Origin of the sequence: Ensifer sp. 22521, assembly GCF_052044795.1 — a bacterium.
Classification (GTDB): domain Bacteria; phylum Pseudomonadota; class Alphaproteobacteria; order Rhizobiales; family Rhizobiaceae; genus Ensifer.
This window is the reverse complement of the sequence record NZ_JBQENM010000026.1, coordinates 56,556-97,678: the sequence shown is the minus strand read 5'-3', so window position 1 is coordinate 97,678 and position 41,123 is coordinate 56,556. Positions and strand designations below refer to the sequence as shown.

33 protein-coding genes and 2 pseudogenes (1 of these 35 only partly in view) are annotated in these 41,123 nt (G+C 60.0%); 23 read left to right on the top strand and 12 right to left on the bottom strand.

Translation table 11 applies throughout. The features are described from left to right. Positions 1-1,650: electron transfer flavoprotein-ubiquinone oxidoreductase (locus ACTJKE_RS29485; protein WP_440691838.1), on the top strand; the 1,650-nt coding region annotated here is incomplete at its 5' end. Between the two features lie 159 nt (positions 1,651-1,809). Here the strand turns inward: ACTJKE_RS29485 and ACTJKE_RS29480 are convergent. The 3 genes from ACTJKE_RS29480 to ydiJ form a co-directional block, all read right to left on the bottom strand. After that, the gene (locus ACTJKE_RS29480; protein ID WP_440693355.1) at positions 1,810-3,075 is read right to left on the bottom strand and encodes an NAD(P)/FAD-dependent oxidoreductase; all 1,266 of its coding nucleotides are present in this window, start codon (positions 3,073-3,075) and stop codon (positions 1,810-1,812) included. Between the two features lie 223 nt (positions 3,076-3,298). Continuing rightward, complete coding sequence (locus ACTJKE_RS29475) at positions 3,299-4,012, bottom strand: FadR/GntR family transcriptional regulator (RefSeq protein ID WP_440693353.1); 714 nt, start codon at positions 4,010-4,012, stop codon at positions 3,299-3,301. A gap of 71 nt (positions 4,013-4,083) precedes the next feature. After that, on the bottom strand, positions 4,084-7,125 hold the full coding sequence (ydiJ, locus tag ACTJKE_RS29470; protein WP_440693368.1) for a D-2-hydroxyglutarate dehydrogenase YdiJ: 3,042 nt from the start codon (positions 7,123-7,125) through the stop codon (positions 4,084-4,086). A gap of 184 nt (positions 7,126-7,309) precedes the next feature. On the opposite strand from ydiJ, the gene ACTJKE_RS29465 reads away from it, so the two are divergent. Both ACTJKE_RS29465 and ACTJKE_RS29460 read left to right on the top strand, forming a co-directional pair. Beyond that, a complete protein-coding gene (locus tag ACTJKE_RS29465) occupies positions 7,310-8,059 on the top strand; it encodes an SDR family NAD(P)-dependent oxidoreductase (RefSeq protein ID WP_440693351.1) in 750 nt (249 codons plus the stop codon). Next, positions 8,052-8,804, top strand: a complete 753-nt coding sequence (locus ACTJKE_RS29460) for an SDR family oxidoreductase (RefSeq protein WP_440693349.1) — start codon at positions 8,052-8,054, stop codon at positions 8,802-8,804. The genes ACTJKE_RS29465 and ACTJKE_RS29460 overlap by 8 nt, the downstream gene beginning before the upstream one ends. A 603-nt stretch (positions 8,805-9,407) precedes the next feature. Here the strand turns inward: ACTJKE_RS29460 and ACTJKE_RS29455 are convergent. Continuing rightward, a pseudogene (locus ACTJKE_RS29455) lies at positions 9,408-10,176 on the bottom strand (pyrroline-5-carboxylate reductase). Between the two features lie 2 nt (positions 10,177-10,178). After that, positions 10,179-10,898 carry a GntR family transcriptional regulator gene (locus ACTJKE_RS29450; RefSeq protein ID WP_440693347.1) on the bottom strand — a complete coding sequence of 240 codons (720 nt, stop codon included), beginning with the start codon at positions 10,896-10,898 and terminating at the stop codon, positions 10,179-10,181. Between the two features lie 202 nt (positions 10,899-11,100). Here ACTJKE_RS29450 and ACTJKE_RS29445 point away from each other — a divergent pair, with 202 nt between their 5' ends. From ACTJKE_RS29445 to ACTJKE_RS29400, 10 genes are all read left to right on the top strand, one after another. Then, positions 11,101-11,937 carry a substrate-binding periplasmic protein gene (locus ACTJKE_RS29445; protein ID WP_440693345.1) on the top strand — a complete coding sequence of 279 codons (837 nt, stop codon included), beginning with the start codon at positions 11,101-11,103 and terminating at the stop codon, positions 11,935-11,937. 62 nt (positions 11,938-11,999) lie between these two features. Next, the gene (locus ACTJKE_RS29440) at positions 12,000-12,776 is read left to right on the top strand and encodes an amino acid ABC transporter ATP-binding protein (protein WP_440693343.1); all 777 of its coding nucleotides are present in this window, start codon (positions 12,000-12,002) and stop codon (positions 12,774-12,776) included. A gap of 10 nt (positions 12,777-12,786) precedes the next feature. Next, the gene (locus ACTJKE_RS29435; protein ID WP_440693341.1) at positions 12,787-13,449 is read left to right on the top strand and encodes an amino acid ABC transporter permease; all 663 of its coding nucleotides are present in this window, start codon (positions 12,787-12,789) and stop codon (positions 13,447-13,449) included. A 9-nt stretch (positions 13,450-13,458) separates the two neighbouring features. Continuing rightward, positions 13,459-14,124: an amino acid ABC transporter permease gene (locus tag ACTJKE_RS29430; RefSeq protein WP_440693339.1), complete on the top strand. Its 666-nt coding sequence runs from the start codon at positions 13,459-13,461 to the stop codon at positions 14,122-14,124. Between the two features lie 25 nt (positions 14,125-14,149). Then, complete coding sequence (gene dapA, locus ACTJKE_RS29425) at positions 14,150-15,025, top strand: 4-hydroxy-tetrahydrodipicolinate synthase (RefSeq protein WP_440693337.1); 876 nt, start codon at positions 14,150-14,152, stop codon at positions 15,023-15,025. Between the two features lie 57 nt (positions 15,026-15,082). Further along, on the top strand, positions 15,083-16,321 hold the full coding sequence (locus ACTJKE_RS29420) for an NAD(P)/FAD-dependent oxidoreductase (RefSeq protein ID WP_440693335.1): 1,239 nt from the start codon (positions 15,083-15,085) through the stop codon (positions 16,319-16,321). Positions 16,322-16,351: 30 nt separating this feature from the next. After that, positions 16,352-17,827 (top strand): aldehyde dehydrogenase family protein, encoded by a 1,476-nt coding sequence (locus ACTJKE_RS29415; RefSeq protein ID WP_440693333.1) that lies wholly within the window; start codon positions 16,352-16,354, stop codon positions 17,825-17,827. 14 nt (positions 17,828-17,841) lie between these two features. After that, complete coding sequence (locus ACTJKE_RS29410) at positions 17,842-18,876, top strand: proline racemase family protein (RefSeq protein WP_440693366.1); 1,035 nt, start codon at positions 17,842-17,844, stop codon at positions 18,874-18,876. A 13-nt stretch (positions 18,877-18,889) separates the two neighbouring features. Continuing rightward, positions 18,890-19,651: an SDR family NAD(P)-dependent oxidoreductase gene (locus tag ACTJKE_RS29405; RefSeq protein WP_440693331.1), complete on the top strand. Its 762-nt coding sequence runs from the start codon at positions 18,890-18,892 to the stop codon at positions 19,649-19,651. Positions 19,652-19,681: 30 nt separating this feature from the next. After that, positions 19,682-20,437 (top strand): SDR family NAD(P)-dependent oxidoreductase, encoded by a 756-nt coding sequence (locus ACTJKE_RS29400; RefSeq protein ID WP_440693329.1) that lies wholly within the window; start codon positions 19,682-19,684, stop codon positions 20,435-20,437. 227 nt (positions 20,438-20,664) lie between these two features. Here ACTJKE_RS29400 and ACTJKE_RS29395 read toward each other — a convergent pair whose 3' ends face one another. The 3 genes from ACTJKE_RS29395 to ACTJKE_RS29385 form a co-directional block, all read right to left on the bottom strand. Further along, positions 20,665-21,093 carry a putative quinol monooxygenase gene (locus ACTJKE_RS29395; protein ID WP_440693327.1) on the bottom strand — a complete coding sequence of 143 codons (429 nt, stop codon included), beginning with the start codon at positions 21,091-21,093 and terminating at the stop codon, positions 20,665-20,667. A gap of 234 nt (positions 21,094-21,327) precedes the next feature. Then, positions 21,328-21,792, bottom strand: a complete 465-nt coding sequence (locus ACTJKE_RS29390; protein WP_440693325.1) for a DUF6130 family protein — start codon at positions 21,790-21,792, stop codon at positions 21,328-21,330. A 532-nt stretch (positions 21,793-22,324) separates the two neighbouring features. After that, positions 22,325-22,885 (bottom strand): winged helix-turn-helix transcriptional regulator, encoded by a 561-nt coding sequence (locus tag ACTJKE_RS29385; RefSeq protein WP_440693323.1) that lies wholly within the window; start codon positions 22,883-22,885, stop codon positions 22,325-22,327. Positions 22,886-22,991: 106 nt separating this feature from the next. On the opposite strand from ACTJKE_RS29385, the gene ACTJKE_RS29380 reads away from it, so the two are divergent. Beyond that, on the top strand, positions 22,992-24,167 hold the full coding sequence (locus ACTJKE_RS29380; RefSeq protein WP_440693321.1) for an MFS transporter: 1,176 nt from the start codon (positions 22,992-22,994) through the stop codon (positions 24,165-24,167). A 537-nt stretch (positions 24,168-24,704) separates the two neighbouring features. Here the strand turns inward: ACTJKE_RS29380 and ACTJKE_RS29375 are convergent. Then, positions 24,705-26,099, bottom strand: a complete 1,395-nt coding sequence (locus tag ACTJKE_RS29375; RefSeq protein ID WP_440693319.1) for a DUF1254 domain-containing protein — start codon at positions 26,097-26,099, stop codon at positions 24,705-24,707. Positions 26,100-26,147: 48 nt separating this feature from the next. Then, complete coding sequence (locus tag ACTJKE_RS29370) at positions 26,148-27,578, bottom strand: DUF1254 domain-containing protein (protein ID WP_440693317.1); 1,431 nt, start codon at positions 27,576-27,578, stop codon at positions 26,148-26,150. Between the two features lie 198 nt (positions 27,579-27,776). Here ACTJKE_RS29370 and ACTJKE_RS29365 point away from each other — a divergent pair, with 198 nt between their 5' ends. Then, positions 27,777-28,469, top strand: a complete 693-nt coding sequence (locus tag ACTJKE_RS29365; protein WP_083203838.1) for a Crp/Fnr family transcriptional regulator — start codon at positions 27,777-27,779, stop codon at positions 28,467-28,469. A 430-nt stretch (positions 28,470-28,899) separates the two neighbouring features. Here ACTJKE_RS29365 and ACTJKE_RS29360 read toward each other — a convergent pair whose 3' ends face one another. Together ACTJKE_RS29360 and ACTJKE_RS29355 are read right to left on the bottom strand one after the other, a co-directional pair. After that, on the bottom strand, positions 28,900-30,759 hold the full coding sequence (locus tag ACTJKE_RS29360) for a TPR end-of-group domain-containing protein (RefSeq protein WP_440693314.1): 1,860 nt from the start codon (positions 30,757-30,759) through the stop codon (positions 28,900-28,902). A gap of 464 nt (positions 30,760-31,223) precedes the next feature. Further along, positions 31,224-32,321: an IS1595 family transposase gene (locus ACTJKE_RS29355; RefSeq protein WP_440693312.1), complete on the bottom strand. Its 1,098-nt coding sequence runs from the start codon at positions 32,319-32,321 to the stop codon at positions 31,224-31,226. Between the two features lie 309 nt (positions 32,322-32,630). Here ACTJKE_RS29355 and ACTJKE_RS29350 point away from each other — a divergent pair, with 309 nt between their 5' ends. From ACTJKE_RS29350 to ACTJKE_RS29315, 8 genes and pseudogenes are all read left to right on the top strand, one after another. Next, a complete protein-coding gene (locus tag ACTJKE_RS29350; protein WP_440693310.1) occupies positions 32,631-33,284 on the top strand; it encodes a toxin-activating lysine-acyltransferase in 654 nt (217 codons plus the stop codon). Positions 33,285-33,349: 65 nt separating this feature from the next. Beyond that, a complete protein-coding gene (locus ACTJKE_RS29345) occupies positions 33,350-34,063 on the top strand; it encodes a hypothetical protein (protein ID WP_440693308.1) in 714 nt (237 codons plus the stop codon). Between the two features lie 3 nt (positions 34,064-34,066). Then, a complete protein-coding gene (locus ACTJKE_RS29340; protein ID WP_440693306.1) occupies positions 34,067-34,960 on the top strand; it encodes a hypothetical protein in 894 nt (297 codons plus the stop codon). A gap of 623 nt (positions 34,961-35,583) precedes the next feature. Then, positions 35,584-36,366: pseudogene (locus ACTJKE_RS29335) on the top strand (type II toxin-antitoxin system HipA family toxin); the annotation flags it as partial. 713 nt (positions 36,367-37,079) lie between these two features. Beyond that, positions 37,080-37,907, top strand: a complete 828-nt coding sequence (locus tag ACTJKE_RS29330) for a phosphogluconate dehydrogenase C-terminal domain-containing protein (RefSeq protein ID WP_440693305.1) — start codon at positions 37,080-37,082, stop codon at positions 37,905-37,907. Positions 37,908-38,027: 120 nt separating this feature from the next. Then, on the top strand, positions 38,028-38,969 hold the full coding sequence (locus ACTJKE_RS29325; protein ID WP_440693303.1) for a D-ribose ABC transporter substrate-binding protein: 942 nt from the start codon (positions 38,028-38,030) through the stop codon (positions 38,967-38,969). Positions 38,970-39,037: 68 nt separating this feature from the next. Next, positions 39,038-39,682 carry a DUF2291 family protein gene (locus ACTJKE_RS29320; protein WP_440693301.1) on the top strand — a complete coding sequence of 215 codons (645 nt, stop codon included), beginning with the start codon at positions 39,038-39,040 and terminating at the stop codon, positions 39,680-39,682. Continuing rightward, positions 39,679-41,123 carry the 5' portion of a sugar ABC transporter ATP-binding protein gene (locus ACTJKE_RS29315; protein WP_440693299.1) on the top strand. Its footprint extends 97 nt past the window's final position, so the window shows 1,445 of its 1,542 coding nt (coding positions 1-1,445); it begins with the start codon at positions 39,679-39,681; the stop codon falls past the right edge of the window. The genes ACTJKE_RS29320 and ACTJKE_RS29315 overlap by 4 nt, the downstream gene beginning before the upstream one ends.

The window sequence follows — 41,123 nt, the reverse complement described above, 5'->3', positions numbered from 1 at the left end:
GATCTGCCCGAACGCGAGAGCATGGAGTTCGACGTTGTCATCGTCGGGGCGGGGCCTGCCGGTCTTGCGGCGGCGATCCGGCTGAAGCAGGTCAATCCGGAGCTTTCGGTCGTCGTCTTGGAAAAGGGCGCCGAAGTCGGCGCGCATATCCTCTCGGGCGCCGTCGTCGATCCGATCGGCATCGACCGGCTGCTGCCGGGCTGGCGCGACGAGGCCGATCATCCGTTCAAGACCGAGGTCACGGACGACCACTTCCTGTTCTTGGGCCCGGCCGGCTCAATGCGCCTGCCGAACTTCCTGATGCCGCCGCTGATGAACAATCACGGCAACTACATCGTATCGCTCGGCAACGTCTGTCGCTGGCTGGCAAGCCATGCGGAAGCCCTCGGCGTCGAGATCTATCCGGGCTTTGCCGCAACCGAAGTGCTCTATAACGACAAGGGTGCGGTCATCGGCGTTGCCACCGGCGACATGGGCATCGAGCGCAATGGCGAACCGGGACCGAACTTCGCCCGCGGCATGGCGCTCTTGGGCAAATACACGCTGATCGGCGAGGGCGTGCGCGGTTCGCTCGCCAAGCAGCTGATTGCGGAATTCGATCTCTCCAGGGATCGCGACGTCCAGAAATTCGGCATCGGCCTGAAAGAGCTCTGGCAGGTCAAGCCCGAGAACCACCGGCCCGGGCTGGTGCAGCATTCCTTCGGTTGGCCGCTCGGCATGAAGACCGGCGGCGGTTCGTTCCTCTACCATCTCGAAGACAACCTGGTCGCCGTCGGCTTCGTCGTGCACCTCAATTACAAGAACCCCTATCTCTTCCCGTTCGAGGAATTCCAGCGCTTCAAGACCCATCCGGCGATCCGCGGCACCTTCGAGGGCGGCAAGCGGCTCTCCTACGGTGCCCGCGCGATCACCGAGGGTGGCTACCAGTCGGTGCCGAAGCTGTCGTTCCCCGGCGGTTCGCTGATCGGCTGTTCGGCCGGTCTCGTCAACGTGCCGCGCATCAAGGGCAGCCACAATGCGGTGCTGTCGGGCATTCTCGCGGCCGAGAAGCTGGCGGCGGCGATCGCGAGCGGCCGCGCCAATGACGAGCCGATCGAGATCGAGCGCGGCTGGCGCGACAGCGCCATCGGCCAGGACCTGAAGCGGGTCAGGAACGTCAAGCCGCTGTGGTCGAAGTTCGGCACGGCGATCGGCGTTGCGCTCGGCGGCTTGGACATGTGGACCAACCAGCTGTTCGGCTTCTCGTTCTTCGGCACGCTGAAGCACGGCAAGACTGACGCGCAGAGCCTTGAGCCGGCCGCGCAGCACCAGAAGATCGATTATCCGAAGCCGGATGGCGTGCTGACCTTCGACCGGCTGTCCTCGGTGTTCCTGTCGAACACCAACCACGAGGAAGACCAGCCGATCCACCTGCAGGTCAAGGATCCGGAGCTGCAGCGCACGTCGGAACTCGACGTCTTTGCCGGCCCGTCGACGCGCTACTGTCCGGCCGGGGTCTACGAATGGGTGGAGAAGGACGGCAAGCCTGTCTTCGTCATCAACGCGCAGAACTGCGTGCACTGCAAGACCTGCGACATCAAGGACCCGAACCAGAACATCAACTGGGTGCCGCCACAAGGAGGCGAAGGCCCGGTCTACCCCAACATGTGATGGCCCGGGTGGGGCCGCACGGACCGCCGTCACAGTCTATCCGGACAAGGAATGGTCGCGCTACCGTCCTGGGCGTGACCAAAGTCAAAAAAAAGCCCCGCAACAATGGCCGCATCGCTTTGTCGATCGCGGCATTTCGAACGCATATTGGAGGGCGATTTACGCTTCGCTCTTGAGGGTCTCCTTTTGCGTAATTAGTCGCGCCGAATGGTGCCCAGAAATGAACACCCAAAGCCAGCTCAGGGCGACCGCCATGCGGCTTCGGGTGCCAATCAGAAAGTAGATGTGCGCAAGTCCCCAAATCCACCAGGCAAGCCAGCCCTTCAACCGCAGAAACCCGAAGTCGATTACCGCCGCACTGGGCCCGATTGTCGCCAAGTTGCCCAAGTGCTTGTAGCGGAATGCGGGCAACGCTTTCTTCTGCGACAGCCGGGCCGCGATCACCGCCGCGACGTACTTTCCCTGCTGCTTCGCCGCCGGTGCTATCCCAGGAACCGGCTTACCATCCTCCGAGCGTACTGCCGCGGTATCGCCTATCACGAAAATCTCCGGGTGCCCGGGTGCCGTCAAGTTCGGGTTGACCAGCACCCGGCCGGCGCGGTCGCTCGGTGCGTTAAGCCACTGGGCCGCCTTTGACGCCTCGACACCCGCAGCCCAGACTACAGTACTGCACGGAATTTCCTGGTCTCCGATCCGCACACCGTTCTCATCGCATGCAACGACCGGACTCTCGGTCAATACAGTCACCCCCATCTTGGAGAGTGCATTGGTAGCGTATGAAGACAGTTCAGCAGGGAACACTGGTAAGATGCGCGGGCCTGCTTCTATCAACAGGATCCGAGCGCTCTTGGTGTCTATGTTACGAAACTCTTTGGCCAAGGTGGTCTGCGCAAGCTGCGCGATGATCCCAGCGAGTTCAACACCGGTCGGTCCAGCACCGATAATGCTGAAGGTGAGCAGAGCTTGACGGGCCGCCTGAGATTGCTCGACTTCTGCTCTCTCAAAGGCAAGGAGAAGACGCCGCCGGATGGTTGTTGCGTCTTCCAACGCCTTTAGACCGGGCGCGAATGGCTCCCACTCGTCGTGTCCGAAGTAGGCGTGTCGAGCTCCTGTCGCGAGTACGAGAGTGTCATAGGGAATAGGCGGACCATTTTTGAGCAAAACAAGCCTTTGGCCGGCATCGATTCCTACTACGTCACCGAGCAGCGTTTTGACATTCTGGCGACCCCGGAAGAGGGCTCTGATCGGCCATGCGATGTCGGAGGTCGCAAGGACTGTCGTCGCCACCTGGTACAAGAGCGGCTGAAATAGATGATGGTTCCTACGATCGACGATTGTGATCGAAACGGATGGGTGTATGAGGTCCCTCGCAAGCTGTAGTCCGGCAAAGCCAGCGCCAACAATCACAACCTGGTGGTTACTCATCGCGAGTGCTCCTTACCCTTAAGAGACGCCAGTGCACCTCTCGGTCCGCAATTGCTCCCGTGCAACATTTGGCGGCGCGTTAAGCAGTTGCTCTGCTACCTGCGCGTTTCCATTTGTTGCCAAAAGTCCAATCCGGAAAAGCAAGCAACGCTTTTATTGGGTAAGGATTGCTGATCCACTTGCGAGAGCGGGGTAGAATGCATGGTGCGCCGGTAGCTTGTGACTATCGTGCGGCCGCGAGCAGGCTGCGATAGCGGCTCAGGCTGTCGCTCAGATGCGTCGAAAGGGCTGTCTGCGCGGCCGCCTCATCGCCCTGGGTGATAGCAGACAGTATCATCGCATGGTCTTTCTTGATCTTGGCGACGAAACTGGCGCGCGACGGGCCGGACTGCCTGAACTTCATCAGGAGTTCGGAGCTGATTTCTCCCATGAGCGCTTCCAATAGACGAGGGAAATGCGGATTTCGGGTGGCTCGCGCGATGGCCATGTGAAAGGCGAAATCGGCTTCGGCCTCGGCTTCGATGTCGTCGGTTTCAAGCCCGTTCAAGATATCGTAGGCGCGCGCTATGTCGGCAAGCGCCTCAGGCGTGCGCCGCGCCGCAGCCAGCGCAACCGACTGCATTTCCACGCCGAAGCGCAGTTCAAGGATTTCAAGGGCCGAACGGATATCGTCGATGCGGCCCGCCTCGAAATGAATAGGCCGACTGTCGCGCTCCGTCACGAAGACGCCGGAACCCTGGCGGGCGACCACACGGCCGGCGCTTTTCAGAGAAGCTAGGGCTTCTCGCATGACTGTCCGGGAAACGCCAAACTCTTCGCAAAGCTCGGCACTGGACGGCATCCGTCCCCCCGGCGGATAGGTGCCGTTCTCAAGCCGCTCGCTCAGTTTCTCGACGACGAGCTGCGCAAGGTTGCCGCGCTGGGGGATAATGGACATTGAACTCCTAAACCTCAGATATCTGATGCCATTTATCATATAAGGTCATATATCGCTGCCGCCAATTCGTTTCAGATCTCGTCTTCGCCCATCATGGCGTCGAGCACCGAAATTGGATGGGGCACTGTCTTTCTGTCGATCTCCTTGACTTGCGATCGACAGGAATAGCCCGTTGCCATGATGACACGCTGTTCCGTCACGCGGTCGATTTGGGATTTCCAACTCATGGCATACAGCGTCTCGGAGATTGACCGGTTGCGGACCTCATGGCCGAAGGTCCCCGCCATCCCGCAACAGCCCACATCGGCGATTTCAAGATCGGCACCAACCGCATTGAATATCTGGCGCCAAGCGGCAAGGCTCGCGGCAGCGTTCGTGCGCTCCGTGCAATGAGGCAAGAGAATAAGGCGCTCCGGGATCCGGGCGCTGGCAGCGTTGAACGAGGCGAGATGATCGCGAAGCCATTCTTGCGGCAGGAGAACTCTCGCCTTCATTCTGGTTTCGGGAGAGGCAGAATATTCGCTGCGAAAGGTCAGGGTCATCGATGGGTCTAGGCCGACAAGTTGCACTCCAAGGCGCGCGAGATTGTCGAAGTAATCGGCAGTCCGCAAAGCCGACTTTCTGAAGGCCCGCAGGTAGCCATGGACATGCAACGCCTTGCCGTTGTGGTAAGGGGCGGCGAGGTAGGGTGTCAGGCCGAGCTTTCTCGCGAGGCTCAGCGCTGCGACGACCACAGCCGGATCAAAATTGGCGGTGAAGGCGTCTGGCACAAAGACGACGGTCTTCGCGCGTATGTCGACCGGCAGTTCGGCGATACGCTCGACCGTCGCAATCATCGCTCCCATCGCTTTTGCTTGCTTTTCTAGCGAGAGAGCCGGTAGGGCGGGCAGCGCCGTCAGGCCGACCTGGTGCAATAGGATGCGGCCTGTCCGAGATCGGACAAAGGTATTGTAGAGCGGCCGTGCCTTCGCCATCAATGGCAGGAGGGTCTCGATCGCCGCGACGATCGGATCCTTGACCGGCCGTAGATAGCGGGCGTGGTAGAGTTCGAGAAACTTCGAACGGAAAGCGGGAACATTGACCTTGACTGGGCACTGACCTGCGCAAGCCTTGCAGGCGAGGCAGGTGTCCATCGCCGCGCGCACTTCGTGGGAAAAATCATCGCGGTTTGCGGGGTTGAGTGTGTTCCAGGCGCGAATGGGCAACGTCAGAAGGCTGCCGACCGAGGTCTGGCGCTGGGCTTCCTTGCGCGGATCGATCTTTTTTTCCGACAGCAGGCGCAGCCATTCGCGTATCAATGATGCCCGGCCCTTCGGGGAATAGCGGCGGTCACGCGTCGCCTTGTAGGACGGGCACATCGGCGTTGCCTCGTCGAAATCGAAACACGCGCCGTTGCCATTGCAATAAGCGGCATTGTCAAAAGCGGCACGGATGTCATTGGCGATCGACCGGTCGAAAGCGCCACGCAGCGGCACGTCATCGATCTTCAGGAGCTTTGCATCATCCGGCGTCGCGATCTTTCCCGGGTTGAGACGGTTCTCCGGATCAAAGGCCGCCTTGATCGCTTGCAACGCAGGATACAGCGGACCGAAATATTCGGGCACATATTCCGAGCGCACGCCTTTGCCGTGCTCGCCCCATAGCACCCCTCCATGTTTTCTGGTCAACGCAACCACCGCGTCGCTGATCCTGCGGACCTTTTGCTGGTGATCGACGCGGGTCAGATCGAGGGCAGGGCGGACATGCAACACGCCGGCGTCCACATGACCGAACATGCCATAGGACAGGTCTTCGGCGTCTAGAAGCGAGCGGAACTCGCGAATGTAGGCGGCAAGGTTCTCTGGTGGAACGGCCGTATCCTCGACAAAGGCGACGGGCCTTACCGAGCCCTCGACATTTCCAAGCAGGCCGACAGCACGCTTTCGCATCAGCCAGATCGCCTCAACGTCAGGCTTTTCCGTTGCTACGGTATAGCCCTTGTGACGCAAGGTGACATTGTCGAGTGCCCTCTCGATGTCGGCTACTTTGCCTCTCAGGTCTGCCTCGTCGTTGGCAATTACTTCAACGACATTTATGCCGTTGGAGGACGCGGCCTCATCATCCGGGAAGAAGCGAGCGATATCGTTCCAGACGATATCCCCTTTCGCCAGGCCGAGTACCTTTTCGTCGACCGTCTCGACGGAGGCTACTCCAAGCGTCGTCAGTTCACGGGCATCTTCGAGCGCACTGTTGAAATTGTCGTATCGGATGTTGAAAAGTGCCGAGCGCGCAGGGATCGGCAGGAGATTCAGTTCAGCTTCGGCGATTATCGCGAGCGTGCCCTCGGAACCGCAAAGAATGGCATTTAGGTCGAAGCTCCGGTCGGCGCGCCTGACATGAGCGAGATCATAGCCCGTCATATAGCGGTTTAGCTCGGGGAATACTCTGTCAATATCCGCTTGTTGCTCGCGGGTGATGCGATCAACAGTACGGTAGATTTCGCCAAGCCGGTCGGTGCGGGCGCAAGCCGCCGTAAGGGCCGAATTTTCGAGCGGTCGTATCCACACATCCGTGCCGTCGGTCAGCACCACACGCAGCCCCAGAATGTGGTTGCTCGTCTTGCCATAAAGGCAGGAACCTTGGCCGCATGCATCGGTTGATATCATACCGCCGATGGTTGCTCGATTGGATGTGGATAGCTCGGGCGCAAAGAATAGGCCGTACCGTTCGAGTTCGCGGTTGAGCTGATCCTTGACCACACCAGCCTCCACTCGAGCTATACGGCGGATCGGATCGATCTCGAGGATACGGTTCATGTGGCGAGAGCAATCGACTGCGATACCCGAGGTCAACGACTGTCCGTTTGTGCCGGTGCCACCCCCTCGTGGTGCAACTGTGATCTCGCCAAAACGTGGTTCGGACAGAATCTTCGTCAACACGCAAATATCGCCTGCACCCCTGGGAAAGACCACGGCCTGCGGCGTCAGCTGATAGATCGAGTTGTCTGTCGCCGACACGACCCGACCGCTGGCGGTTGTGTCAATGTCGCCTACAAATCCGGCTTCAATTAAGCTTTCAAAAAACGTCGGGCTGGGATCGTCGATTGAAAGAGGCGATGTAAGATGGGGGATCATGGCACAAATACCGGCATTTGGAAGTTGGCATACAACTGCTATCATACCTATCAACGAATGGCCAGTATGTCACAGCGCCATTCGGTAGCGAAAACGGCACTGAACAGGATGAAGCGTATTGCTAAGATAGAACTTATCATATAACTTACAGCTTATCCATTCCAGGAAAAGCGCGAGGGTGAAGATGAACAACCAAACTGTCGTGATCGTTGGTGGGGCTGCGGGACTGGGGCTTACGACTGCGAAATTGATGATCGCGCACGGCGCATCGAAAATCGGCCTTATCGACCGCAATGAGGCCCAGCTTGCGTCTTCGGCGGCCGATCTTACTGCGCTTGGTGCGGAGGTCGCGACGGCCGTGGCGGACATTTCCCAGGCGGAGACGGCTCATAGGGGCTTCGAAGCGGTCGCTGGCAGGCTCGGCCGTATCCATGCGCTGGTCAACAGCGCGGCGATCTATCCGCGCAAGCCCATTCTGGAAATTACCGATGATGATTGGGATCTCGAAAACGCAGTAAACGTGAAGGGTACCTATCACATGATGGTCGCCGCCGTTCACCACATGCGCCAGTTCGTAAATGCACCGGAGGTGACGGGCCGCATTGTCAATGTAACGTCAGTCGATGCCTTCAAGGCGCATCCCCAAAATGCCCACTACGCTGCTACTAAGGCTGCGGTGGTCAGCCTGACGAAGTCGTTCGCCCAGGAATGCGCCAAAGACCAAATCCTCGTAAACTCAGTGGCGCCGGCAGGCTTTGCCACCGATAGGGCCAAGGAACTCGGGTTCCTCCCGGAACTTGCCAAGGCCAGCGCGCTCGGTCGTGCGGCAGAACCTGCGGAGATGGCAGAGTGGATCGTCATGATGGCGTCGAGCCGCAATACCTATGCCACCGGCGAAAACGTTGTCATCAGTGGAGGCTACATCTATGTCTGACGCCTACCGCGTTGCCGTCGTGACGGGCGCCACCAGTGGCATCGGCAAAGCCATCGTACCTACGCTGCGAGCCCGGGGTCTGACGGTGTATGCCGTTGGCCGTAACGAGGAACAACTTGCAGCGTTGTCTGCGGCAAGTGGAGCTATCCCGGTGCAGGCAGATGTCCGCGACACGGCACGCATCGCCGAAGCGCTTGCCGGCGTCGAGGTGGATATTCTCGTCAACAATGCTGGCATACTTTCTACCCGCGCCTCGTTCCAGGACATCGAGCCCGCCGAGATCGATGCGATGATCGATATCAACCTCAAGGCGCCACTTCATCTGACGCGCGTCATACTTCCTGGCATGGTCGCGCGAAAGCGCGGTCACCTCATCTACATAGGCTCGAGCGGGGGGCAAGCACCGTACCCCAACATGGGCGCCTATGGAGCCTCCAAGGCAGGCCTCAGCCTCTTCTGCGATAATCTGCGCTGCGATCTGCTCGGAACCTCCGTCAGGGTCAGCGAAATAGTCCCGGGCCGTGTTCAGACGGATCTCTACCGCTCCTCCATTCCTGGCAACCAGGCAAACGCGATGCTTTACGACGGCTACCGACCGATCCAGCCGGAACATATCGCGCGCATTGTGGACGACGTGATTTCGCTCCCCGTGTACGTCGATGTTGCGCGTGTTGAAGTCTTTCCGACGGACCAGGCAACGGGTGGCGGCACGATGGTGAAGTTCGAATCGGGAAAGGACGTGTAGTTGTCGATTGACCGGCCAAACAAGAACATCACGGACGCATCTGATGTCATCCAATTCTATCGACCGATTGCGATCCGATCCGTCATAGCCGCTCAAGCCATGATGCCCCGCCTGCGCACTCAATCGCGCCTGGAACGCTCGGCGACCGCAGCCACGGGTCTCCCAATCGATTTCCGTTCGGTCTCTGAGGATTGAGCGCTCCTCGGCTACTCGGCCGTGTCTGACCAGAGTGCCAAATCTTAGAGTAGTGCTGTGTTCACGGTGGCCGCGTGCCAACCGTCACAGGTTCCTGCTTTGTGCCCCGAAAGTCGCATGATCGTCCGGAACGGGCACAGTCGTACACGGTAAACCCCTTCATGCCTTCGGCTTTTCCATCAAATGAAAGACGGTCGCAGCGATGACCTGAACCTGGCCCCATCGCAGGTGCACGGACATCACATTCGCTGTGCATCTTCCCTTGCGACGGACCGCGAGCCGCCGGCCGGTCCGGAGATCGTGAAGGAGGAGTGGATGAAACCCGGTGCGACGGTGATCGATGTCGGTTTGAGCCGCGTTCCGACGAGCGAAGGCAAGACGACGCGCTTAATCCCCACGCCAAAGCGGCTAAGATCTTATGCGCCGCAGTACCCCGTCGAGTGCAGTCGAGAGCGCTTGCGTCCCGCCATACTGCACAAACGTCTCAAACACCTGTTCGTTCAGTCCACCCTTCGTGGAAAACTCGCGCCTGAGGTCACTCAAAGAAGTTTGTTCTGCGTGGATCGCGGCATGCGCGAGGCTTGAAAACAACGGGGCGAGATAGGCACGAGCCTTCTCCTGCGGCAAGCCGTTCTCGGCAAGCCATCCTGTTACGTGATCGAGCACGCCGAAGTAGGTGCCCATCAACGTGCTGGCCGCGGCNCAGCAGGTCGTATTCCTTCTTTGTCTCGCATTCGACCGCAGTGCCAAGAGCGTCGAAGATCTTGGCAACCCGCTCGTTGGGCGGAAAGATTGCCGTGACACCTTGGCGGTCGGCGACAAAGGGAAGCGGGATGGCTTGCGTCAGCTCGACATCCTTGCCGATCCAGCTGAGAAGCCTTTCGCGGTCAACGGCGGCGACAACGCTTACGACCACTTGGCCCTGCCGAAACTCAAGCGCGTTTATGACCTCTTCAGCGATCTGCGGGCGGATCGCGAGAAACACCACGTCTGCGGATCTGGCCACGTCCTGATTGTCGGCGGCGATTTTCACCGCAGTGAAGCTGTCTGCGAGCCGGCTCGCGATCTCCCGGCTGCGCGGTGAAACGATGATTTGTGAAACCGAGAGTTCGGAGACGACGATCCCTTTCACCATCGCTTCGGTGATCGTGCCGGTGCCGATGAACCCGATGCGCATCTCTATTCCGCCGCCTTGCGAGGCGCGAGCGAGACGTCCGTCGTGTAGTTCTCGCGCATGAAGTTGATGAAGTTGTCCTGGAATTGCCGCGTATGGGCGTGGGCAAGTTCATCCGCAAGATCGGCATTGCCGGCGCGAATCGCTTCCAGCATTTGATTGTGTTCGTCGGTGAGCAAGTAGCCTTCGTGGGTGCGTTCCAGATATTCGAAATGCAGGTGCAGCATGCGTTGCCCCTGATTGAGAAGCCTTTCGTAGAACGAGGCGAGATAGGCATTCTTGCCCGCTTTCGCGATCGCCATGTGGAACTGCTTGTTCGCCTCCGACATCTGCAGATGGTTCGCGCCCTTGACGGCCGTTTCGAACTCCTTCTGCCGCTTGGCAATCGCCTTCAGATCGGCGTCTGTCCGGAGCTGCGCAGCAAGGCGCGTGTTCATCCGCTGGGCGATGTCGAGGGCTTCGACGTACTTCGGAAACGTCGCCACCTCGATCGGCGCGACAATCGTGCTGCGATTGGAGAGCGTCACCACGAGTTCCTCGCCGGCCAAACGGATCAGCGCCTCGCGAACCGGAGAACGCGACATGTCGAAGCGTTCCGCCAGGCTGTTCTCGTCAAGCAGCTGTCCCGGAGTAAGCGTCAGCGCCAGAATCTCGGTTCTGAGCGTCTCATAGACGCTTTTCCAGCCTGTCCCCTTGGCCCGCTTGGTTTCCGCTTCTTCAGACACTTAGCACCCTTTCCGATCTTTCCCGACCATATGGCCAGAACGGGCAGTCGGAGACAATGTAAAATTTCCGCTTGACTTTGTCGACACAGAGACGACATTAATTCTCGTGTCGACACAGAGACGACACCAAAAACAAAAAAATCGGCATGACCGACGAGAGGAACCGCGCGGGTACCGCGCACTTCAAACAGAGGAAATGATGATGCTTTCGACGTTGCTTGCGCCCGCGCTGCGGGCATTGCCTGCGCTTGCCCTGATGACAGGTATCTCGATGACGTCCGCTCACGCCCAATCCGCTGAGGGCGGCTATTGGCAGGGTGTGCAAAAGGCAGGTGTCCTGCGCTGCGGTGCGGCGGTGGCTCCGCCCTATGTGATGCGCGATCCGGCAAGCGGAGAATATTCCGGCTTCTTCGCGGACCTTTGCCGCGAGTTCGCCGAAACCCTGAAGGTCAAGCCGGAGTTCGTGGACACGACCTGGGACAACATCGTCGCCGGTCTCCAGGCGGGCAAATGGGATGTCTCGCTCGCGCTCAACCGCACGGCCGCCCGCGCCATGGCTGTCCAGTTTTCGGTGCCGGCGATGGAGTATCAGATCTCGCTCGCCTACAACAAAGAAAATCCGAAGGTTCCTGCCGGAGCAACCTCCGTTGCCGATATCGACAAGGCTGACGTGACGCTGGCCGTCATGTCCGGCACCGCCCAGGACAAGGCGATCACCGCGGCCGTGAAAAACGCGACCATTCTCCGATTGCCCGGCAACGATGAAACGCGTCTCGCAGTCGTCTCAAGGCGCGCCGACATCCTCGTCGACGCCTCGGACACAAACCAGCTCTTCACTCAATCCAACCCTGACTGGGCTGTTGCCCTCAATCCGAAGCCGGCACTTGCCAAGCAGGGCGTAGCCTTCGGTCTGCCGCATCAGCTTTCGGCTGCCGATGTGGAGGTCGTCAACATCTTCCTCGAGGAGAAGGTCGCGACCGGTCACGTCGAAGGGCTGATCCGCAAGGCCGTCGACGACGTCCTGAAGTCGACGAAGTGATGTTCGAAGCCGAGGCGTGAATGCCTCGGCTCTCACTAGAAACGCCGGATTGCGAGGATGCCATGACTGCCACAGTCGCTCCGCTCGTCAACGTCAAGTCACTGCACAAGAGCTACGGCCCGCACATCCAGGTGCTGAAAGGCCTCGACATCGAAATGAAACCCGGCGAGCGCGTCGTCGTCATCGGCCCGAGTGGCGGTGGAAAGTCTACGCTGCTGCGCGTCATGATGGGCCTGGAAAAGATCGACAGCGGTTCGATCACCTTCGGCGGCAAGCCTTATATTTCCTCAAAAGGAGCGGACGCGAAAACGACAATCGACGCCGAGGTACGGCGGTCGATCGGCATGGTGTTTCAGCACTACACGCTCTTTCCCCACCTGAGCGTCATCCAGAACCTGATCCTGGCGCCCTGCAAGGTGAGAGGCGAGAAGAAGGCGAGCGCCCTGCAACGGGCTGAGGCGCTGCTCGAACGCTTCGGTCTTGGTGCGAAGGCCAATGCCTATCCCGCGCAACTCTCAGGCGGGCAGAAGCAGCGCGTCGCCATTGCGCGCGCCTTGATGCTCGACCCCAAGCTCATGCTTTTCGACGAGGTCACTTCGGCGCTCGATCCGGAACTGGTCGCGGAAGTCGAGCAGGTTATCCTCCAGCTTGCGGCCCAGAGCATGCCGATGATGATCGTGACCCATGATATGTGGTTTGCGAAGAACATCGCCTCGCGTGTCATCTTTTGCGCTGGTGGCGTGGTGGTCGAGGACGGGCCGCCCGAACAGGTGCTCGGTGCGCCCCGGGAGGAAAGAACCCGGGAATTCATCGACCGCGTTTTCCATATCGATCAGTAGGAGGTCGCCCGTGAACTACACGTTCGATTTCCAGTCGGTCTCGCTCGCTCCTCTCTTCGATGGCTTGCTTGTCACGGTGCAATTGACCGTTGCCGCCAACTTCATCGGCATCGTCCTCGGTTTCCCGCTGGCCCTGCTGCTGATGAGCCGCCTCGCGCCGGTCCGACTTCCGGCGATGCTCTTCGTCGAGTTCTTTCGGTGCACGCCGGCGATCGTCCAGATCGTCTGGTTCTTCTACTGCGTGCCGATGCTTTTCAACGTCTTCCTCGGGTCGATGACGATGGGCGTCATGGCGCTCGGCCTCAACCTGATGGCGTTCAACGCCGAAGCCTACCGCGCGGCGATCCAGGCGGTGCCACGCGAGCAACTCGATGCCGGCATCGCGCTTGGACTCAACCCGCTGCAGCGCATTCTCTACATCGTGCTGCCTGATGCCTTGCGCGCATCGGTACCGGTCCTTCTGACCAACGGTATCGTCATCTTCCAGCAAAGTGCGCTGGTTGCGATCGTTGCGGTTCAGGACCTGATGTACCAGGCAAAGACGCTTTCGACCGAGACCTATCGGCCGATCGAAACCTTCACCATCGCGGCGCTCATCTATTTCGCGGTTTCCTTTCCGGTCACCCAGATTGTCGGCCATCTCGAACGCCGGCGTCAGGCGATCACGAGCTAGGAGGAAGACATGTCCCTCGATTTCTCCGTTCTCGACCGTTTCCAGGCTGCCCTGGCGCTCGGTCTCTGGACCACCATCAAGCTCACGCTCATCTGCGTCGTGCTCGGCTGTTCCCTCGGCTTTCTCGTCGGTCTGGCGCGCGCCTCCTCGAACGTTCTGCTGCGGGCGGTTTCGAGCGTCTACGTCGAGTTCTTCCGCGGCACGCCGGTGCTGATCCAGCTCTTCTGGATCTTCTTCTGCCTGCCGCTGATCCTCGGTGTCGAGCTTTCCAATCTCGCCTCCGGCGTCATTGCCCTGACCCTCTACATGGGCGCGATCACCAGCGAGACGTTTCGCGCCTCGCTCAAATCCGTCGGGCGTGAGCAGTTCGATGCGTGCGTTGCATTGGGCCTTCCGAAGCGCGTGCAGATCACAAGCGTCGTGCTGCCACAGGCAGTGCTGCGCGCGGTGCCGACGCTTCTGTCGAATTGCGTCAGCCTCTTCAAGGAGAGCGCATTGGTTTCGGCCGTCGGCATGGCCGACCTGATGTTCGTCGGCCAGAACATTTCCAACAACACGGCCCGCCCCGTCGAAGTGCTGACGATCGTCGCACTCATCTACTTCGCCATCGCCTTCCCGCTGACGCGCGCCGTCACGCTCGTCGAAGGCCGCATCCTCAAGAAACTTGCCATCTGATCATCCAAGGACAGGAGACCATCCCATGAAACTCTCTGGCGTCATGCCCGCCCTCGTCACGCCGTTCGATGCGAATGGCAAGGTCGACTTCAAGGCCTTCGAGAAGCATCTCACAGGATTGCGCGCCGCCGGCGTCACCGGCTGGGTGCCGATGGGCTCGACGGGGGAATACTCGGCGCTCTCGAACGCCGAGCGAGACGATGTGCTGAAATTCGTCAAGGACTTCGCCAGGGAAGGCGAGGCCCTGATCGCGGGCACCAACGGGCCGGCGACCCGCGAGGTCATCGAAAACACGCTCCGAGCCAAGGACATCGGCTACGACACCGTTCTGCTCGCGACCCCGTTCTACACGCGCCCCACCCAGGAAGAGCTGCTCGCCCATTTCCAGCGCGTGCTGCGGGAAACCGACATCAACCTTGTCCTTTACAGCTACCCTTACAAGGACGGCGTGGAGATCGGTTTCGACATTCTCGACGCCCTTGCTGACGACCCGCGGGTTCTCGGCATCAAGGAAAGTTCCGGATCGCTTCAGCGTGCAATCGAGATCTATGCGCGCTACAAGGGGCGCATCGACCTTATCTCGGGCTCCGACGACATCGCCCTCGATTTCATGTTCTGGGGCGCCGACTGCTGGATCTGCGGCCCGGCCAACTGCATGGCGAAGGCCTGCGTCGATCTCGATCGTACCTTCCGCTCCGGCGATCTCGCCAGGGCGCGCGAGCAGATGGCCGTGCTCTATCGTGCGATGAATATCCTCGAAAGCGGCAAGTTCGTGCAGAAGATCAAGTACGGCTGTGAGCTTCAGGGCGCGCCTGTCGGGCAATGCCGCGCGCCGCTCGGCGAATTGACCGAGCAGGAAAAGGCGGATTTTCGCGCGGCGATCGCGCCGATCCTCAACTGACGGAGGCGGGCCGGAAGCAGCGTGCTTCCGGGTCTTCGAGTTTCGAGGAGAGCTCCCTTGTCATCCATCGCTGTCGTTGGCGCCGGCATCATCGGCACATCCATCGCCTACCAGCTCCAGCGCCGCGGCTTCTCCGTGACGTTGATCGATCGCGCTGCCCCAGGCATGGGAGCTTCCTTCGGCAATATGGCAAGCATCGCTGTGACCGAGTTCATGCCGGCTTCGCGGCCCGGTGTCTGGGCTCAGATGCCGAAATGGCTGCTCGATCCGGAAGGGCCTGTGCGCATTCGGCCAGGCTATGTACCGAAGCTCGTCCCGTGGTTCCTGCGCTTCCTCGCCGCCAGCCGCCCTTCGAAGCTGCGCGAACTGGAGGCAGCGGGTGCTGCCCTCTGCCGCCGGGTTCATGAAGACCTTGACGCACTGCTGAGCGAGACGGGTCTCACTTCGCTCTTGAGCGCCGAAGGTTGCCTCAGTCTCTATGCCGATGAGGCCGAGTTTCACGCGGACCGCGACCATATCGAAATCCTCGAGCGCTTTGGCTTCCGTCATGAAATCCTCGGCGGCAATGCCATCCGCGATCTCGAACCGGCCCTGACAACGAAAATTGCCAAGGCGGTGCTGTTTCCCGACAACCGTTCCATCGCCGATCCTTATCGGCTGGTGACGGCTCTGGCGGATCGGTTCCAGGCGCTCGGCGGTGCCGTTGAGACCGGCGAGGTCGTCGGCTTCGAGGAGGGCGAGGTCGGGATTTCCGCACTCAGCTTTGCAGACGGCCGCAGGCTGTCGGCCGATCGCTTCGTGTTGGCCGCAGGTGCCTTCACCGGTCGGCTGTCACGCCTGATTGCTGAGCCGATTCCGCTCGAAACCGAACGCGGCTACCACACTCAGATCATGGCACCGGGCATCTCCATGCGCCATTCGATCATCTGGCCGGCACGCGCCTTCATGGTCACACCGACGGCGGGCGGTATCCGCGTCGGCGGCACGGTGGAGATGGCCGGCCTCGACGCGCCGCCGGACTATCGTCGCGCCAAAGTGCTGGTGAAACGGGCGAAGGAAGCCTTGCCCGACCTCAAGGCCGAACAGGTGAGCGAGTGGATGGGGCACCGTCCCGCCTTGCCGGATACTGTGCCGGTCATCGGTCCCTCTGCCACACGCAGGAACGTCTTCTACGCCACCGGTCACGGCCATCTCGGGCTCACCTATGCGGCCACCACCGCACGGTTGATCGCCGATCTTATGACGGGCGTGAACGCGCCCCTCGATCTCAAACCCTATCGCGTTGATCGCTTCTAAGAGCGGCGCCAGGCAAGCAGGGAGAATACCATGCGAAGCGAACTTTATATCGATGGCAAATGGAGGCCATCATCTGACGGCGGGACCTTCGACGTCGTCAACCCGGCGACGGAAGAGGTGATCCATCAGGTTGCAGCCGCAACGGCTGTCGATGTCGACGTCGCGGTCAAGGCGGCACGTCGCGCCTTCGACAAGGACGGCTGGCCGAAATTGTCCGGAGCGCAGAGAGCCAAGTACCTGCGCGCCATCGCCGATGGTATTCGCGCCCGGCAGCCGGAAATCGCGCGCCTGGAAGTCATCGACAACGGCAAGCCGTTTCCGGAGGCCGACTGGGATGTGGCCGACGCGGCCGGCTGCTTCGACTTTTATGCCGGCCTTGCAGAACAGCTCGACAACAATCCGGAGGAGCCGATACCGCTCCCCGACGCGCGCTTCACCTCCAAAGCCGTCAAGGAGCCGATCGGTGTCGCCGGCGCGATCATCCCCTGGAACTATCCGTTGCTGATGGCAGCCTGGAAGGTGGCGCCGGCACTCGCCGCCGGCTGCACGGTGGTATTGAAGCCAGCCGAGGTGACGTCGCTCACGGCGCTGGAGCTTGCGGCGATTGCCGACGACGTCGGCCTTCCCGCCGGCGTCCTCAACATCGTCACCGGGGCTGGCTCGGTCGCTGGACAGGCGATCATCGACCACAGGCAGGTCGACAAGCTGGCCTTCACCGGTTCCGGTCCGGTCGGCTCGAAAATCATGGCGGCCGCCGCCCGCGACATCAAGCGCATCAGCCTCGAACTTGGCGGCAAGTCGCCCTTCGTCGTCTTCGATGACGCCGATGTCGAGGAGGCCGTTGAATGGATCATGTTCGGCATCTTCTGGAACCAAGGCCAGGTCTGCTCGGCGACGTCCCGCGTCCTGGTGCAGGACGGGATTTATGACCGGCTGCTCGCCCGCCTCGTTGAGGAAACGAAGAAGATCAGGATCGGCAACGGCCTCGAAGACGGCGTGCTTCTCGGACCCCTGGTCTCCAAACGTCAGCATCAACAGGTCGTTGCGGCGATCGAGGCGGCGAAGGCGGCCGGTGCAACCATCGCCTGCGGCGGGAGACGGCCTGAGAGTCTCGAAACGGGCTACTACCTCGAGCCGACGGTGCTGACCGATGTTCCCCTGGAGAGCGACGCCTGGCGCGAGGAGATCTTTGGCCCGGTCGTCTGCACCAGGCCGTTCGCTACCGAAGAAGAGGCGATCGAGCTTGCCAACGATTCCCGCTTCGGTCTGGCGGCCGCCGTCATGTCGCGGGACGACCGTCGTGCGGAGCGCGTGGCTGCCGCCTTCCGCGCCGGCATCGTCTGGATCAACTGCTCCCAGCCGACATTCACCGAGGCGCCCTGGGGCGGCTACAAGGAATCGGGCATCGGCCGCGAGCTCGGCCGCTGGGGTCTCGAGAACTACCTGGAGACCAAGCAGATCACCCGCTTTGCCACCGGTGCAAAATGGGGCTGGTACATCAAATGAGTGGCCACGTTTCCATGAGTTGGGATCGCTCGCTCGATCTCCTGCAGGTTCATTGCCAGGGCGAGATCGGCAAGGTGATCCTCGGCGGCGCGCCGGAGATCCCCGGCGCGACCATGCTCGACAAGATGAACCACATCAACACGGTCGATGACAGCCTGCGCCGCTTTGTCACCTTCGAGCCCCGGGCCAGCGTCGCGATGTCGGTCAATCTGCTCGTCGCACCGACGCGGCCTGACGCCGATGCCGGTTTCATCGTGCTGCAGGCGGATCGTGCCCATCCGATGTCCGGAAGCAATTGCATCTGCGTCGTGACGGCGCTTCTCGAAAGCGGCCGCGTCGAAATGCGGGAGCCGGAAACGATCGTCCGCCTGGATACGCCCGCCGGCCTGATCTTTGCGCGTGCGACCTGCAGCGAGGGGCGCTGCCTGTCTGTCAGTCTCGACAATGTGCCGAGTTTTGCAGAAGTGCTCGACCTCAAAATCGAGACGCCGCGCTGGGGACGCATCAAGGTCGATATCGCCTTCGGCGGCGTCTATTACGCCATCGTCGACGTCGACCAGGTGGGAAGCGAAATTGAACCAGCCAACGCCCGTTATCTGGCCGAAGCAGGGATCGAACTGAAGTCGGTGCTTTCTGAGCAGGTGGTGGTGAAGCATCCCGTGCTGCTGGGTATCGACGAAATCGCCTATGTCATGTTTCGTGGGACCGAGCCAGACGGCGCCATACGCACCTGCACGACGCTGAAACCCGGCCGTGTCGACCGATCTCCCTGCGGAACCGGCAGCTCGGCAAACCTCGCCACGCTTTATACCCGCGGAAAGCTCTCGGTGGGGGATCGGCGAACGGCGCGCTCGATCATCGGCGGCGAGTTCACCGCGGAGGTGATTGGCATCACCGAGGTCGGCGGGCGCACCGCGGTGCTGCCGCGCATCACCGGGCGTGGCTGGATCTATGGACGCGAACAACTTCGCGTATCCGACGAGGACCCCTTCAGGAGCGGCTTTGCGCTCTCCGACAGCTGGGGCCCGCAGGTCGACATGTTGAGCTGAAGGAGGAGAGGTCATGCCAACAGAAAGTCTCGCAGGCCAGACTGTCCTCGTCACCGGGGCTTCCGGCGGTATCGGCGCCGCCATCGTGAGGCGCTTGGCGGAGGAGGGCGCGCGCCCGATCATTCACTATGGCCGCGACCGGGCGGCTGCGGAAGCAGTCCTCGCCAGCCTTCCGGGCGAGGGGATAATCCTCCAGGCCGATCTCTCCGCGGCCGACGGTGCCTTCAGCCTTTGGCGGGAGGCGGAAGCCGCCGCAGGACGCATCCATGCGCTCGTCAACAATGCCGGCATCCGCACGGAAGTTTCGATCGATGCCGAGCCGAGTGCCTGGAGAGAGGCCTGGCAGAAGGAGTTCCAGGTGAACTTCTTTGCCGCAGCCGATCTCTGCAAGGAGGCGCTGAAGCATTTCAAGGCGCAGGGCGGTGGCCGCATCATCAACATGGCGAGCCGTGCCGGGCAGCGCGGCTATGCGGCCGACGCCATGCCCTATGGCGCCACGAAGGCGGCGTTGGTCAATCTCACGAAATCGATCGCCCGCAGCTTCGGCGCCGATGGTGTCGTGGCCTTGGCGATCGCACCGGGCTGGGTGCAGACTGACATGGCTGAGGAATTCATTGCGAAGTTCGGCAAGCATGCCGCGGTCGCTGACATTCCGATTGGTGAAATGGCCGAGCCCTCGGAGGTCGCCGAACTCGTCGCCTTCGCGCTGCGGCCCTCGCAGCGTTCGCTGAATGGCGCGACGCTCGATGTAAACGGCGGCAGCTACATTCGATAGTTGGTTACTCGATAAGAGGGGAGAGAGACGATGAAGAGGTTCGAAGACAAGGTGGCGATCGTGACTGGCGGTGGTGGCGGTATCGGTTCCGCCATATCGCGACGGCTGGCGGACGAGGGTGCACTGGTCGTCGTCTCGGACGTCAACGGCCAAGCGGCCGAAGCCGTCGCAGCCGAGATCGTCTCAGCCGGTGGTTCCGCCGTCGCAATTGCCGCCGACATTTCCCGGAAGGAGCCCTGTTTCGCTCTGATCGAAGAAGCACTCGCGTTGAGGAAGCGTATCGACGTTTTGGTCAATAATGCCGGCATCAATCGTCGGGGCAATCTCCTGTCGCTGACCGACGACGATTGGAGCCTGAGCTTTGCGGTCAACCTCGATTCGATGTTCCACCTGTGCCGGGCCGCTCTCCCGCACATGATCGAGGCTGGCGGCGGTGCAATCGTCAACACCGCCTCGCAGTGGGGCCTTTACCCGGCGCCGAACCACATTGCCTACAACACCACGAAAGCGGCGGTTGCGGCGTTCACGCAGAACCTCGCCCGAGACTATGCGCCCCATCAGATTCGCGTGAATGCCGTGTGTCCCGGAGAAATCCATACGCCAATGTTGGAGGCGGGAGTGAAGCGATCTGGCCGAACGATCGCCGATCTCGACCAGCTCGTTCCGCTTGGCCGCGTCGGAAAGCCGGAAGAAGTTGCGGCGCTCGTCGCTTTTCTCGCGTCGAAGGAAGCCGCGTTCATCTGTGGCTCTCTTGTTGAAATAACAGGCGCACAGGCGGTCGGTTGATGTGGGATGTACCATCTGCGTTTTTTGAAGATCGCATAATGTATCGACTGGAAACGTATTGATTGGAATGGTCCGGGGCCCATCAGCCGCGTTTGGCGGCAGAGAGCGCGAAGGAAAAGCGCGCCAGGTTTGCCAGCCAGACGCGCTTCAATTCGACCAGTTTTTGCCGAGGCTCCGAGGCGGGGAGTGCTCCCACCTGTGCGCTACTTGAGTCCGAGTGCGGTGTTTTAACCCGACGCCTTCAAGACTTTCAGTTCTGCGGGCTCTGCCATCAGCGACTCGACGTCTGTCGACCACTGCTTCACGTGAGGCATCTCTTTATGCGCCTCGAGCGCCGCCTCGGTCTCGAAGATCTCGTAGAATACAAACAAGCTGGGGTCTTCGAGGCCCTGATGGAACTGGCAAAGGAGATTTCCAGCTTCCTGCCTTACTTTTGGAACCAAGGCCTCGGTCGCTCGGATCAGGTCGGCTTCCTTGCCAGCGCGTGCGCGCACGAGGACGACTGCCGTGACGGCACCCTTGGGCAGCTCAACATTTTGGGCGGCGGATGCTCCGACCGGTGCAGCAAACGCCGCAGCAGCCGCAACGCCCAGCGTTGTCACGACAGTGCGTCTATGCAGATCGGTGTTGGTGACTTCATTCTTGTCTTTGGACATGTTCATTGCCTCTTGGTTGGGGGTCGTAGAGTTTTCCGAAATCGAACCGAGGGCGCGCCGGGCGAGCTGGACAACAGTCTGCCCACGGTCGCCGAACAAACTCGACGCCCTCGTTGCCTGTTTGGAGGTATGAGTGCTACGCCGATCGCTCAGCGGACCGATGGGCGTCGCGGATCTCCGATCCTAAGTTCGAACCCTGGTTTCGCTGGCTCTTACGTGGGCGCAGCGCCATTCCTAATGTTTGTGAACGGTCACGCCCTCAGGAATGGTGAACGTATGTTCCACCACCTGCCCTTCGAACACGTTGTGGTTGGCGTCCACCAACTGTATCTTCACCTTGTGCTTTCCCGGCGGGAAATTGGCGATGTCGACCGTGTTGTTGTCGCTTGCATCGGCCCACCACCAAGGCAAATCATCGACGATGATATGGAGGTGTCCCACCCGCGGAGATGTGTTTGTCGCGCCCTTGCCGAACACCTGCACAATGCGCAGGTTTTCGACCCGGTATTGGGCCCAGTAGACACCGATTGCCAGCCCCTCGGCGAGCGGCGGGTCCACGATCAGCTTCGGAGGGGGCTCGTTCTCGATCCCGACATAAGGAGATGGTCCCCGGATGTCTTTCGCGGTCTGGGCGAAAGAGCCGGTAGCCGGCAAGGTGATAGCGGCAAACGCCACCAAGGCTTTGGTGAGAGTGTTCATGCTTGGCTCCATTGGGTCACAGGGCCGTTGTTTCATGGCCCTCTTCTCGCCGGATCCGAAGATCGGGCGACACGATCGAGACCGATTAGCCGCTTTTCGGGGACCTCGTTTGGTGGCGCCCTGCTTCGCTCCGGTCTGACGATTTGCAGTCAAGTCGACTGCGAGCGGGAGACTGAGGCATGCTGGTATCTGCAACGTGTCCTCGTACGGCATGAAGTGTATCGCACTGTACGAGCTGGCGAAAGCAACCGCTGCTTGATCGATCAAGCGTCAATTCGATGTAACATGCTGAAAGTAAACACAAATAATTGAGTTCGCTTCAGAAGTGCAAGCTCGTTTCCATGGCCGAACTCCTTTGCCGGCTACGGATAGGGCGGGCAGCCAGCGCTGTCGAAAAAGGCGCAAGTTTCGAATGCCCGTTGGATGTTGAGCGGGTGCGACACCCTGCACTAAAGAAATGGGCTCGAATGCGGGTCCGGTGTTTGGCACATCGAAACATTGGCCACCAAAAGCACGAGGAGGAGTCGCCCGCTTACGATGTGCTTGTTGAGTCGAGTTCGGCCGATTTGTCGGCAGTGGACGTCTCATCGGCCACTCCGAGAATAGCGAAATTTCGGTCCGCTATTCTTTTTGCTGTAGACGGCCCTCCGCCTGGGCCCATCTCAAGGCGAACGTCACGAAAACTGATTATACGCCCGGTAGACGAGATCGGGCCCACAGGTCCAAGCAAACTACCGGTCTCGTGTTCAACCATTCGGATCGGCGGCCCCTTTTCGCCAACAGCCCATTTGTCGCCCCACTGTTGCAACGAAACCAACACAGGAAAAAGCTCCTCGCCCTTGGCGGTGAGGCGATAGCCCTCCCGTCGCCCATGTTCTTCCAGAGAAACTCTTTCGACGACACCGATCGCGATGAGCCGCTTCAGGCGGGTCGTCAGAATATTCCGGGCGATGCCGAGTCGCTCCTGAAACTGATCGAAACGCGTGGTTCCCAGGAAGCACTCCCGGATAATGAGCAGGCTCCACCACTCGCCTATTTCATCGAGGGCGCGGGCAATCGAGCAGTTCATTTCACTGAAGGTTTTGCGTTGCATACAGGCAATATAGCCACAACAGTTGCGTCATGCAACTTTTGTTGATAAGTTTTAATATGAAACTTTTGCGCGGCGACTGACGCCGCGGATTAAAAGGACCACCGCAATGGATCGTCGTTTGCTCGTGCTTGCCGTCGGCATGTTCGCCATTGGTACGGACAGTTTCGTAATCGCTGGAATTCTTCCTGAGGTGTCGCAATCCCTCGGCGTCTCAATCGCGGTCGCTGGCCAAATGGTCACCGTCTATGCGTTGAGCTTCGCCGTGCTCTCGCCGGTTATTGCGGCCGCCGCGGCTCATTGGCCCCGGAAGCGACTTCTGCTCGCCGGCTTGGCAGTGTTCGTCGTCGGTAATCTTGTCACAGCCATTGCACCAACCATCGAATGGGTGTTGGCGAGCCGTTTCGTGGCGGGGCTCGGCGCAGCGATGTTTAGCCCAACGGCGACGGCGACAGGTGCCTCACTTGTACCGCCGGAAAAACGCGCGCGTGCGCTAGCAATCGTGGTCGCCGGGTTGTCCGGTGCGACCGCCCTGGGATCGCCGCTGGGAACATTTATTGGCGGGCTGGGTGATTGGCGCGCCACGATGTGGTTTGTCACTATCGTTGGCGCCGTCGCTACTGTTGGCGTCTACGGGCTGTTGCCAGCTGTCCCTCCTTTGCCGGCGGTTTCGTTGCGCGCTCGCCTTGTTCCACTCAAAGACATTCGCGTAGCGCTCACCCTTTTGACCACGCTGGTGGCGTATTCGGGGTTCTTTGCGGTGTACACCTATCTCGGAGTGACCTTCGATCGCGCCACCGGCGGTAAGCCCGAGGTGTTGGCCGCACTTCTGCTGCTTTGGGGCATCGCAGCTACAGTTGGCAACCTGGCAGCCGGATATTTTACCGATCGGTTCGGTAATCGAATGATTGTCAATGGTTCACTCGCGATCGCCGTGGTGAACTTTGCATTGATGCCGTGGAGCAGTGCGCACCTCTGGAGCTCTGCCTTGGCTTTGGCTGTCTGGGGCATATGCGGTTGGGGCTTGTTGGTTCCCCAACAGCACCGCTTGATCAGTTTGTCGCCCGCATCGGCCTCGCTCTTACTGGGTCTGAATTCGGCTGCCCTTTATGTCGGAGTATCGGCTGCTGGTCTCATTGGAGCGGCCGGCATCACGGTGCTTGAACGCCATCAACTCGGCTTGATAGGCGGTCTGTTCGTCGGTGTGGCCCTTGTCATAGCCCAGGTGGCGCATTGGCAGATCCGAAAGGGTTCTGAGATAGCTCCCGGTCTGGCGACGTCGTGAACTAGGCGCGCCACCGGCTCGCGCACGATCGAGGCGTGTGTGAGTGATGCGTCGCGAGCTGATATGTCTGGGTGAATCCATCAGGCACCCCCGATGGTCTAAGCGTGAGTGAAGTAAGCTTAGCTCGGCCGTCGGATTTGCCTCGGCGGGGTCGAGGGTTCGATTTGGTTCAAGGCGAGGGATAGGAGACACCCGGAATGAGCGGCATGTTGCCGGCTTCCAGTCGTCTCAGTCGGATGGAGAGTTCGCGTTACTGCCTTTGATCTGAACGCCCGGGAAACGGGAAGAACGGATTCTTGGCCGGTATGAATCCGAGCGTCTCAATTGGGGCCGAGAGCAGACCGGAAGCTTCGGGCAGCGAACCTTCAAGAGCCGACATTCGGGTTGGCGTGGGCACCGTCGCAAGTTGACCCCAGCGAACCGTCTCAGACGGCCCGCTTCAGCTCAAATGCAGCCTCCGATCCACGCCGTCCCCAAGCCTGAACCTCGGCTGGGTCACGCACGGGGATCGGTCGGTGTTCAGCAGATCGGTGAAGCTCAGTCCACCCGCTTCACCGGCGGCGGCCCCCAGGTGCCGTTCGTTGCCTCGGCCATGGGCCAGTAGAGACGCAGATTCATGGTGAAGGAGCCGTTCTTCGGAGCCGGTAGCCAATTGGTTTCCTTGTCCTTGCCTGGCGATTCCCGCTGGATGTAGAGGTCGAGCGAGCCGTCGGCATTGAAGGCCAGCGCGTCGCGGTCGCCGATCGCATAGCGGTCGATCGGATTGGCGGTGAAGAGCTGCCGCTCGTCATACATCGTCAGCGACCAGAAGCCGCGCACCGGCGGGATTTGATCTTTCTCGAAATGCATCACGTAACGCTTGTCGCTCTCGAACGGCTGGCCGTCCGCATCCTGGAAGGCCGTGGGGTAGATCGCATCGTCGGGCACATTCGCGCCGAGCCCCCCATAGGCCACGCCTGCCCGGTGCAGATAGTCCGCCCCATAGGTGCCGATGGCGGTGAGGTTGGTGCGCCAGCCATTCTGCGAGACACCTGCGTTCTGCCATGCTGCCCTGATCGACGGCTGTGCCGCCGCAGGAGCAGCATTCAGCGCATCCTGGATTTCCTTGGACTTGTCTGCGAGCGAGAAGCTTTCGCCCGGCACTATGCCAATCCGCTTCATCCGGTCGAGGATCGGATAGTCGTTGGCATGCGGCGGATGCTGCTTCAGCAGTTCCGCAAACAGCGTGAAGAAGGTAGCGCCGTCCATATTGTCCACTTGCTCGGGCGGCGAGCTCATATCCTGCTTTGGATCGACCCCGCTTTTCGGCGGCGTGTGGGGTTTGCCGTAGGCGCTCAACGGCACGGCCTTCATTTCGTTCTGGAATTGGTGCACGGCCTCGTAGTCGGCCTTGCCGTTGGTCTGCACGCGCCCGCCGATCCAGCCGCCGGCCGTCGGACTGTCATAGCGGGTCACGCCTGGTGGCAGCTCACCCGTCCAGCCCGGGCCTACAATGGCGAAGGTCTGCGGCCCGCTGCTCGTGGTGCGCGAGCCGGGAACGGCGAATACGTCCGACCATTTGTCGAGCATGGGCAGCAGGTAGTAGCGCTTGCCGGAATCCGGCACGGTGACGATGAGCGGTTCCTTCGACACGTCGTAGACCAGCGAGGAATAGAGAGTGTCGGCATTCGGCCGCACGACGATCGTAAAGGAGGGATCGGGGAAGGCCCGCGCGTGCCCGAACTGGTTGACAGGCGCGTCGGTGTTACCGGGTGGCTCGGCGACATTCGTCGAGACGCGGCCGCTCACCTCCATGAGGACGAGCGGGTAGGCATAGATATACGCTTCTCGCGCGATCTCCCGGGCTTCGTCCGGCGAAACCGCCTGCTGCGCAAAGGCGGCCGGCGCTCCGAGCGTCATCAACGCGCATGCGGCGATAAGTGTTTTCCTCAATTGTACCTCCTGTGGGGAAACTCGACTCTTCGCTAAGAAAGTGGCGTCTCAATTCACGCGCTTGAAGGGCGGTGGGGTCCAGCTTCCGTCGAGAACCTCCTGCCGCGGAGAATAGATGCGCATCGTCGGCTGGAACTCGTCCTTCGGTGCCGGCAGCCAGTTCGCTTCCTTGTCCGCTCCGGGCGAGTCCGCCTGGAGATAGATGTCGAGCGATCCGTCGGCGTTGTAGGTGAGATTGTCGCGGTCGCCGATGGCAAAGCGGTTGATCGGGTTCGGGACCTGGAATCCTTCCTTGTCGTACATCGTGATGGACCAGAAGGCGTTGGCCGGCGGCGTCTGCCCCTTGTCGAAATGAAGCACGTATTTGTTAGCGCCGCTGAGCGGCTTGCCTTCGCCGTCGATAAATGCCGTAGGATAGACAGCGTCCTCGGCAAGGTTGGCCCCGAGACCACCCAGAGCGATCAGCGTGCGCCATTGATAGGCGGTTCCGTAAGCGCCCATATGCTCCCTGCCGATGTTCCAGCCGTTTTCGGCCGGGGTCATGGTGAGCATCCTTACCGGCAATGCGGCGAGCGTTTCCTTTGCCGCCTTATTGACGATGTCCCTGGTCTGAGGGGCGAGCTTGGCGGCGTCGAAGGGCTTGCCCGGCTCCACCCCGAGCTGGCGGAGGCGCAGCAGGATCGGATAGTCGTTCGGGTGCGGCGGGTACTTGACCATGAGATCAGCGAGTCGCGTCAGCATTGCGACGCCGTCGAGGCTGTTCACCTGGACCAGCGGCGGCGTGGTGTTGTCGACGGACGCATCGACGGGCATGTTCTTGGGCGGCGCGTAGTCTTTGCCCCACTGCGAAAGCGGCGTCAGCCTGTAGCCGTCCTGCACCTTGTGGACGGCGTCGTAGTCCGCCGGACCATTGGTCTGCGTGCGACCGATTATCCAGATCGCCGAGGTCGGCGCGGTGATCTTCACAACGCCGTCTGGCAGTGTTCCCGTCCATCCCGGAGCGACAATCGCATATGTGCCGGCTTCATTGCCGGTCGTGCGGGTACCGACGACGGCAAAGACGTCGGTCCACATATCGAGCATCGGAAGCAGATAGTAGCGGCCTTCGGTATCCGGCACCGAGAGGATGACCGGTTCGCGGGAGAGGTCGAGCCAAGCGAACGAATAGAGCGTGTCGAAATTGAACCGCACCACATCCTTCTCATCAGCCTTCGGATAGGCCCGCGCATGCGCGAACTGATTGACCGGTGCCCGCATGTTGACTGTGGCGTCATCCGGCACGTTGGTCGCCTGGCGCATGGTCACGTCCATGCTGACGATCGGGTAGGCGTAGAGATAGGTTTCTCTTGCGATTGCGTAGGTTTCCTCGGGCGTCAGCGCGACCTCGGCGGTTTGCGCCCCGGCAATTCCTTGCAGGCCAACGCAGAGCCCGAAAACGAGCAGTGCCTTCTGGCAGGTTTTTGTGATGGTAGGCCGCATCATTGTCTTCCCTTTTTCACTGACCCTGAGGCCCTGAGGCAAGGTCGCGCGCACCAACTGGGTTTTTGCCCGGGGTACGCTTTCCACGGCCTGGCCGAAGTGGTGTGGCAGGGCGCAAAACGAGTGATTGCCGTTGCTGCTAGCGTAGGACAATGAAAAGTTGTATTTGTCCCGAATCGGACAAAAGATGAGCTTTTTTTGGCACGTATCACGAGGATGAACGCCAATCGGATCATGAGCGAGCGCGGCTGGCTGCCGCTGTTGCCGGAGGCGTTCCGGGCCGAGGTCTTGCGGCGTTCCGTACTGCAGCATTTCGCTCCCGGCCAGCCCGTATTCCATCTCGGCGATCCGCCCGGCGGCATCTACGGGCTTGTCGCAGGCACTGTCAGCGTCAGCCTTGCGCCATCAGGCGCTTCTCCTCGCCTTATCCTCCTCGGGGTTCCTGGTCATTGGACCGGTGAAGCCTGCTTCCTCACCCGAAAACCGCGGCGCGGCGAGCTTCGGGCCGTCACAGAAACGACGCTGATGCATCTTCCCCTAGATGCGATCGACCAGATGGCCGCGCGCGACCCGCAAGTGGTGCATCACGTGGCGCTCATCCTGATGATGAGCGTCGAGTTCCTGTTTCGCGTGATCCATGATCTGCAGAAGCCCGAGGCGGACCGGCGGATCGCCTCTGTGCTTCAGCGTATGACGTGGATCGGCGAAGAAACCCCGATTCCGCTGACCCAGAGCGAGTTGGGCGTTATGGCCAATGCGTCACGCAAGCAGGTGAATGCCGCCCTCAAGCGCTTCTCGAAGGCTGGATGGGTGACGAACGCCTATCGCTCCATCATGATTGCCGACCCCGGAGCGCTACGTCGCTTCGCCGAGGGAGACGAAGCGGATTAGTGACGTGCCGGCGAGGCCCACTGGCGATGAGATGCGTCGGGGCAGATGATGTCCCGCAGCGGATGGACTTGTTCGTCCGACGGCCTGCTCTTCTCCTACTCGTGAACAGGTATTTCCGGGTCAAAAGGTCAACGACCTGGTGCGCTGAGCTCCGCTTCTGGCGCGACCACGACCTCCAGAATGGTCCCCGCGACGCGTGCAGCCTCACTATGAGCGGGGCTGCACGCGCTCATATCTCAGTGTGCTCCGCGCGTTCCAGTGCATCCTCAATGTCCACGCCAAGATACTTCACGCCGGCCTCGCGGGATATATTCGAGCCGGGTGAGGATCAGTCTCCCGAGTAACCTTATGATGCATGGTCCACGTCGGATTGGCCTAGCTCATCTAGCCTACGGAATGCTTGGATAAACAGTCGAGCCCGTTTCGATGGCTAATCGATCAGTTTCAGCAGTTTCGCATAGCGTGGATGGCTTCGGATGGGATCAAAATCCGAATCGTTCTTGAACCAGGATTTCATATGAGGCCCAACCTTTTGCAGGTAGGGTTCCAGCAGGTCGATTGCGTGATCGGGCTCGCCGAGCAGCGAATAGACGCAGGCAACGTTGTACAGCGCATTGTTGTCGTCGGCATCGATCGCCAGAGCGCGATCTGCCCACTCCTTGGCCCGCTCATGCTGGCCAAGAGCAATGAGGGCGATGGCGCCGAGTTGGGCGGGATCGGAATTTTCGGGATGCTGCCTGAGGGCGCGTTCCGCCCGCTCGAGCCCCACGGCGGCCAGCTTGGCCTCCTCGTCGTGTCGACCGAGCGAGTGCAATGCGTTCATGACCAGGAGCGGCGATCGATAGTCGTCGGGGTTGATGTCGGCGCAGCGTTCGTAGAGTTCGACCGCTTGTTCAAGATCGCCTTCTGCAAACGAGTGTCGGGCATAGAAGTAATGGCCTTCATAGGAATTCGGATCCAACGCGATCGCGCGTTCGAATTCGGCGACCGCGTCGCCGTGCCGGCCGTTTGTCGAGAGCGCAAGGCCGTGCGAGGCATGTGCCTCGGCGAGGCTGGGATCAAGCGCCAGCGCCTTGGCGCAGGTCGCCAACAGCGCCTCGAGCGAGATCTCCGCACCGTGCCAGGCATGCAGGGCCGAATCGCAATCGGCGATCCCGGCATAGGCGCGCGCATAGTTGGGATCCAGATCAGCCGCCCTGGCGAAGAGGCGTCGCGCCAGTTGCAGCGATCCTTTGGTGCGCGTGTGGAAAAACTCGCGGCCTCTGAGATAGTTGGTATAGGCTTCGACATTCGCGGTCGGCGCCTGTCCAATCGCCTTCTTCTCTTCCGGCAGCAGTTTTACCTTGAGTTGCTCGACGATTGTGTGCGTGATTTCGTCCTGGATCGCAAAGATGTCGGTGAGGTCGCGGTCGTAGCGATCGGCCCAGAGGTGCGTTCCATCCTTGCCGTCGATAAGCTGCGCAGTGATCCGCACGCGTTGTCCGGCTTTGCGCACGCTTCCTTCAAGTACAGTAGCGACATGGAAACGCCGGCATACGTCCTGTATGTCGACCAACTTGCCCTTGTAAGTGAACGCGGAGTTGCGGGCGATGACCGAGAGCCCGGAAATCTTCGACAGGTCGGTGATGATGTCCTCCGTAATGCCGTCGGAGAAATATTCCTGCTCCGGATCGCCACTCATGTTGTCGAAGGGCAGCACGGCGATCGAAGGCTTTTCCTTTGCCAGCGCTGCCTTGGGCGCCGCGCCGGTTGCTACGCCCTGCGGCGGGGTGCGCTGGAAGAGGTCAACGTTATAGACCCGCACTGGCCGGTCGATGTTCTTCAGCGTCTGCTCGCCCCTGTCCTCGAAGGCGAGGTCGAGCCGGTTGCCGACATTGTCGCGAACGGAGCCGGACACGGCGATGCCGCCCGGCTGGGCAATGCTCTCGATGCGCGCGGCAATGTTGACACCGTCGCCGTAGATGTCGTTATCTTCGAAGATGATGTCGCCGAGATGAATGCCGATGCGAAATTCGATGCGGCGGTCATCGGGCACGTCGACGTTGCGCTCGCGCATCCTGCGCTGGATGTCTGCAGCGCAGGCGACTGCATTCACCACGCTCGGGAATTCGACCAGCATGCCGTCGCCGGTGACCTTGACGATGCGCCCCTGATGCTCGTTGATCTTGGCGTCCGCCATTTCGCGGCGGTGCGTCTTCAGCGCTGCGAGTGTCCCCGCCTCGTCGAGGCCCATAAGGCGGCTGTAACCGACGACGTCGGCGGCCAATATTGCGGTCAGGCGGCGTTCCATGATTGGTGGGGCTACTGACTCCGGAACCGTATCTTAGCAGTTTTCTACGTTGAAAATTCTCTTTTTCGTCGGCCAACAGTCGCCCGGCTGCATGGCAGCTTCCGTGGCGCGACTGGAGGACGGCCAGGATCGACAGAGAGCAATCGCCACAACTGCCGACGGGGCAAACCAAATACGCCTCAGCAGCAGTGCAACAGCGACCTTAACACCCGATCGTGCGCTACAGTTGAATTTCGCGGTGTTCCTTGAGACGGCACAGACAGAAGCGATTGTGTCCGCTTTCGGAGCTCGGCAAAACTGGCTTTAACGTCCGAAATGGGGGCGCAATACTGCCGTTCACAGACTTAAGCGGGGGCGTCGCCTTACAGGCGGACAGAATCGCGCTCCCCACGAGTCCTGCACGGCTTGTTGCTGTGATGTTCACTTTTTGGGCCACGAAGATCGCATAATGTATCGGGCCCTTATCAACCAAAGACAGCGACTGCTGATTTGACGATGATCCCACCATCCTGGCTTCTGCGCATTTGCCGGCCGGTCGCAGCGCGAAAGATCTGCAGCAGTTGCAGCGCCGGCGGTACCCGTGACCACATTGTTTTCATGCGTTCCACGCCATTTCGGCTTTTCCGCACAGCCTGGCCAGTCACAATGCGCTGTGACCAGCGGAAACCGATCTCGTGGAAATACAGGTCGGCGTGCTGCGGGCTGATATGATGAAAGACACCGGCAATTGTGCGGCGGACGCGGGCATTGAAACCTTCGACCGAATTGACATGAACGGCGTCACGAACGTATTCGCGGCTGGAATGCTTCACAGTGTCATGCCTGGCATAGTTCTCGCCAAGGGCTATGAACGCTGTCGCCTCATCGCTCATCAAGCAGGCGTCGGGGTCGATCTGCGCTTCGGCCGCGCGCGCCGCTGCACGTAGCGAAAGACCCGTCACCACCGCAGCACGCGCGTCACCGGCCGGAGTGCCGGGTGTGACGTCATCTGGTCGCTGCACGATCACCATGACAGGCGTCTTCTGGGTATTCGGCAGACCTTTTCGGCCTCGTCCAGGCGGTGGATCGTCCGGATTTATTCTTGCTCGCCCACCGAGATAAAAATGGTCGATCTCCACCGTGCCATCGAGCATGTGTTCGCGCGCCGCCATGAGACGCAGCGCGTGTCCCATCCGCCAGGCCGTCGGTTGGCTCACCCCCAGAGCCTCGGCCAGGCGCACCGAGGACAAACCTTTATCCGACTGCAGCATCAGCCACATGCCCTTCAGCCAGACACTCAGAGGAAGCTTTGTGGAATGCAGCGGCGTGTGTGTCGTCACCGTAAACTGGAAGCGACAATCGCCGCTGGAGCATTGATAGAGACCCGGACGCGCACGCCGCTTGCCAACATCGCGCCCGGCGATCGCGATCGAGCGCTTGTAACCACAGGCAGGGCAAACTCTTCCGGCCGGCCACACCATGCTTTCCAGCAATCGCCGACACTGCTCCTCATCGCGAAAGGCCACGATCATATCTTCCGCGATCCGAATGTTGGTAAGCGCTGCAAGCATCGTTTCCGACATTCTCATCTCCCTCGGATCATCCCCGAAGAATCGCACGGCAATCCCTAGACAGCAAGGTTGTTGCTGTCTTTCGTTGATAAAGGCCATGTATCGACTGGAATGTTATCCCTAAGAGAACAGGCAGTTGACCCGAGGGGCGGGCGACGGCTTGTCGGCCGCCCCGTCAATTGAGAGGGTTGTTTCCGCTATTCGTTCCTCAGTGTGCTGATCGGACGGTGAAATGCATCTCCCTTCTTTGCGATGTGGGTCCTGGCGATGCTTTCCGGAAAGAATGCTGCCCCGCAATATACAACTTGAAATCGAAGAGTATTGCGTTTTGCATGCGACTATCGGCTGAGTGATCCGCTGCTCGAAAGTTCGGCAACGGGCAAGGGGGAATGCGTGCAGGCAGGGGCGTTGAGTGGCGCGGCTCCGAATGGAGCAGTGTCGGACCAGGATAATGTGACGGCCGAGAAACTGGCCGAACTTAAGACCAAAGTCCATTCGATCTTTGGCGAAGTCGTGCTGGCGATGAGCTCTGTACCTCGCTACAGAACCCAGTCACTGGCAGACCTTGCTCATCTTGTCATCGATCCGTTGGTTCGTGACCGTATTGCCGTGGCTTCTCCAAAGGTGAATACGGGTGGAAGCTCTCTGCCGGCGCCGGCGGCGATTGCGGTCTGGGCAAGCGTGTCTGCGGAAGTGGACGCGAAGATTGCGGAACAGACAAAGGCTGGCGTTTTTCCGATACGGCTGAAGCCTGATGATTGGGCCAGTGGCGAGATCGTTTGGCTTTTGGATGTGATCGCGCCATCGCGCGAAATGGCAACGACTGTGCTTGCCAACTTCAACCGCGTTGCCAGACGGGATGCGGTGAAAATCCACCCCTTGGTCGCCAGGTTGGTTGATGCAGAAGTGCTGCAAAAACTTGTCCGCAAAGGCAACGACGACGGTTCCTCCCAAGACTCCAGCTCGATAAATTGAAGCCATTGCACCTTGCTCGCGTTCGCTACGCGAGCATCGGGACTAATTGGGCATGTGGACGTCGGATGACCGGAATGCGAATTGCATTGTTGATCTTGTTGGCCGCTGTTCTGGCGGCTCTACCGGGCTGCGGGTTGTTTGGGTTCCAGGATTGGACCTGGCATCAGAAGCTGACGGTCGTTGTTGAAACCCCTCGCGGCGAAATTGCTGCCAGCTCGGTTACCGTTGCAGAGTGGGAAATGCCACCCAAGTGGTTCAAAATTGGAGATTCGGGCGGAGGCGGTGGCGCAGGTACACTCAAGGGCGAGGCTGTTGTTCTCGAAGTGGTGCCCGGTCGGTACTTGTTCGTTCTGCTGAAAGGGTACAGCCCGGAAACGGCTGTCTTCGTCTTGGCAGATCCGCCATTGAGTGGCTATGGACGCGAGGAGTTCCGGCGCGGTCTCGATGGCTTGGAAACGAGCGTGGAACCGCGGGAGCTTCCTCGCGAGGCCTACCCGATTTTTGCAACAATTGACGATCCAACAAACCCTTCGACCCTCAAACAAATCGATGCCGACCGACTCGATACCGCATTTGGCGCGGGCGTTCGGTTGAAGTCCGTTCTGATCTCTGTATCCGACGAGCCACAAACGGAGGGTAGGGTGGACGCAGTCCTTGGCATCAATTTCTTTAAAAAATGGCAAGCGCAGTTTGAAGAAGCGTTTCGGAAAAGCCGTCAATCTGGTCAGCGGCCGTTCGCATTTAACGTTACTCGAGACGATTTTATGACAGGAGATTAATGCATGTCCCTTTCGCGGCAGTTGTTTACTGCAATTCTGTCGATGGATTCCTACAATCGGGGATACGGCGCTGGCATTCAGATTGCCGGCAACCGCATTGGAACGGCGACAACTAGGGATGACTCATCCATATTGGTCGCGAACGGGCAGCGACTCGATATTGCTACGGGCTTTTATGCAATCTCATATGATTGGAATGGTACGACGGTTATTTCGTATCGCGGCACGAATGCCGAGAGCTTAGGAGACTTTGCCACTGACGTCCTCAACGGCTATTTCGTTGGGGCCGGACAATCGACAACCAGCCAAGCCTGGCTCGCGGCTGAGTTTTTCCAGCGCGTCACCGGCACAGAAAGCGGTGATCCAACGCTGTCGAACACCATCCTGACGGGACATTCGCTGGGCGGAGGTCTCGCCGGATTTATTGGTGCCCTGTATCACCAGGAAGCCTACATCTACGACAACATGACATTCGAGGGTGCGGCCAACAGCGCGTACGATATCGCCTCGGACTGGATCCCTGGGTCGCCGGATCTGTTCGCGAAATATGTGTGGGGAAACTACTATAACGGACTAACACCCTGGTCCCCTCTCATCAGTAACAACATCAAGGCGTATGCGACCACAGGCGAACTACTTGATCCGCTACGCGCGGCTTTTTTTCAGCAGACTCCCGTCACGCACTTCGACAGCAATATGGGCCTGACCCCCGACCTTATTGCATTGCATAGCCAAGCCCTGCTTGTAAGTACCATGTTCGCAAGTGAGGCAGGACATACCGCCTGGGCCTCGATTGGCCCGGAACTCTGGGCAGCTAAGTTCAATGATGCAGTCGGCAGGTGTCGTTTGGCACTTGAAAGTAAGAATGCGGCCGTTTCTTTCTTGGTTGGCATTTAATTTGAGATTCTGTGGGCTGAGAATCTCAGATTAAGTGCAATTGCGAAGACCTCCGCGACTGGCGCTCGCAGTCCACCATCTCTTCTATAGCGCTGCCGAAGCGGGCTTTATTCTCACCCATCATATGGCCACGCAGCATGGAAAGCATCTCCGGCCCAGCTCGCTGGACGATGGCCACACCCGCTAAAAGAGCTGGCCGCAAGTGCAGCTGTCGTTTGGCATTTAACTGTGAGAATGCGGCCGCTTCTTTCACGGTTGGCATTTAATTTGAGATTCCGTGGGCTGAAAGTGTAACTGCAAAGACCTCCGCAAATGGCGCCCGCAGCCCACCATCTCTTCTATAGCGTTGCCGAAGCGGGCCCTATTCTCACCCATCATATGGGCACGAAGCATGGAAAGCATCGCCTCGGCTCGTCGATACGCTCATCCGAAAGCGCTTCGTCAATCTCGTCGGGCAATGGACGTTCATTCAGAAACACCATCTATTTCGTCGGCGGTTGAATCTCACGTTACGTGCCAAAATCAAAGCGGCAATCTCAAATTAACTGCCAAGTCTCAGATTAAGTGCCAGGCTATCTTATTGAAATTATTGCCGTCGGAGTCTGGCGGTTAAATGCAAAACAACATGGATCGTGAAGCTGCCGTCGCAGCAATATAGCGGCGTGCCCGAGAACGAGTTCGCGATGATGACGATCGCCGGCATGATGGGCATGAATGTACCCGAGATCGAGCTGGTCGATCTCGATGCCGTCAGCGGCCTGCCACAAGGCATCGGCGAGCTGCAGGGGAAAGCGCTGGCGATCAGGCGTTTTGATCGCACGCCGGACGGACCGGTGCATATCGAGGATTTCGCGCAGGTATTCGGTGTGTTTCCCGACCATAAATACGACAAAGGCAACTACCGCATGATCGGCCGCGTGCTGGGTATCGAGACGGGTGCGGCCGATGTTGCCGAGTTCATCCGGCGGCTTGTGTTCAGTACCCTGATCGGTAACGGCGACATGCACCTGAAGAACTGGTCGCTCATCTATCCCGATAGGCGAACACCGGCGCTTTCCCCCGCCTACGACCTGCTATCGACGATCCCCTATATCGAGGGCGAAGATACGGCGGCGCTGAATTTCTCGCGCACGAGGAAGATGACGGCGTTATCGATGGACGAGCTTGCGCATCTTGCCGCTAAGGCGGAGCTGTCCGAAAAGCTGGTGCTCGACACGGCACGCGAAACGGTGGAGCGCTTCCGCGCGGTTTGGGACGCGGCGAAGAAAAACCTGCCGATGGCCGGTAAGGCGCGCGAGATGATCGATGCGCACGCGCCGTCGATCGAACTTTATCGCGAATGCACGAAGGCGAAGCCGTCGAAGGGAAGGGGGCCATCCGCAGATGAGCCCCTTTCCGGCTATTGATCCTGCCGAGCCGCGACGCTTGCGCCGTGAAATGCAGGTCGCGTTCGATCTTCAGTCCGAACGGACCGCTCATGGCGGTCAGCTCGGTGATACTGGCCATCCCCAGCTCGGCAGAAACCTGCCCGGACGATAGTCCTCATCGACTGTCTTCTTGATCGTCAGCAGCAGGTGCACGCTGAATCTCGTCGATGATGGCTCGATCAAGGCCGCCTCCGCAGCCACCGGGCATAGGAGGCCTCTGTGGAGGTTCCCGTCGCGATGAAGCGCTTGGGGTCCCATTGATGATGAAGCGCCATCAGGTCGGTCCCGTACTTGCCGAGCACAGGCGCATCTTCATCGCGGGCGGCTCTGATCGTTATCTTTGATGGCATTTCGCGGCATGATCCATCGATGGTGTCGTCGAGCCATCATCCCCCGATTAGCCGGCCGAACAACGTTCTATCGTAAATGAACTGCACCGTGGCTCAACAGCTCGAAGGCGATCAGCGACAAAAAAAGCCTCACCGGCAGACGGGACGAGTATCGCGCCCGGATGGCTCATTGGACACGGGGAAGGTTCACCGTTGGAGATAGGTCTGCACATAACATATTCTCAAGGGTAGTTATTGACATGTTATACCAGTTGAGGAATATATCTCCGGGCGCTGCACAATGGCGCTTGGGAAATCGACCTGACCGATCCGGTGAGGTCTGCGGAATTTAGGGAGGTCTCGATGACATCGATCGTGCTGTTCGGTGCCGGTGGTAAAATGGGCTATCGACTGGCCAAGAACCTTAAAGGTTCGAGCTTCGATGTTCGGCATGTCGAAGTAAGCGAGGCCGGAAAAGCACGGCTTTCGAATGAGCTCGGTATCATGTGCGTTTCCCCTGAGGATGGCCTCAGGGGCGCCGACGTCGTCATCCTTGCTGTTCCCGATACGGCAATCGGAAAGGTCGCATCCGCGATCGTCGATAAACTGGTGGCGGGCACGATGGTAATCGCCCTGGACGCAGCAGCGCCCTTTGCAGGCCATCTGCCGGCGCGCGCCGATCTGACCTACTTCGTCACGCATCCATGCCACCCGCCCATTTTCAATGATGAAACGGACCCGGCTGCCAAGCGCGACTTCTTCGGTGGCATCGCTGCAAAACAGCATATCGTGTCCGCGTTGATGCAAGGGCCTGAAAGCGCCTATGCTCTTGGCGAGGAGATTGCCAAGATCATCTGGGCGCCGGTCATGCGGTCACACCGTGTAACGGTTGAACAGATGGCGCTTCTCGAGCCCGGCCTTTCCGAAACGGTCTGCGCTTCATTGCTCGTCGTCATGCGCGAAGCTATGGACGAATGCGTCCGCCGCGGTGTTCCGAAGGAGGCGGCCCGCGATTTCCTGCTTGGCCATATGAACGTGCTCGGCGCGGTTATCTTCGAGGAAACGCCCGGTGTCTTTTCCGATGCCTGCAACAAGGCAATCGAATTCGGCAAGCCGGTGCTCATGAGGGACGACTGGAGGCGCGTCTTCGAGCCGCAGGAAATTGCCGCGAGCATTCACCGCATCACCTGACGAACGGCGAGTTTGCGTGCCGTTCGAGGGCGCGAAATCGCCCGGAACAAAATCGCACGGGAGGGCCACTTTCAATGGAGGGGTGGTCGAGGAAGCCTTGTGCCTAACTGGGAGGAGAATATGAAAGTTACCCGCAGACTGATCACTGTCGGCTTCGTTGCCGTCATGGCTGCAAGCGCCGCTTTGCCAGCTTTCGCTGCCGACCTCATTGCAATTATCACGCCGAGCCATGACAACCCCTTCTTCAAGGCGGAGGCCGTTGGTGCCGAAGTCAAGGCGAAAGAACTCGGCTATGAAACGCTGGTGCTGGTGCACGACGACGATGCCAACAAGCAGTCGCAGTTGATCGATACCGCAATCGGTCGCGGCGCAAAGGCGATCATTCTCGACAACGCCGGCTCCGAAGCGTCGATCGCTGCCGTGAAGAAGGCGAAGGATGCAGGCGTTCCCTCCTTCCTGATCGACCGGGAGATCAACGCGACCGGCATTGCAGTCTCGCAGATCGTCTCGAACAACTACCAGGGTGCCCAGCTCGGTGCGGAAGAGTTCGTCCGCTTGATGGGTGAGAAGGGGAACTACGTCGAGTTGCTCGGTCGTGAAGCCGATCTGAATGCCGGCATCCGCTCCAAGGGTTACCACGACGTCATCGACGAGTTTCCGGAGATGAAGATGGTCGCCCAACAGTCGGCCAACTGGAGCCAGACCGAGGGTTACTCCAAGATGGAGACGATCCTGCAGGCCAATCCCGACATCCAGGGCGTGATCGCCGGCAATGACACGATGGCCATGGGAGCGATCGCAGCGCTCCAGGCGGCCGGTCGCAAGGATGTCATCGTCGTCGGCTTCGACGGCTCAAATGACGTGCGCGACTCGATCAACGCCGGTGGCATCAAGGCGACCGTCATGCAGCCGGCCTACGCGCAGGCCCAGCTCGCCGTCACCCAAGCGCACGAGTACATCACAACCGGCAAGGCTCCGGCGGAAGAGAAGCAGCTCATGGACTGCGTGCTCATCACCGCTGACAATGCCGATAAGCTCGAGACCTTCGCGCTCTCCCAGTAATCTTCCCGCGACTGCGCAAGGCGGGCCGACCCCCGCCTTGCGTTCATTGTTCATGACGGAGAATGGGAATGCCCAGGTTTCAGGCTGCATGCGCACTCGTGCTTGCCGGCGCTCTCGCGCTTGGCGGCTGCAAGCTCGTCAAAACGCAGGACGAGCAAAGGCAGATGGCGGCGGAGGCGTTCAATCCCGACAAGCTGGTTGCCGAAGCCTGGGACGCGAAGGTCGTGCCCTATCTCGAGCAACGCGCCGGTGCCTTCCAGGAGGTCTCGGCGCTTGCCGCACGTGACCTCAACGCTGCGGCGGAGAAATATGGTCACAAGGAGAAGCAGGGCAACGCGCCCTGGACATTCGCTGCCAAAATCGACGGTGTGATCGTCGGGGAAGAAACGAAATCGCGGGCGGCCTATGTCGACGTGGATGTCGATGGTGACGGCAAGGCGGATGTCCGCGTTTCGATCGGTCCCGCTATTCGCGGCACGGCGCTGCGCGACAGCCTCACATTCGTGAACTTCAACGAGTTCAAGAACCAGATCGAGTGGGCGCAATATGGCAAATCGTTCAACACCCACGTGAACGGCACGCTGCTTGAAAAGCTGCCGCGTGACGGTCTGACAGGCAAGACGATCAAGGCGACCGGGGCCTACCCGCTGCCGGCCAAGGGCCAATTGCCGCAATTCGTGCCGGCCACGATCATCGTCGGGGGTGGGGTATGAGCGATACGAACGAGGATGTTATTCTCGAACTCAAGGATGTCACCAAGGCCTATTCCGGCATCGTGGCCCTGAAGAAGGCCAACCTGCAACTCCGTCGTGGGGCCGTAAACGTCCTCGTTGGTGAAAATGGCGCCGGCAAGTCGACGATGATGCGCATCATCGCCGGCGTGGAGCGGCCGACACTAGGCGAAATCTGGCTGGATGGCGAACTCATTCATCTCAACAGCCCTACCGATGCGGTAAGGCACGGGATCGGTATCGTCTTTCAGGAGTTGAACCTCTTCGGCAACCTTTCGGTCGCCGAGAATATCTTTGCGACCCGCGAGATCACCCGCGGTATCCGTGGCATAGATCACCGCGGCCAGGTCAAGAAAGCCAATGCGTTCCTCGACCGCCTGGAGGCGGGGATCTCCGCCGAGACGCTGGCCGAAGATCTGCCGATCGGCCAGCAGCAGCTCGTCGAAATCGCCCGCGCGGTATCGCTCGACACGCGCATCCTGATCATGGACGAGCCCACCTCTGCGCTCAGTGCGGCAGAGGTCGATGTGCTGTTCCGCGTGATCGCGGATCTGAAGGCGCGTGGCGTGGCGATCGTCTACATTTCGCATCGGCTGGAAGAGCTGATGCGTATCGGCGACTACATTACGGTTCTCAAGGATGGCCAGATCACCGGCCACGCCATGGTCAAGGACATCGATACGCGCTGGATCGTCCGCTCGATGATCGGCTCGGACGCCAAGGACTTTGCAAAGAAGGTCGATCACAAACCAGGCGAAGAGATCTTCCGTACCGAAAACATCTGCCTGCCGAGGGCGCAGGGCGGCTTTGCCGTCGATCACGTCTCGATCGGTGTGCGCAAAGGCGAGATTCTCGGCATCTACGGGCTGATGGGGGCCGGTCGCTCGGAACTCTTCGAATGCGTCATGGGGCAGCACGAACACTATACCGGCAAGATCTACGTCGAAGGCAAGGAGCTCAAGGGTGGCGATACTACCCGACGCATTCGTGAGGGCCTGGCGCTCATCCCCGAGGACCGGCAGCGTGAGGGGCTGGTTCAGTCCTTATCGATTGCCGACAACCTGACGATGGCGAGCCTTGGCCAGTTCCTGAAAGCCGGTTTTCACATCGACCTTGCGCGCGAAGCAAAGGCGATAGCCGAGGCAATCCGCAACCTCTCGATCAAGGCGAAGAACCCGGAATTCGACGTGACGTCGATGTCGGGTGGAAATCAGCAGAAGGTCGTGATCGGCAAGGCGCTCATGACCGGACCGAAAGTCCTTCTCATGGACGAGCCGAGCCGGGGCATCGATGTCGGCGCCAAGGCCGATGTCTTCCTCACCATGCGCCGCCTGGCGGGCGAGGGGCTGGCAATCCTCTTTTCCACCTCTGATCTCGAAGAGGTCATGGCGCTTTCCGATCGCATTGCGGTGATGAGCAATGG

Excerpts from the sequence above, each read along its gene's own strand:
- ACTJKE_RS29355 (WP_440693312.1), bottom strand. The coding sequence starts at position 32,321 with ATGTCGGAAACGATGCTTGCAGCGCTTACCAACATTCGGATCGCGGAA.
- ACTJKE_RS29380 (WP_440693321.1), top strand. The coding sequence starts at position 22,992 with ATGGATCGTCGTTTGCTCGTGCTTGCCGTCGGCATGTTCGCCATTGGT.
- ACTJKE_RS29330 (WP_440693305.1), top strand. The coding sequence starts at position 37,080 with ATGACATCGATCGTGCTGTTCGGTGCCGGTGGTAAAATGGGCTATCGA.
- ACTJKE_RS29390 (WP_440693325.1), bottom strand. The coding sequence starts at position 21,792 with ATGAACACTCTCACCAAAGCCTTGGTGGCGTTTGCCGCTATCACCTTG.
- ACTJKE_RS29410 (WP_440693366.1), top strand. The coding sequence starts at position 17,842 with ATGAGTTGGGATCGCTCGCTCGATCTCCTGCAGGTTCATTGCCAGGGC.
- ACTJKE_RS29475 (WP_440693353.1), bottom strand. The coding sequence starts at position 4,012 with ATGTCCATTATCCCCCAGCGCGGCAACCTTGCGCAGCTCGTCGTCGAG.
- ACTJKE_RS29320 (WP_440693301.1), top strand. The coding sequence starts at position 39,038 with ATGCCCAGGTTTCAGGCTGCATGCGCACTCGTGCTTGCCGGCGCTCTC.
- ACTJKE_RS29325 (WP_440693303.1), top strand. The coding sequence starts at position 38,028 with ATGAAAGTTACCCGCAGACTGATCACTGTCGGCTTCGTTGCCGTCATG.
- ACTJKE_RS29415 (WP_440693333.1), top strand. The coding sequence starts at position 16,352 with ATGCGAAGCGAACTTTATATCGATGGCAAATGGAGGCCATCATCTGAC.
- ACTJKE_RS29340 (WP_440693306.1), top strand. The coding sequence starts at position 34,067 with ATGTCCCTTTCGCGGCAGTTGTTTACTGCAATTCTGTCGATGGATTCC.
- ACTJKE_RS29395 (WP_440693327.1), bottom strand. The coding sequence starts at position 21,093 with ATGTCCAAAGACAAGAATGAAGTCACCAACACCGATCTGCATAGACGC.
- dapA (WP_440693337.1), top strand. The coding sequence starts at position 14,150 with ATGAAACTCTCTGGCGTCATGCCCGCCCTCGTCACGCCGTTCGATGCG.
- ACTJKE_RS29445 (WP_440693345.1), top strand. The coding sequence starts at position 11,101 with ATGCTTTCGACGTTGCTTGCGCCCGCGCTGCGGGCATTGCCTGCGCTT.
- ACTJKE_RS29385 (WP_440693323.1), bottom strand. The coding sequence starts at position 22,885 with ATGCAACGCAAAACCTTCAGTGAAATGAACTGCTCGATTGCCCGCGCC.
- ACTJKE_RS29360 (WP_440693314.1), bottom strand. The coding sequence starts at position 30,759 with ATGGAACGCCGCCTGACCGCAATATTGGCCGCCGACGTCGTCGGTTAC.
- ACTJKE_RS29400 (WP_440693329.1), top strand. The coding sequence starts at position 19,682 with ATGAAGAGGTTCGAAGACAAGGTGGCGATCGTGACTGGCGGTGGTGGC.
- ACTJKE_RS29345 (WP_440693308.1), top strand. The coding sequence starts at position 33,350 with ATGACCGGAATGCGAATTGCATTGTTGATCTTGTTGGCCGCTGTTCTG.
- ACTJKE_RS29465 (WP_440693351.1), top strand. The coding sequence starts at position 7,310 with ATGAACAACCAAACTGTCGTGATCGTTGGTGGGGCTGCGGGACTGGGG.
- ydiJ (WP_440693368.1), bottom strand. The coding sequence starts at position 7,125 with ATGATCCCCCATCTTACATCGCCTCTTTCAATCGACGATCCCAGCCCG.
- ACTJKE_RS29370 (WP_440693317.1), bottom strand. The coding sequence starts at position 27,578 with ATGCGGCCTACCATCACAAAAACCTGCCAGAAGGCACTGCTCGTTTTC.
- ACTJKE_RS29460 (WP_440693349.1), top strand. The coding sequence starts at position 8,052 with ATGTCTGACGCCTACCGCGTTGCCGTCGTGACGGGCGCCACCAGTGGC.
- ACTJKE_RS29405 (WP_440693331.1), top strand. The coding sequence starts at position 18,890 with ATGCCAACAGAAAGTCTCGCAGGCCAGACTGTCCTCGTCACCGGGGCT.
- ACTJKE_RS29430 (WP_440693339.1), top strand. The coding sequence starts at position 13,459 with ATGTCCCTCGATTTCTCCGTTCTCGACCGTTTCCAGGCTGCCCTGGCG.
- ACTJKE_RS29480 (WP_440693355.1), bottom strand. The coding sequence starts at position 3,075 with ATGAGTAACCACCAGGTTGTGATTGTTGGCGCTGGCTTTGCCGGACTA.
- ACTJKE_RS29440 (WP_440693343.1), top strand. The coding sequence starts at position 12,000 with ATGACTGCCACAGTCGCTCCGCTCGTCAACGTCAAGTCACTGCACAAG.